Source organism: Thermosynechococcus sp. HY596 (assembly GCF_030518715.1).
In the GTDB taxonomy this organism is placed as follows: domain Bacteria; phylum Cyanobacteriota; class Cyanobacteriia; order Thermosynechococcales; family Thermosynechococcaceae; genus Thermosynechococcus.
Map to the genome: position 1 here is coordinate 1 of NZ_CP130346.1, position 56722 is coordinate 56722.

54 protein-coding genes and 1 pseudogene (1 of these 55 cut by a window edge) are annotated in these 56722 nt (G+C 51.8%); 29 read left to right on the forward strand and 26 right to left on the reverse strand.

The window, feature by feature from the left end; genetic code table 11:
• Both dnaA and ispD read left to right on the forward strand, forming a co-directional pair.
• Positions 1–1362: a chromosomal replication initiator protein DnaA gene (dnaA, locus tag QYC28_RS00005; protein WP_302679625.1), complete on the forward strand. Its 1362-nt coding sequence runs from the start codon at positions 1–3 to the stop codon at positions 1360–1362.
• A gap of 51 nt (positions 1363–1413) precedes the next feature.
• Positions 1414–2121 (forward strand): 2-C-methyl-D-erythritol 4-phosphate cytidylyltransferase, encoded by a 708-nt coding sequence (ispD, locus tag QYC28_RS00010; protein WP_149816993.1) that lies wholly within the window; start codon positions 1414–1416, stop codon positions 2119–2121.
• Here the strand turns inward: ispD and QYC28_RS00015 are convergent.
• Positions 2118–2507: a hypothetical protein gene (locus tag QYC28_RS00015; protein ID WP_149816995.1), complete on the reverse strand. Its 390-nt coding sequence runs from the start codon at positions 2505–2507 to the stop codon at positions 2118–2120. The genes ispD and QYC28_RS00015 overlap by 4 nt on opposite strands.
• A 100-nt stretch (positions 2508–2607) precedes the next feature.
• Positions 2608–3789 carry an aldo/keto reductase gene (locus QYC28_RS00020; protein ID WP_302680072.1) on the reverse strand — a complete coding sequence of 394 codons (1182 nt, stop codon included), beginning with the start codon at positions 3787–3789 and terminating at the stop codon, positions 2608–2610.
• A gap of 164 nt (positions 3790–3953) precedes the next feature.
• Here QYC28_RS00020 and QYC28_RS00025 point away from each other — a divergent pair, with 164 nt between their 5' ends.
• The 5 genes from QYC28_RS00025 to lipA all read left to right on the forward strand — a co-directional run bounded on the left by QYC28_RS00025 (position 3954) and on the right by lipA (position 8916).
• Complete coding sequence (locus QYC28_RS00025) at positions 3954–4979, forward strand: PstS family phosphate ABC transporter substrate-binding protein (protein WP_302679626.1); 1026 nt, start codon at positions 3954–3956, stop codon at positions 4977–4979.
• Positions 4980–5074: 95 nt separating this feature from the next.
• Entirely contained in the window at positions 5075–5779 is a 705-nt protein-coding gene (locus QYC28_RS00030; protein ID WP_302679627.1) for a helix-turn-helix domain-containing protein, read from the forward strand.
• 71 nt (positions 5780–5850) lie between these two features.
• Positions 5851–6996 carry an NDP-sugar synthase gene (locus tag QYC28_RS00035; protein WP_302679628.1) on the forward strand — a complete coding sequence of 382 codons (1146 nt, stop codon included), beginning with the start codon at positions 5851–5853 and terminating at the stop codon, positions 6994–6996.
• Between the two features lie 16 nt (positions 6997–7012).
• Entirely contained in the window at positions 7013–8017 is a 1005-nt protein-coding gene (locus QYC28_RS00040; protein ID WP_302679629.1) for a permease, read from the forward strand.
• Between the two features lie 2 nt (positions 8018–8019).
• Positions 8020–8916 carry a lipoyl synthase gene (gene lipA, locus QYC28_RS00045; RefSeq protein ID WP_190278120.1) on the forward strand — a complete coding sequence of 299 codons (897 nt, stop codon included), beginning with the start codon at positions 8020–8022 and terminating at the stop codon, positions 8914–8916.
• Between the two features lie 136 nt (positions 8917–9052).
• Here lipA and QYC28_RS00050 read toward each other — a convergent pair whose 3' ends face one another.
• Positions 9053–9583 carry a Dps family protein gene (locus tag QYC28_RS00050; protein ID WP_302679630.1) on the reverse strand — a complete coding sequence of 177 codons (531 nt, stop codon included), beginning with the start codon at positions 9581–9583 and terminating at the stop codon, positions 9053–9055.
• A 105-nt stretch (positions 9584–9688) separates the two neighbouring features.
• On the opposite strand from QYC28_RS00050, the gene QYC28_RS00055 reads away from it, so the two are divergent.
• On the forward strand, positions 9689–9955 hold the full coding sequence (locus QYC28_RS00055) for an Asr1405/Asl0597 family protein (protein WP_286668804.1): 267 nt from the start codon (positions 9689–9691) through the stop codon (positions 9953–9955).
• Here the strand turns inward: QYC28_RS00055 and QYC28_RS00060 are convergent.
• From QYC28_RS00060 to QYC28_RS00085, 6 genes are all read right to left on the reverse strand, one after another.
• The gene (locus tag QYC28_RS00060; RefSeq protein ID WP_302679631.1) at positions 9952–13647 is read right to left on the reverse strand and encodes a right-handed parallel beta-helix repeat-containing protein; all 3696 of its coding nucleotides are present in this window, start codon (positions 13645–13647) and stop codon (positions 9952–9954) included. The genes QYC28_RS00055 and QYC28_RS00060 overlap by 4 nt on opposite strands.
• 106 nt (positions 13648–13753) lie before the next feature.
• The gene (locus tag QYC28_RS00065) at positions 13754–14914 is read right to left on the reverse strand and encodes a PQQ-dependent sugar dehydrogenase (RefSeq protein ID WP_399375247.1); all 1161 of its coding nucleotides are present in this window, start codon (positions 14912–14914) and stop codon (positions 13754–13756) included.
• Between the two features lie 28 nt (positions 14915–14942).
• Positions 14943–15275, reverse strand: coding sequence for a hypothetical protein (locus QYC28_RS00070; RefSeq protein WP_286626042.1), 333 nt, complete (start codon positions 15273–15275; stop codon positions 14943–14945).
• Positions 15276–15285: 10 nt separating this feature from the next.
• Positions 15286–16461 carry an RNA polymerase sigma factor RpoD gene (rpoD, locus tag QYC28_RS00075; RefSeq protein ID WP_286626043.1) on the reverse strand — a complete coding sequence of 392 codons (1176 nt, stop codon included), beginning with the start codon at positions 16459–16461 and terminating at the stop codon, positions 15286–15288.
• 486 nt (positions 16462–16947) lie between these two features.
• Positions 16948–17721 carry a hypothetical protein gene (locus QYC28_RS00080; protein ID WP_302679633.1) on the reverse strand — a complete coding sequence of 258 codons (774 nt, stop codon included), beginning with the start codon at positions 17719–17721 and terminating at the stop codon, positions 16948–16950.
• A 9-nt stretch (positions 17722–17730) separates the two neighbouring features.
• Positions 17731–18780: a PstS family phosphate ABC transporter substrate-binding protein gene (locus QYC28_RS00085; RefSeq protein WP_302679634.1), complete on the reverse strand. Its 1050-nt coding sequence runs from the start codon at positions 18778–18780 to the stop codon at positions 17731–17733.
• 720 nt (positions 18781–19500) lie between these two features.
• Between QYC28_RS00085 and pstS the strand changes: the two genes are divergently transcribed.
• The 4 genes from pstS (at position 19501) to pstB (ending at position 23363) form a co-directional block, all read left to right on the forward strand.
• Entirely contained in the window at positions 19501–20580 is a 1080-nt protein-coding gene (gene pstS, locus QYC28_RS00090; protein WP_302679635.1) for a phosphate ABC transporter substrate-binding protein PstS, read from the forward strand.
• Between the two features lie 95 nt (positions 20581–20675).
• Entirely contained in the window at positions 20676–21644 is a 969-nt protein-coding gene (gene pstC / locus QYC28_RS00095) for a phosphate ABC transporter permease subunit PstC (protein WP_149817023.1), read from the forward strand.
• An 8-nt stretch (positions 21645–21652) separates the two neighbouring features.
• Positions 21653–22540, forward strand: coding sequence for a phosphate ABC transporter permease PstA (pstA, locus tag QYC28_RS00100; protein ID WP_149817025.1), 888 nt, complete (start codon positions 21653–21655; stop codon positions 22538–22540).
• Positions 22541–22562: 22 nt separating this feature from the next.
• On the forward strand, positions 22563–23363 hold the full coding sequence (pstB, locus tag QYC28_RS00105) for a phosphate ABC transporter ATP-binding protein PstB (protein ID WP_302679636.1): 801 nt from the start codon (positions 22563–22565) through the stop codon (positions 23361–23363).
• Between the two features lie 3 nt (positions 23364–23366).
• On the opposite strand, the gene gatA is transcribed toward pstB, so the two are convergent.
• The gene (gene gatA / locus QYC28_RS00110; RefSeq protein WP_302679637.1) at positions 23367–24815 is read right to left on the reverse strand and encodes an Asp-tRNA(Asn)/Glu-tRNA(Gln) amidotransferase subunit GatA; all 1449 of its coding nucleotides are present in this window, start codon (positions 24813–24815) and stop codon (positions 23367–23369) included.
• Between the two features lie 203 nt (positions 24816–25018).
• Here gatA and QYC28_RS00115 point away from each other — a divergent pair, with 203 nt between their 5' ends.
• The 4 genes from QYC28_RS00115 (at position 25019) to QYC28_RS00130 (ending at position 29301) form a co-directional block, all read left to right on the forward strand.
• A complete protein-coding gene (locus tag QYC28_RS00115) occupies positions 25019–25402 on the forward strand; it encodes a hypothetical protein (RefSeq protein WP_286626049.1) in 384 nt (127 codons plus the stop codon).
• The gene (locus tag QYC28_RS00120) at positions 25399–26955 is read left to right on the forward strand and encodes a DUF697 domain-containing protein (protein WP_302679638.1); all 1557 of its coding nucleotides are present in this window, start codon (positions 25399–25401) and stop codon (positions 26953–26955) included. The genes QYC28_RS00115 and QYC28_RS00120 overlap by 4 nt, the downstream gene beginning before the upstream one ends.
• Positions 26956–27040: 85 nt before the next feature.
• On the forward strand, positions 27041–28516 hold the full coding sequence (locus QYC28_RS00125; RefSeq protein ID WP_302679639.1) for a hypothetical protein: 1476 nt from the start codon (positions 27041–27043) through the stop codon (positions 28514–28516).
• Between the two features lie 41 nt (positions 28517–28557).
• A complete protein-coding gene (locus tag QYC28_RS00130; protein WP_286668812.1) occupies positions 28558–29301 on the forward strand; it encodes a hypothetical protein in 744 nt (247 codons plus the stop codon).
• Here the strand turns inward: QYC28_RS00130 and QYC28_RS00135 are convergent.
• The 4 genes from QYC28_RS00135 to QYC28_RS00150 form a co-directional block, all read right to left on the reverse strand.
• Positions 29298–30440 carry a GNAT family N-acetyltransferase gene (locus QYC28_RS00135; RefSeq protein WP_302679640.1) on the reverse strand — a complete coding sequence of 381 codons (1143 nt, stop codon included), beginning with the start codon at positions 30438–30440 and terminating at the stop codon, positions 29298–29300. The genes QYC28_RS00130 and QYC28_RS00135 overlap by 4 nt on opposite strands.
• 105 nt (positions 30441–30545) lie before the next feature.
• A complete protein-coding gene (petF1, locus tag QYC28_RS00140; RefSeq protein WP_011056851.1) occupies positions 30546–30842 on the reverse strand; it encodes a ferredoxin PetF1 in 297 nt (98 codons plus the stop codon).
• 198 nt (positions 30843–31040) lie between these two features.
• Complete coding sequence (locus tag QYC28_RS00145; RefSeq protein WP_302679642.1) at positions 31041–34394, reverse strand: glycosyltransferase; 3354 nt, start codon at positions 34392–34394, stop codon at positions 31041–31043.
• A 141-nt stretch (positions 34395–34535) separates the two neighbouring features.
• Entirely contained in the window at positions 34536–34988 is a 453-nt protein-coding gene (locus QYC28_RS00150; protein WP_302679643.1) for a type IV pilin protein, read from the reverse strand.
• A gap of 234 nt (positions 34989–35222) precedes the next feature.
• Here QYC28_RS00150 and QYC28_RS00155 point away from each other — a divergent pair, with 234 nt between their 5' ends.
• On the forward strand, positions 35223–35501 hold the full coding sequence (locus tag QYC28_RS00155) for a hypothetical protein (protein WP_302679644.1): 279 nt from the start codon (positions 35223–35225) through the stop codon (positions 35499–35501).
• Between the two features lie 106 nt (positions 35502–35607).
• Here the strand turns inward: QYC28_RS00155 and psaC are convergent, their stop codons facing one another.
• On the reverse strand, positions 35608–35853 hold the full coding sequence (gene psaC, locus QYC28_RS00160) for a photosystem I iron-sulfur center protein PsaC (protein ID WP_011056855.1): 246 nt from the start codon (positions 35851–35853) through the stop codon (positions 35608–35610).
• Positions 35854–36175: 322 nt separating this feature from the next.
• Here psaC and QYC28_RS00165 point away from each other — a divergent pair, with 322 nt between their 5' ends.
• From QYC28_RS00165 to QYC28_RS00175, 3 genes are read left to right on the forward strand one after another with little or no spacing between them, the layout of a single operon-like run.
• Entirely contained in the window at positions 36176–36595 is a 420-nt protein-coding gene (locus QYC28_RS00165) for a DUF4168 domain-containing protein (RefSeq protein WP_302679645.1), read from the forward strand.
• 4 nt (positions 36596–36599) lie between these two features.
• Positions 36600–37367, forward strand: coding sequence for a glycosyltransferase (locus tag QYC28_RS00170; protein ID WP_302679646.1), 768 nt, complete (start codon positions 36600–36602; stop codon positions 37365–37367).
• Positions 37322–38302, forward strand: a complete 981-nt coding sequence (locus QYC28_RS00175) for a glycosyltransferase family A protein (protein ID WP_302679647.1) — start codon at positions 37322–37324, stop codon at positions 38300–38302. The genes QYC28_RS00170 and QYC28_RS00175 overlap by 46 nt, the downstream gene beginning before the upstream one ends.
• Here the strand turns inward: QYC28_RS00175 and QYC28_RS00180 are convergent.
• From QYC28_RS00180 to QYC28_RS00190, 3 genes are all read right to left on the reverse strand, one after another.
• Complete coding sequence (locus QYC28_RS00180) at positions 38294–39295, reverse strand: permease (protein ID WP_302679648.1); 1002 nt, start codon at positions 39293–39295, stop codon at positions 38294–38296. The two genes, QYC28_RS00175 and QYC28_RS00180, sit on opposite strands and share 9 nt — an antisense overlap.
• 102 nt (positions 39296–39397) lie before the next feature.
• Positions 39398–39637, reverse strand: a complete 240-nt coding sequence (locus tag QYC28_RS00185; RefSeq protein ID WP_190278283.1) for a thioredoxin family protein — start codon at positions 39635–39637, stop codon at positions 39398–39400.
• A 174-nt stretch (positions 39638–39811) separates the two neighbouring features.
• Complete coding sequence (locus QYC28_RS00190) at positions 39812–39979, reverse strand: metallothionein (protein ID WP_149817054.1); 168 nt, start codon at positions 39977–39979, stop codon at positions 39812–39814.
• A 118-nt stretch (positions 39980–40097) separates the two neighbouring features.
• On the opposite strand from QYC28_RS00190, the gene QYC28_RS00195 reads away from it, so the two are divergent.
• Positions 40098–40490: a helix-turn-helix transcriptional regulator gene (locus tag QYC28_RS00195; RefSeq protein ID WP_286626074.1), complete on the forward strand. Its 393-nt coding sequence runs from the start codon at positions 40098–40100 to the stop codon at positions 40488–40490.
• Here the strand turns inward: QYC28_RS00195 and QYC28_RS00200 are convergent.
• Positions 40464–40937 carry a type IV pilin-like G/H family protein gene (locus QYC28_RS00200; protein WP_302678533.1) on the reverse strand — a complete coding sequence of 158 codons (474 nt, stop codon included), beginning with the start codon at positions 40935–40937 and terminating at the stop codon, positions 40464–40466. The genes QYC28_RS00195 and QYC28_RS00200 overlap by 27 nt on opposite strands.
• Positions 40938–41013: 76 nt before the next feature.
• The gene (locus QYC28_RS00205; RefSeq protein ID WP_302679649.1) at positions 41014–44343 is read right to left on the reverse strand and encodes a tubulin-like doman-containing protein; all 3330 of its coding nucleotides are present in this window, start codon (positions 44341–44343) and stop codon (positions 41014–41016) included.
• A gap of 274 nt (positions 44344–44617) precedes the next feature.
• Here QYC28_RS00205 and QYC28_RS00210 point away from each other — a divergent pair, with 274 nt between their 5' ends.
• Positions 44618–45955 (forward strand): MotA/TolQ/ExbB proton channel family protein, encoded by a 1338-nt coding sequence (locus QYC28_RS00210; protein WP_302679650.1) that lies wholly within the window; start codon positions 44618–44620, stop codon positions 45953–45955.
• 3 nt (positions 45956–45958) lie between these two features.
• On the opposite strand, the pseudogene QYC28_RS00215 reads toward QYC28_RS00210, so the two are convergent.
• The 4 genes and pseudogenes from QYC28_RS00215 to QYC28_RS00230 all read right to left on the reverse strand — a co-directional run.
• Positions 45959–46267: pseudogene (locus QYC28_RS00215) on the reverse strand (ATP-binding cassette domain-containing protein); the annotation flags it as partial.
• A 211-nt stretch (positions 46268–46478) separates the two neighbouring features.
• A complete protein-coding gene (locus tag QYC28_RS00220) occupies positions 46479–46823 on the reverse strand; it encodes a histidine triad nucleotide-binding protein (protein ID WP_149817064.1) in 345 nt (114 codons plus the stop codon).
• A gap of 29 nt (positions 46824–46852) precedes the next feature.
• The gene (gene ispG, locus QYC28_RS00225) at positions 46853–48061 is read right to left on the reverse strand and encodes a (E)-4-hydroxy-3-methylbut-2-enyl-diphosphate synthase (protein WP_149817066.1); all 1209 of its coding nucleotides are present in this window, start codon (positions 48059–48061) and stop codon (positions 46853–46855) included.
• A 121-nt stretch (positions 48062–48182) separates the two neighbouring features.
• On the reverse strand, positions 48183–48548 hold the full coding sequence (locus QYC28_RS00230) for a helix-turn-helix domain-containing protein (protein WP_190278126.1): 366 nt from the start codon (positions 48546–48548) through the stop codon (positions 48183–48185).
• 164 nt (positions 48549–48712) lie between these two features.
• Here QYC28_RS00230 and QYC28_RS00235 point away from each other — a divergent pair, with 164 nt between their 5' ends.
• The 5 genes from QYC28_RS00235 to QYC28_RS00255 all read left to right on the forward strand — a co-directional run bounded on the left by QYC28_RS00235 (position 48713) and on the right by QYC28_RS00255 (position 52561).
• Positions 48713–48928, forward strand: a complete 216-nt coding sequence (locus QYC28_RS00235) for a helix-turn-helix domain-containing protein (RefSeq protein ID WP_149817070.1) — start codon at positions 48713–48715, stop codon at positions 48926–48928.
• Positions 48929–49072: 144 nt separating this feature from the next.
• The gene (locus QYC28_RS00240) at positions 49073–50050 is read left to right on the forward strand and encodes a GGDEF domain-containing protein (protein WP_302679651.1); all 978 of its coding nucleotides are present in this window, start codon (positions 49073–49075) and stop codon (positions 50048–50050) included.
• Between the two features lie 91 nt (positions 50051–50141).
• Positions 50142–50339 (forward strand): hypothetical protein, encoded by a 198-nt coding sequence (locus QYC28_RS00245; RefSeq protein ID WP_225901602.1) that lies wholly within the window; start codon positions 50142–50144, stop codon positions 50337–50339.
• A 15-nt stretch (positions 50340–50354) separates the two neighbouring features.
• Positions 50355–51746 (forward strand): argininosuccinate lyase, encoded by a 1392-nt coding sequence (gene argH, locus QYC28_RS00250; protein ID WP_302679652.1) that lies wholly within the window; start codon positions 50355–50357, stop codon positions 51744–51746.
• A gap of 98 nt (positions 51747–51844) precedes the next feature.
• Positions 51845–52561, forward strand: coding sequence for a heme oxygenase (biliverdin-producing) (locus tag QYC28_RS00255; protein WP_302679653.1), 717 nt, complete (start codon positions 51845–51847; stop codon positions 52559–52561).
• A gap of 1 nt (position 52562) precedes the next feature.
• Here the strand turns inward: QYC28_RS00255 and QYC28_RS00260 are convergent, their stop codons facing one another.
• Positions 52563–53885 carry a TldD/PmbA family protein gene (locus tag QYC28_RS00260; RefSeq protein ID WP_399375249.1) on the reverse strand — a complete coding sequence of 441 codons (1323 nt, stop codon included), beginning with the start codon at positions 53883–53885 and terminating at the stop codon, positions 52563–52565.
• A gap of 138 nt (positions 53886–54023) precedes the next feature.
• Between QYC28_RS00260 and QYC28_RS00265 the strand changes: the two genes are divergently transcribed.
• Positions 54024–54896: an SDR family oxidoreductase gene (locus QYC28_RS00265; protein ID WP_302679655.1), complete on the forward strand. Its 873-nt coding sequence runs from the start codon at positions 54024–54026 to the stop codon at positions 54894–54896.
• Here QYC28_RS00265 and QYC28_RS00270 read toward each other — a convergent pair.
• On the reverse strand, positions 54893–55759 hold the full coding sequence (locus QYC28_RS00270) for a peptidoglycan recognition family protein (protein WP_302679656.1): 867 nt from the start codon (positions 55757–55759) through the stop codon (positions 54893–54895). The two genes, QYC28_RS00265 and QYC28_RS00270, sit on opposite strands and share 4 nt — an antisense overlap.
• A 69-nt stretch (positions 55760–55828) precedes the next feature.
• Here QYC28_RS00270 and aroF point away from each other — a divergent pair, with 69 nt between their 5' ends.
• On the forward strand, positions 55829–56722 hold the 5' portion of the coding sequence (aroF, locus tag QYC28_RS00275) for a 3-deoxy-7-phosphoheptulonate synthase (protein WP_286649754.1). The gene runs 138 nt beyond the window's last position; the window shows 894 of its 1032 coding nt (coding positions 1–894); it begins with the start codon at positions 55829–55831; the stop codon falls past the right edge of the window.

A 56722-nucleotide genomic window follows, 5' to 3' on the forward strand; every position in this document is an offset into this window, starting at 1 on the left:
GTGATTAGCTCTGCCGAAGATCTCTGGCACCAAATTTTGGAGCGGTTGCAACTGTTGCTCAGTCGCCCGACGTTTGAAACTTGGATTAAGACAGCAACGGTGCAGTCCTTTGATGGCCAGACCCTTACGATTTGCACCCCCAATCCCTTTGCCCGCAATTGGCTGCAAAAGTACTATTTGAAAACCATTGCCGATGTGGCACGGGAAATTGTCGGTGAGGCGGTGGAGATTGAGCTGGCGATCGCCCAAGGGGCAGAGCATGACACCAGCATTCGCCCCACCAGTCGTGCTGAAGTAGAGGCCACCACCCCGCCCGCTCGTCATCGCGGCAGTGAACTGAATCCCAAGTATGTCTTTTCCCGCTATGTCGTTGGCCCCAATAATCGCATGGCCCATGCGGCCTGCTTGGCAGTGGCAGAATCACCGGGGCGGGAGTTTAATCCCCTCTTTCTCTGTGGCGGCGTTGGCTTGGGCAAGACCCATCTGATGCAGGCGATCGGTCACTATCGCTTGGAAATTGACCCCAATGCCAAGATTTTCTATGTCTCGACCGAGCAGTTTACGAATGACTTGATTGCCGCCATCCGCAAAGACAGTATGCAGAGCTTTCGCGAGCACTATCGGGCGGTGGATGTCATGCTCGTGGATGATATTCAATTTATTGAGGGCAAGGAATACACCCAAGAGGAGTTTTTTCACACCTTCAATACACTGCACGAGGCCGGTAAGCAGGTGGTTTTGGCCAGCGATCGCCCCCCCAGTCAAATTCCCCGCCTGCAAGAGCGCCTCTGCTCCCGCTTTTCCATGGGCCTGATTGCCGATATTCAACCCCCGGACTTGGAAACCCGCATGGCCATTCTCCAGAAAAAAGCGGAGTACGAGAATATCCGTCTGCCGCGGGAGGTAATTGAGTACATTGCCGCCAGCTACACCTCCAACATCCGCGAACTGGAGGGGGCACTGATTCGAGCGGTGGCCTACATTTCTATTTCTGGGTTGCCGATGACGGTGGAAAATATTGCCCCCGTTCTGAGTCCAGCCATCCGCAAAATTGAGACCTCCCCAGAGGTGATCCTGAATGTGGTCTCTGAAGCCCTGAATGTGTCCATTAGTGATCTCAAGGGCAACTCCCGCCGTCGCGAAATTAGCATGGCGCGTCAAGTGGGTATGTATCTGATGCGCCAATACACGGGCTTGAGTCTGCCGAAAATTGGTGAAGAGTTTGGCGGCAAGGATCACACCACCGTCATGTATAGCTGTGACAAGGTGGCCGAACTGCAACGTACCGATCCAGAAATGGGCAGCCTGCTGCGACAACTCAGCGATCGCATTAACTTGGCCAGCCGTCCCACAGAGCCATAGTGCCCAGAGCCTTCCTATGCCAAGATAAAAACAGTCTTGAAAGGGGTATGAATGCACATCCTCATTCCCGCCGCCGGCATGGGTAAACGCATGGGGGCAGGCCACAATAAACTGCGCTTGCAACTCTTGGGTAAACCCCTTTTGGCATGGACATTGGCAGCGGTGGCTGCTGCAGAAGCGATTGAATGGATTGGCGTTATTGGCCAGCCAGAGGATTTTCCCACTTGGGAAGCACTCCTTGGGGACTTGAACCTACGGCAGCCCGTCCAGCTTATCCAAGGGGGTGAGACCCGTCAAGCCTCCGTTTTTAATGGGTTACAGGCACTTCCCGAAAGGGCTGAGCAGGTGCTGATCCACGATGGTGCCCGCTGCCTTGCCACCCCCGATCTGATCAACCGCTGTGCCCAAGCCCTAGAGACCTATGCCGGACTCATTGCCGCCGTGCCGGTCAAAGATACGATTAAAATCGTCAACCGTGAAGGGGTTGTCGTCCAAACCCCAGAGCGGGACTCCCTGTGGGCGGCTCAAACTCCCCAAGGCTTTCGCGTCGAACCCTTGCGTATTGCCCATGAAATGGCGGTGGCCAGAGGCTGGGAAGTCACAGACGATGCTGCCCTCTTTGAACGCCTAGGCTATGCCGTGCACATTGTTCTAGGCGAAGAAACCAATCTCAAGATAACCACTCCCAGCGATCTCCCCCTTGCAGAACGAATCTTGCAGCATCGCCAAGAGCAAGGCCAAAGGGACACGATGCCCTAGGCCAAGGTTTCGGGACAGTAGCCCAAGCCTTGAATGAACTGCTTGCGAAACGCTTCAATGTCGTCGTAGTTGGGGTAGCCATGGGAGACAATCGCCACTTGATAACGGCGCATCACATCCACCATTGACTGTCCGGTTTCCAGTGCCCACAGTGCCATTTTCAGCGAAATCCCCGGTGTGTAGGGGAATCCCAATTCGTTCAAGAAGGCGCGGAAATTCCCTGCTTGTTCGTCGGAGAGGGGCGAATGCATTTTAATGCGAATCACCCACCCATCCACTTGATGAATGACTGTAACAAACTGTATTGGTAGCTTGGCGTATTCATGCAAGAATTGCACAACCCGCAGGGTAAGGCTGGCATTGCTGAGGTGATAGATGAAATCCATGGTGTTGACCTCTTACCCTTGATACTTTTATTGTCGGTGGCACCTAGAGCGATCCCCTAGGGGAATTGTCCGCGATTTACTGGGGAAAACTCCCCTATCCTTAGGATTGAGATAAGCGCTGCTGCGGAGTGCCACTGAGCAGATCATGGGCTGCCTGCAAAATCCTTGGAATCTTCTGCCGATGGGGACTCTTTTGCAAACAGGGGTCTAAATCCAAGTGCTTGACCTGTGCTGCATTCGCCCCCGGAAACCAGTGGCCACCGTTGCCAAGCAAGTTATAGCGCATACGGGCGTACTCAAGCAAATCGTAGGCCTGCACCAGATTCCACAGCCAGAGAATGGTGGGGATATTCACCTCACCGGGGGTGTGGCGATAGTCTGGCAGTCCCTGATGCCAAGTGTGGTACCAGTCTTCCCCCAAACGCTCAATGGCGGCTTGCTCCAGCCGTACCAAGATCGGCGGCAAAATTTCATCGGCCCGATCCAACAGATCGAGCACCTTGAGATGCTCATCAAAATCACTGGGGCGAGCAGCACCGACACTCAGGGTATGCACTTGGGGATGGGAGAGGCAAAACAGATCGTTAAAGACTAGCGGGCTGAGGGGGGCACACAGTTCCACAAGGCGTTGGGGTGGTTTGTAGAGCATCCCCCCCTTATCCGCAGGGCTAATGATGAAGACGCCCATATCACGGGCTTGGGCATCGAGGATGGCGGGCCAATTCTGCTGATTGATGTAGTACCAATGTAGGTTGACATAGTCAAACACATCGCTGGCGATCGCCTGCCGAATCACCTCTAGGCTGCCGTGGGTAGAAAAGCCAATGAAGCGAATCTTTCCTGCCGCTTGCCAGTCCCGTGCCACCTCTAGGCAGCCCCCCGGTCGCAGCACCTGTTCCAGATGCTCTGGCAAATTAAGGCCATGAATCGCCAGCAAATCGATGTAGTCCAGCCGCAGATTGCGCAGCGAGGTTTCCAAGGTTGCCCGAAACTCCTTGGCGGTGGGTCGCGGCCCCACTTTGGTTTGCACAATTAGCTTTTCGCGAGGCAGCCGCGGCAGAATTTTGCCCAACTGCACTTCTGAGGTGCCATAGCCCCGGGCGGTTTCAATATGATTAATGCCTAGCTCCACGGCTCGGCAAATCGTCGCCTCTAAATTGCGTTGATTCTCTTCTGGAATCGTACTCGGGCTGACATCCTGCCATGAAAACTGATAGCGCATGCCGCCACAGGAAAAGACAGGCATCGGTAATTGGGTACGACCAAAGCGACGGTAGCGCATGTTGAACTCAATGAACGCTTCTTCATCATTGTCGCGGAATTCCCGATCCTTCGCTAACGGGGGCATGAGGGGCTGACGCGGTGGCACTACAGTAGAGTATCCACAATATCCCTTGGTTTGGGCTAGGCTAGAAAAAATGACAGCAATTATAGCAATTATTTTGTATGTCCCAAGGGAAAAGTCATTCTCTCCTGCCTCTACTCCTTTCCCTGCTGGCTACCCTCGGCTTTTTGGGCGTTGGTGCAGGGCTGGTGTTTCGCCTCGTCAATAACGGCGAAATCATTGGCAATGGCGGTCTCAATGTCGGAACCAAGGGTCGATCTACGTTTAGCCAAGTCAAGAATGTCCCCAGTGGCCTTTTTAATTATGGCGGTAGCACCACTTGGGCACCCATTCGCCGCGATGTGGATCCGCTGCTGCAAGCGGCTTGGCCCAATTTTCAACTGCGCTATGTGGATCCACCCACAGGAACGCCGGGGTCGGGCAGTGGGATCCGCATGTTATTGAATAATCAACTGTCTTTCTCCCAATCTTCCCGTCCCCTCAAAGACGAGGAGTTAGCCAAGGCGGCGGCTCAGGGTATTAAATTAACTGCCATTCCTGTTGCCATTGATGGGCTAGCGATCGCTGTCAATCCGAGGCTAGAGATTGCCGGCCTCACCGTGCAACAGGTGGTGGATATTTACACCGGCAAAGTGACCAATTGGCAGCAGGTGGGCGGCCCCAACCAAAAGATTACCCCCTTCTCTCGCCGCCCGGAAGATGGTGGTACCGTTGAATACTTTATTCAGGAAGTGCTAGGGAAGCAGCCTTTTGGTCGCAATGTGGTCATGGTTCGCGATACCACCGATGGCCTACGGCGCGTCGCCGCGACACTGGGGGGGATTTATTATGCCTCTGCGCCGGAGGTCGTGGGTCAGTGCAGCATCCACCCGCTTCCCCTCGGCCGCCAAGCCAATGAGTACGTGCCTCCCTATCAAGACCCCTATGTTCCCCCTGAGCAGTGTCGCAACCAACTGAATCAGCGTGCATTTCAAGAGGGGACGTATCCCATCACCCGCCGCCTATTTGTCATTACCAAGGAGGACAATAGCCTCGATGCCCAAGCAGGACGTGCCTACGCTGCACTCTTGCTCACGGATCAAGGGCAAGCCGCCATTGAAAAGGCAGGATTTGTGCGCCTGCGCTAGCGATCGCCCCTTGAACAGGGCTTTGGCCAAAATCAACATTCTGGCACCGTCACCCCAGATAATAGATCTGGCCACCTGCTTCTTAATCTGGATCCATGACCTACAAGCGACTCAGTGACAGCGAACGCCAGCGTGTCTTTCAACAGTACACTGCCGGACAAACCATCAAAGCTCTGGCTGCAGAATTTGGTGTGAGTGAAAACACCATTCGGCGTGTGATCAAACAAATGGAAGAAGAAGCGGCTGCCCCTGAAGCTCCCCTATTGGCCATGGCTACAACGGATGACATGCCAGAGGAAGAGGATCTAGAAGATGTAGAGACGGCAGAGGCCGTTGTCCTCGATGAGGATGACTACAGTGATGCAGAGGATGACGATCTCGAAGATGACGATGACGAGGAACTTGAGGGGGACATTCCCTTACCGGATCTCGCCGATGTAGAAGTGGTGCAGTCGGTGGAGGTCATTCCCCTTGCCGAAGCGATGCTGCCCCGTCCCTGTTATGTTGTGGTGGATCGGCGGGCGGAACTGCTCACCCGTCCCCTAGAAGCCTTTCGCGGTTTAGGTGCCCTTTCCAGTGAAGAAGCGCAACAAAGTACTCTACCGATTTTCGATAGCCGCCCCGTGGCTTTACGCTATTCCCAGCAAAATCAACGCCTCTATAAGGCCAGTGATGTCCAATGGCGCAAGACCGTTGTTAAGGTGCCTGACGGCGAAATGTTGCGGAAAGTGCGCAGCTATCTTCAGTCAAAAGGGATTACCCGCTTGCTTTACCATGGGCGGGTGTATGCCCTGGATTGAGGTAAGCTAGGGGGGATAATCATAAGCGGGGATGTCTCCCTTGCAGTGTTGGTAGATTGGGTAAAACCGATATGAAAGCAATGATCTTGGCGGCTGGAAAAGGCACGCGGGTACGCCCGATTACATACACCATTCCGAAGCCAATGATCCCAATTCTGCAAAAACCGGTGATGGAGTTTTTGGTGGAACTTTTGCGGCAGCATGGGTTTAACCAGATTATGGTGAATGTGAGCCACCTCGCCCATGAAATTGAAAGCTACTTTCAGGATGGGCAGCGGTTTGGGGTGGAGATTGCCTACTCCTTTGAGGGCTATATCAAGGATGGCGAACTCGTGGGCAAAGCCCTAGGCTCTGCGGGGGGGATCAAGCGGATTCAAGATTTTCACCCCTTTTTTGATGACACCTTTGTGGTGCTGTGTGGGGATGCCCTGATTGACTTGGATTTGACAGCAGCCGTGGCTTGGCACCGCCAAAAGGGGGCGATCGCTACCGTGATTATGAAAACAGTCCCCAAAGAGGATGTCTCGAGCTATGGCGTCGTCGTCACCGATAAGAGCGATCGCATTATCGCTTTTCAAGAAAAACCTAGCGTTGAAGAAGCTCTGAGCAACAATATCAACACGGGAATTTATATTTTTGAGCCAGAAATTCTCGACTATATTCCCTCCAATCAGGAATACGACATTGGCAGTCAGCTTTTCCCAAAACTGGTGGAAATGGGTGCCCCCTTCTATGGCCTAGCAATGGACTTTGAATGGATTGATATTGGTAAAGTCCCCGACTACTGGCAAGCGGTGCGTGGCGTTCTTGAGGGCACAATTAAAAATGTCTCGATTCCCGGCCATGAGCAGTCCCCCGGCATTTATACCGGGCTGAATGTGGCGGTCAACTGGAATAAAGTCACAATTCAAGGCCCCGTGTACATTGGCGGCATGACCAAGATTGAAGATGGGGCAACGATTATTGGGCCGACGATGATTGGCCCCAATTGCCACATTTGTAGCGGTGCGGTCGTCGATAACTGTGTGATTTTTGAGTATTCTCGCCTTGGCTCTGACGTTCGTCTTGTGGATAAGCTGGTCTTTGGCCGCTACTGTGTTGATAAAACAGGGACAACGATTGATCTGAAGGCCGCTGCCCTTGATTGGTTGATTACCGATTCACGGCAAACGGATATTCAGCCGAGTCCCCTCGAGTTGAAGGAGATTGTGTCCTAGACCCCGCTATACACCCATGGCATTTGCGAATCAGTTGCAAAGCGGTTTTACCCTTTTTCTGAGCCTACTGGTGGAGGCAGTGCCGTTTCTGCTGCTGGGCATTTTGCTCTCTAGCGCACTGCTGCTGTTTGTAGATGAGCAGGCACTGATTCGTCGCTTGCCGCGATCGCCCCTCTTGGGGGCCTTGGTGGGCAGTTGCATTGGTTTTCTTTTTCCCGTGTGCGAGTGTGGTAATGTGCCGGTGGCGCGGCGATTATTGGTGCAAGGACTGCCTACATCCGTGGCCATTGGTTTTTTGTTGGCGGCACCGACAATCAACCCGATTGTGATTTGGGCAACGTGGACGGCCTTTCGTGATCAACCGGAGATTGTCGTCTTTCGCGTCCTCTTCTCACTGGCGATCGCCACCCTTATTGGCTGGGTTTTTAGTTTCCAAAAGGATCTAACCCCCTTTTTGCAGCCCACCGTCACCAGTCTCATGCGTCGTCCCCAGCCTCAAGCAGCCACTATACCGGCCTTGCTCCAGTCAGGCACCTACCTGTTGGGAACTCCGGGCCAACCCCTAGCCATGGAAACTCTCACGCTTGCGCCACCTACTGCAACGATGCCTTGGCAGCAGCGTCTGCCCCAAGTCCTAGAGAATGTGGTGCAGGAATTTCGCGAATTGGGGGGAATTTTAGTCCTCGGTAGCCTAGTGGCGACTATTATTCAGGTGGCGGCTCCCCGCGAACTCATTCTCAGCCTTGGCCAAGGGCCGGTGATCTCGATTGTGGCAATGATGATCTTGGGCACAGTGATTTCCATTTGCTCGACGGTTGATGCCTTCTTTGCCCTTGCCTTTGCTGCCACGTTTACGCCGGGGTCAATTCTCGCTTTTCTTGTCCTTGGACCGATGGTGGATCTCAAGGGGCTGGGATTACTGCTGACGATTTTTCGCCCCCGTGCTCTCATTTACCTCTTTCTGTTGGTGGCACAATTGACGTTTTCCCTTTGTTTGTTTTTGAATTTGCAGTGGAGTTAGCCGTGGTTGTTAAGCCAGAGTGGTTACGGGTCAAAGCACCCCAGTGGCAACGGGTGGGTTCGGTCAAGGAACTGTTGCGGGACTTAAACCTCAATACGGTTTGTGAGGAGGCCTCTTGCCCCAATATTGGTGAATGTTTCCATGAGGGGACGGCGACATTTTTAATGATGGGGCCAGCTTGCACCCGCGCTTGCCCCTACTGCGATATTGATTTTGCGAAAAAGCCACTGCCCTTGGATGCCACTGAACCCCAGCGACTGGCGGAAGCGGTGGTGCGGCTGCGGCTCAATCATGTTGTCATTACCTCGGTAAATCGGGATGATTTAGCTGATGGTGGTGCCTCTCAGTTTGTGGCCACGATTCAGGCCGTGCGGGCGCGATCGCCCCAAACAACCATTGAAGTGCTCATTCCCGATCTCTGTGGCAATTGGCAGGCCTTAGATCAAATTCTCGCCGCCAGTCCCGAAGTGCTGAACCACAACACCGAAACCGTGCCCCGTCTCTATCGGCGGGTGCGTCCCCAAGGCAACTATCAGCGCAGTCTGGAACTGCTGCAACGGGTGCGCGATCGCGCCCCTTGGATCTACTCAAAGTCTGGCATCATGGTGGGCTTGGGAGAAACCCCTGAGGAAGTGGCAGCGGTGATGGCGGATCTGCGTCAAGTGGGCTGTGATATTCTCACGATTGGCCAGTATCTGCAACCGAGTCCGAAGCACTTACCCGTGCAGGCTTTTATTCCACCAGAGCAATTTGAAGCATGGCGGCAGCTTGGCGAATCCATGGGCTTTTTGCAGGTGGTCTCCTCTCCCCTCACCCGCAGTTCCTACCATGCCGAGCAGGTGCGTGCCCTGATGCAACAGTATCCCCGCCAGCGTCCTGCAACAAACCTCCTCGGATAAATTTATTGCAATTTAATCGCAACTAAGCTAGGCTAAGCAATAGGAAAAATCTGCATTAAAAAACCCCCTTGGGTGGGGGCGTTTTATGGACAACCGTAATCTTGCATTAAGGTTCGTTAACCTAAATTGCGAAAGACTACGCCTTCAGGCTGTCATTGGCCAAGAAATGACCAATGTGGTAGGCTCGCTCCTCCGTTTGCAGCAGGATTTGGTCATAGAGGTAGGCAGTGGCGCGATCGCCCAAACTCTCTGCTTGGGTAGCCTGTTGCCGCAGAACACTAATGATTGCCTGTTCGGCCTGCAAATCATTAGTGAGCATTTGGCGGCAGTTAAAAGCCCCCTCCGGTTCAGGGGTAAAGCAGCAGAGCGTGGCCAACTGTTGAAAACCGGCGGCGGGAACACCCCCCAGCCCATTCAGACGCTCACCCAAGTCATGGACGTGACCTTGCACCTGTTCGTAGCAATTTTGGAAAAACTGATGCAGTGGATAAAATTCTGCCCCCTCAACAACAAAATGATGCTTTTGGTACTGCAAATACAGGGCTTGAAAACTGGCCAAGAGGCGATTCATCCCCTCACAGATGGGCGTGGTGGTGGCCTTCTCCAGCAACACAACCGTGTCACCCATCTCGCCAAACGCTTGGCGTGGCAATGCACTGGTCGTCATAGCACGATGCTCCTTTGCGGACACTAGTGAGCTAACTAACTTAGCTCTGACAGCCCGATCCTAAACTACCTTTCTGTACATTTTCAATAATGGAGTGCTTCTTGAATGTCTATAAATCCCCACCTTATTGCAGTTCAGTGGCAATTACGCTGGCCGATCTACCAACGGTTGATTGATCTAGAGGTGCCCTGTAACTATGCTCCCTATCAACCCCTGAGGGTCGAGGTCAACTCCCCCCTAGCTGCCTTACAGGTGTGGTCAGTGGTACGCCAAGTCTCTGCCCCTCGCGAGACCTTGATCAATTGGCTCGAACACTGTTGGCAGTGCTCTTTGACCACCTTGAGTGAGTATCACAATCCTGCTGAGTCCTAGGGGAACGTACAACCCGCAGGTGGTGCAGCACTGAATGTGGCAGGCGTGATATTGGTAACTGTTCCTGCTCCAGTTGTGTTGATGGCCACACCACCATTGTTCGGGCTGAGACTAAGAGCATTAACAACACGGAAGATGACAGGAGCATTCTGGGGTCGTAAGCGGAAACCTGCACCACTTGTTTCGACGTTACTAAATACGTTTGCACACAGTGTTGCATTATGATCAGCCCGCAGCTCTAAACTTCGCGTGGCAGGATTCCCTTGAGTGAGGGTGTTATTGTTGACTGTGGCATTGAGGCGAGAAGTATTCTGAGCACGCAGTCGCACTGCTTCACCACCAGCTGTTGCTTGGATACTGTTATTGCTAACCTCAAGTTGCAAGCTAGCATTGCCAGTGGTATCGATTTCAATCCCGCGATCGCTGACACCAGAAAGCTGATTGCCAACAATTCTGACCCGTGCCGGTGTTGGACTTGCAGCCGTTGTTGTGAACTCGATGTCAATGCCATCATTATTATTGCCAATATTTTGGATCACATTATTTTCAATGTTTAGTACCACTTGTCCCGCACTATTCGACTCTAGGGTGATGGCATCATCATTCAGGATGTTGCGTATCTCATTGTTGCGAATTGTAATGTTTGCGCTGGGAGGTGCAATTGGAGCCGCACTGCTGACAATATCAAACGTCATCCCTGCATCAGAAATATTGTTAACCACGTTATTTTCTAGAACGGCTGTGAGGTTGGCGCCATCGCCAATATTGAAGTCAATGCCATCACTGCCATCAGTCCCTGTACCAATGTTGCGAATCTGATTGTTCCGAACAGTCACCGTTGCACTCGCAGGGGCAGCACAATTGGCAAACTGATTGTCACTGAAACGGTCAGCCACAGCAAAGCTATCGCCACGGCAGAGGTTGAATTCAATTCCATCCACACGATTACCTGCCGTCAAGTTGTTTTCAGTCACGTTATCTTCGATGGTGATGTTGGCGTTGCCACGATTGTTGCGAATGAAGATGCTAGCTTCGAGGTTAGTATCTGTTGCTGTTTGGCCAACATTACGGACAGTGTTGCCGCGAATAGTTACATTTCCAAGGGCATTATCTAGGCCAATTCCCTCACCAATCCCCCCATCAACAGTGTTATTTTCAATCGTTGCGTTGGTGCTTTCAGTAATGCTGATGCCACGGCGGTTAAAGGCAGGGGCAGTTGTGCTCGTAATTGTAACATTATTATTGCGAACCACAGGGGATTGTACATTTTGCAAGATAATACCTGCGGCATTTGTAACCGTGATGGTATTGTTGTTAACCGTAGGCGTCAATACAGAGTTATTTTGACCACGTAAGCGAATTGCTTCGCCTGTATTGGTTAAGGTGTTGTTGCTGATTTCAATTGCTAAGCGAGCATTATTAGTGGTGTCCACTTCAATCCCGCGATCGCTAATGTTATTCAGTTGATTCCCCACAATTCTGACTTGTGCAGGGGTTGGACTTGCAGCCGTTGTTGTGAACTCGATGTCAATGCCGTCATTATTATTGCCAATATTTTGGATCACATTATTTTCAATGTTTAGTACCACTTGTCCCGCACTATTCGACTCTAGGGTGATGGCATCATCATTCAGGATATTGCGTATCTCATTGTTGCGAATTGTAATGTTTGCGCTGGGAGGTGCAATTGGAGCCGCACTGCTGACAACATCAAACGTCATCCCTGCATCAGAAATATTGTTAACCACGTTATTTTCTAGAACGGCTGTGAGGTTGGCACCATCGCCAATATTGAAGTCAATGCCATCACTGCCATCAGTCCCTGTACCAATGTTGCGAATCTGATTGTTCCGAACAGTCACCGTTGCACTCGCAGGGGCAGCACAATTGGCAAACTGATTGTCACTGAAACGGTCAGCCACAGCAAAGCTATCGCCACGGCAGAGGTTGAATTCAATTCCATCCACACGATTACCTGCCGTCAAGTTGTTTTCAGTCACGTTATCTTCGATGGTGATGTTGGCGTTGCCACGATTGTTGCGAATGAAGATGCTAGCTTCGAGGTTAGTATCTGTTGCTGTTTGGCCAACATTACGGACAGTGTTGCCGCGAATAGTTACATTTCCAAGGGCATTATCTAGGCCAATTCCCTCACCAATCCCCCCATCAACAGTGTTATTTTCAATCGTTGCGTTGGTGCTTTCAGTAATGCTGATGCCACGGCGGTTAAAGGCAGGGGCAGTTGTGCTCGTAATTGTAACATTATTATTGCGAACCACAGGGGATTCAGCATTGACTAAAATGATGCCACTGCCATTGGTACTCGTAATTTGGTTATTGGTAATTTGTACACCAGTACTATTCGTTATACTGATGCCGTTGGCATTGATGGTTGTAATTTGATTGTTGAGAATCCGCGGTGGATTGACGTTATTACCAATAATCGCAGGTTGGCCGGCAGGCGGTGTAATATTGAAGCCATCAATTGTATTATTCCTAGCTAAAACAATAGTGGCAGCTATAATAGGCTGTTGGTTACTCGGTGTGAGCGCAGGAATCGTAATGGTTCCTACTGTACTTGGTAGTTGCCGATTGACAGTTGTCGAGAGGAGTTGGACGCCATCTCGGAGATTAATTGTGCCCTGACCTGCGGTATTGCCATCGGTGTCAGCAACGCCAACTAAGACAATATCGTTTTGAGTGAGGGGTAAATCATTAATACGAGCCGCGCTGCCAGCGCCGGTATCAACTGTGAAAACGCGATAGGGTTGACCTGTGGCAGGATTAATTGCTGCAATTTGATCCTGAACCAGTTCGTTATCAACGGTAATAAAGCTAAGGCGCTCGGGGGATTCGCCTAGACGGGCTGCTACATTTTGACCCTGTTCTGGAGTACGGCGGCGACTACCTGCGACACCGGGAAAAGAAACCCCAATTCCAAACCAAGCTTTCGTGCCAAAGCGATCATCATTTTGCACTGTTGCACTGAGGCTGAGGTACTCAATAGGGCGGGTAGCTAAACGGGCACGGACGCCCACAAAATCAGCAATACTCTCACCGCTGTAGTAGTATAAACCTGCGTAACCCCGCAGATAGTCTTTACCTAATGGAACCAATCGGGTTCCTACTTCAAAGTCAAAACCCGTCAGCGCTTCTTGGAAAAGGCGATCGCGATCAAGAAGAATCTGGTTGTTTTGAATGGTGCCGATTGAACCCACTGCTTGATTGAGAAGGACTTGTCGAGTCCCTAGGGGGATATAGCCGTTTATACGGACATCAACATCTCCCAAGAGTTCCAGACCAAGCCCAAGCTGGTTAAAACCTGCATCTCCCGTGTTGCGAAAATCGTAGGATAGGTAGCCACCAAGGGCAAATTTTTGATTGCCTGTCAGGGCACGGTAGCCAAGGGTCAAATTGTACCCCAAGGCTGTATTGGGCGTGGCCATGAGGAGTTTGCCTTCAAAGAAGCCGACGCTAGCACCCTGCTGTTGAAAGAACGGAATAAATGTTTCTGCACTGAGGTAGTTATCAAAACCAGCGCCTTCACTATTGAAGCGAATCGTTCCACGGGGCTGGATTCGAGGCCCTAACATTTCCTCTGCTGATGACTGGCCGACGGCTGCATTGTTCAATCCCAAAATGACGCCCAAGCCAACTAGGCAGCTTCCTAGAAGCTTCCCCCAAGAACGCATATACACTCCTCAACACCTAAACTGGCGGTAGCCGATGATGTGCGACCGCCTTGATAAAGATATTGGTTTGCATTTAAGGAGCGATAAAGAACTGCTTAGCTCAACATTAAGGAATCAGCCGCAACAGTCGGCCATTTTGGGGGTCATCCGTGAGAACATATAGGTAGCCATCAGGGCCTTGGCGCACATCCCGTACCCGCTGACCGATGGGGATGCGTCCTTGGCTTTCAACAGCAGTATTGGTATTCACTCGAATTTTGCGCACATCTTGGGAAACTAGGCCACCAGCGAAGAGGGCACCTTGCCACTGGGGAGCGCGATCGCCCCGATAAACTGCTAGCCCCGAAGGCGCAATGGCCGGTGTCCACACCACCAAAGGATCCACCATCCCCGGCCGGCGCCGCTCTGGGGTAATTTCTGCGCCCCAATACTCACGGCTATAGGTGACCACTGGCCAACCGTAGTTGGCACCGCGCTGAATGCGATTGAGTTCATCGCCACCGAGGGAGCCGTGCTCCGTTGACCACACCGCTTCTGTGACTGGATCAACCACCAATCCTTGAATATTGCGGTGGCCGTAGCTCCAGAGTTCGGGGGTGGCTGTGGCGTCGCCGACAAAGGGATTGTCCTTTGGCACAGTGCCATCGTCCCGCAGGCGAATAATTTTGCCCAAATGACTGCGGCGGTTTTGGGCTTGCTCGCGAATTAATTTGCCCTCCAGTTCAATTGGGGGATTGCCGCCATCGCCAATGGCCATGAGCAATGTGCCGTCGGGGAGCCAAGCCAAGCGGGAGCCAAAATGCTGTCCCCCAGTTTTCGCTTGCGAGACTTCAAAGAGAACTGTCACCTCTTCAAGGCGATCGCCCACCAGACGCCCCCGTGCTAGACGAGTACGATTCGCGGATGCTGTGCCATGGGCATAGGTAAGATAAACCCAATTGTTTTCAGCAAAGCGGGGGTGAAGGGCGACATCCAATAAGCCCCCTTGGCCTTGGGCAAAGACCGGCGGCACGCCACGAATAGGTGAACCCAAACGCCCTTGGTGAAATCGCCGCAATCGTCCGGGACGCTCAGTAATCAACGCACTGCCATCCGGCAGCCAAGTTACTGCCCAAGGATGCTCTAACCCTTCAACAACGGTTTCAATGCGTACCGCCAGTGTTGGTGGTGGCTGCGATTCTAACAGGGGTTCAGCGGTTGATAAAGGTAACGGGGTATCCGACTGCGCAATGGGACTACAGCCTAGGAATACCCCGATCGCCCCCATGAGGGGGAGTAATTTGACAAATCGATAACTAGGCAATGGGTGTCACATCTTCAGAACGCTCTGCACCTTCAGACTCCGGCAAGACCACCGGCAGTTCCAAAGAGGTAGCATCAGAAGCAGGGGTCGGGGCATCCGTTTGCTGCTGCCGTTGCCAGAGGGTCACCCCCACTGCCGCTGCTGTAATTGCACCTGCACCCAGTCCAAGGGCGATCGGCAGCTTGCTGCTATCGAAAAATGAGGAATTACTCAGACTTTGACTTAACCCTTTGGCATAGGCACAGGCTTGGGCAGAACTGGGTTGCGGCATTGCCACCAGAGTGGCAGACAAACCAACAGTCAGGGCAATGAGGGGACGCAACATAAACGACTCCTTAACGAATGTATTCTTTGAGGACACTGTTGCGGTTGGGATGGCGCAGTTTCCGCAGGGCCTTGGCCTCAATTTGGCGAATGCGCTCACGGGTGACATTAAAGAGTTGACCAATTTCCTCCAACGTTTTCATGCGACCATCGTCCAAGCCATACCGCAGTTTTAACACATCTCGCTCGCGGGGGCTAAGGGTACACAATACCGTTTCTAAATCTTCGCGCAGCAGGTGCTTGGACACTTGATCTTCAGGGGTTTCACCGTCGGACTCGATGAAGTCCCCCAGACGGGAATCCTCTTCTTTACCGATGGGGGTTTCTAGGGAAATGGGAAGTTGAGCCGATTTGGCAATGAAGCGCAGCTTTTCAATGGTCATTTCCATGCGATCGGCAATTTCTTCCTCAGTGGGTTTGCGCCCCATTTCCTGTGAGAGGAGCTTGGTGGTTTTCTTGATCCGCGAAATGGTTTCGTACAGGTGCACAGGCAGACGAATGGTGCGGGATTGATCGGCAATGGCGCGGGTAATCGCTTGGCGAATCCACCAGGTGGCGTAGGTGGAAAATTTATAGCCCTTTTCGTGATCAAATTTCTCGGCAGCACGGATGAGTCCTAGGCTGCCCTCTTGAATCAAGTCCTGAAAGGATAGCCCCCGGTTCATGTATTTTTTGGCGATCGACACCACCAGTCGCAGGTTTGACTGCACCATTTTTTCCTTGGCTTTGCGACCGACAAAGAGACGATGCCGAAATGCCTGCACCGTCATCCCTAGTTCTGTGGCCCAAGGTTCGGGATTGCGCTCTAGTTCTTCAGGGGTACAGCCCAGTTGTTCGCACAGGCGATCGCGCACTCGCTCCATTTCTAGGAGATCAGCAATTTTGCGCGCCAGTTCAATTTCCTCATCAGCACGCAACAGACGAATGCGGCCAATTTCTTGCAAATAGAGGCGAATCGAGTCCTCAGTGTAATGTTTCTTCTTGACTTGTGTCCGTCGTCGGCTGGCACGACCTTTTGTGGGCTTGCCGTCAAGATCATCGCTGACCTCCTCAAAGTCTTCGCTCTCCTCTTCCTCGATCTCTACAGCCTCTACACCATCAAGGCCATAATCACTGAGCAGAGCCACCTCGTCTTCAAGGGGGGCTGTTGCGGGGTCGTAAACGTCAAGTACATTCACTTGGGTCATGCCGTTGTCCTCGTAAAATCTCCCTAAATGTGTATTGTCAGTGTGTTGTCGACAACCGTTGCCTTTGGTGACGCTAGAATCGTCAGCCACATTTCAATCATGGAATGTAGCCAAGGAAAGCGGTTGGACGGGGGCATAGGCTCTAGATTCCACATCCTCAGGATCTCTGCCGCTGGATCATCTTGAAAAATTTCCTGTGTGACCCACGGGGTCAGGGAGCAGGCAGTAGCGAGCGGTTGAGACTGTGCAGGAATCTTTTGACTAATTTTAACTAAAACCTCATTGATTGTAGCCTTTCTAACAGAAATCGCCCACAGCAGAGGGATAAATTTTTCGGGAATTCAGGGCTAGCGATCGCTCGCGTCAACAACCGCTAACAAATTCTAATTTGCTGTTCTCAGATAAAATTTCTATCCCTGCTGAGGGAAATTTCTTGCTTCTAGCCTAGCTAATTTATCGCCGTTCCGCCGTACCCGTTACGTTTGATCACGAACGATCACGAAACGCCCGAATCGTGGCTTGCAGTGCCTGAGTGCCCCTGACATCCCTGCTGTAATAAAACCGCAGGGGAATTACCTGCCCATTCTGCAACTCCAAGGCCAAACGAGCTGATAGTCTACCCTTCTGACCACGGGAGAGCTGTACGACGACATCCTTGAGGTCATGCCAAGGGAAGGTTTTCTTTTCTGTCCTGAGAAGACTGCTATATTGCAGCGATACCACCCCTGCACTTTTATCAAAAACCAGCACCAGCACCTTGGCTCCGATAAAGATTAGGGGTAAGCCTAGGCCCCAGCCAACAGCTAAGATCAAAAATCCCCACCAGTGGTTGTCTTCCACTAATGTCAAAGGGGGATGTTGCGGCTGCTGCAAAAAGCGACGGATGCGTTCGGCAACGGCTTCCCGATTCTGGCGATCGCGGGTAAATTCACCAAAGGCAATAGAACCCGCGGTGGTTTGTAGGTGCACCTGATAGACACGGTAGCGTTGTCCGCGACTAGAGCGCCACTGCTCGATAATGCCCACCCCTTGGAGCCGATTCAGGGGAATTTGGGTGATCTGTACCCCCGTTGCCCCAGAGCGCACCCAGCGACAGCGACTATCAATAACGCGAACCTCATGGCGGCACACCAGCTCATAGCGGGCTGCAAACCAAATCGGTACAGCAGCACCAACACAGAATATCAGACCTGCCAGCCACACCCCCCAAGGGCGACTGCGCAAAATCAGCCGCTGCTGAGACTTCTCGATAATTTCCATGCCCCTATTCTAGGGGGTCGGATTATTGGCATGGGCCTCTTGGAAGATCACCTGACGCCGCAGCACCTCTTCAATTGTTACATCAGGTTCAGGCACCCCCTTGAAGGCAGTCCCCACCTCTAGGCGAATAAACTGAATGCCTGCCAAGCGATAGCCTTCGGGCGTAAGGGGGACATACCCAACCTTGGGAACGACCGTCGGTGCCTGCTGGATGTAATACTCGACAAACTGTCGCAGCAGGGGCTTGTCTTGGGCATATTTGGCATTGACATAGAGGAAGAGGGGGCGCGAGAGGGGCTGATAGGTACTGTTTTGCACCGTTTCCACTGAAGGCGGAATTGCCCCTCGGCCATCATTGACGGGCACAGCTCGTAGCCGATTCTGGTTGGCCATGTAGTAAGCATAGGGAAGGTAACCAAGGGCATTCACATCCCCGGCAATACCCGCTACGATTTCGTTATCGTCTTCGCTGGCTTTGTAGTCGGTGCGAGAGCCGCGCTCATTGCCAAGAATCGCCTCGTTGAAATAATCAAAGGTGCCTGAATCTTGACCCGGTCCCCAGAGCACAATGGGTGCATTGGGAAAGTCGGGACGTAATTGGTTCCAGCGAGTGAGCTTTTTCTCCGCCGCTTTTTCCCAGAGTTTTTTCAGCTCAGCCACAGAAATTTCCTTGAGCCAAGTATTTTGGGGATGGACGGCGATCGTCAGCGCGTCAAAGGCAATGGGCAATTCAATAAAGGGGACACCATTGGCAATGCACTCATTCATTTCGGTAATGAGGATCGGGCGAGAGGCGTCACTAATATCCGTTTTGCCGCTACAAAAGGCGCGAAAGCCAGCAGATGTCCCTGAAAAAGCAACAGCAATATCGGCCTCTTGACCATTGGGCGTGGTCTTAAACTCTTCGGCGATCGCCTTGGAAATCGGATAAACCGTACTCGAGCCATCCACCCGAATCACCTTCAGCATCGGATCATTAGATGCCGCCTCCATGGTGCAACCCACAAGGATGATGGCCAAAAGGGGTAAGACGCCACGTCTCAATTGCTGAAACTTCATAACTCAAGCCTCACTCTAAAAATGACGGATATTGCATCAATTAGAAAATTGGTGAATTCAACTATTTCCCCACTAAAACAAAATCACTAAAAACGATGAATAACTTGCCAAAACTATTTATAAATAAAACTTCAAAGATGAGTTATTAATATAAATCCTTCTAAAGTTAGTAACTTGAATTCAAAGAATTGAGACTTAAAAAGTCTTATCTTAAGGCATTTCGTTAGCCCTTCTCCCTAGAGAAAGTATTGTTGAGAACACCCTAGCGATAATCTTAGGCTGCCTTTGGTCTCAGGAACCTAGAGATTAAGAAAATTTTTATAAATTGCTTCCTTGAAAGTATTCCTCACTACACTTGGCAATAAATCAAACTTAGACTATCCTACCCAAGCTTTGGTTCGGAGCGACAGGCGCTGCAAAATAATAAAAAAACTTAATTAACAGATGGAGTCGTTCTTAACCTAACCTTTACATCGTTCCAGTATTATCGCCCTAGCTTGTTTTTGAGTTGCGATAGATTTGTCGTTGCTATCGAGCAAGCTGTCATGCAGCCCTTGTTCTGAAAACTTATGGAGTACATGAACGGGGATGAGATCCTCGTGCCTGCTGTCAGTGCACAGTAGTTCTAACTACTTTGAGCAGTCTCAATCCTCACGAGAGGGGCTGTAAACACTGATGCATCAATGCATTTGTTCATTGTTCTTACTTGCGATCGCGCTTATGATCTTCAAACTCAGAAAATCTCGAATTCTCATTGCTGTTTGCGCCATCCTCACCGCTGGCATTGTTGTTGCCTGTGGCCCTCAGGGAGGGGGTGGCCCAAATCAAGCGGGCGAGCCGATAAACATTAATGGTGCCGGCGCCACTTTTCCAGCCCCCCTTTACCAAAACTGGTTCAAAACCTACGCCCAGCAGGTTGATCCCAACGTCCAAGTCAGTTATCAATCCGTTGGCAGTGGAGCAGGCCTCGAGCAATACATTAACGGTACAGTGGATTTTGCTGGTTCCGATGCCCCAATAGCCGGCGATCGCCTGAAGTCCTTTCAGGAAAGATACAAGGCTGACCCTATCCAAGTTCCCATGGTCGGCGGCGCCGTTGTCTTTGCCTATAACCTGCCCGGTGTGGATGAGCTGAAATTACCGCGGGCGGTCTATTGCGACATCGTCATGGGCAAAATTACCCGCTGGAATGATCCCAAGCTGGTTGCTGCAAATGAGGGTAAAACGCTTCCCGATAAACCAATTACCTTTGCCCACCGCTCTGACGGCAGTGGCACCACATTTATTTTCACAAACCACATCAACACCGTGTGTCCCGGCTGGCCGGCAGGGGTTGGCACCTCCGTCAATTGGCCTGTGGGTGTTGGTGGCCAAGGCAATGAAGGCGTGGCTGCCCAAATTCAGCAAAACGAAGGCACCATTGGCTACGTCGAGTATGCCTATGCCAAACTCAACAACTTGCCCCGCGCCCTACTGGAAAACAAGGCAGGTAACTTCGTCTATCCTTCCCCGGAAGCTGCCTCCAAAGCCTTTGAGGGCGCTGACGTTCCCGAAGATTTTGCATTGTTAGTGCCGGATCCCGAAAATCCCGAAGCCTTTCCCATCGCTGGCTTGACATGGATCTTGGTGTATCCTGAGTACCAAGATGGCAGAAAATGGCAAGCCCTTAAAAATGTGCTGCTTTGGGCACTGGGCAATGAGGGCAAAAGCATTGCCGAACAACTGGACTATGTTCCCATGCCTGACGACATCGTCGAGCGAGTCAAGGCAACCCTCGATAAGGTGAAAGTTAAAGGCTAAATCATTTAACTGCAGGGGGAGTGTTTCCCCCTCGCAATCCCCTAGGATGAAAAAGAGTCAGTTATGGCAATTGATCAATATTACCCGTGAAACCTATGGCTGTTACCAGCACCCCCCCTGAATTACCGGATTTGGCTGCGATTGAGGCACGGAAAAACCTACGCTACTACCTCGATCAATCCTTCTACTATCTGACAATGGTCTTTGCCCTAGCGGTGGCTGTTGCCCTGCTCTGGATTGTGATTCAAATTGGCCTTGCGGCTATACCTGCAATTACACGATTTGGCCTGCGCTTTCTGGCTAGCACCACATGGGACCCGGTGCAAAATATCTACGGCATCCTACCCCAAATCTACGGTACCCTTGTGAGTGCCCTCATTGCCCTACTGGTGGCAGTTCCCCTAGGAATCGGTATTGCAGTCTTTTTAAGTGAGGACTTTCTACCGACATACCTAAGTACCCCCATCGCCTTTTCTATTGAGTTATTGGCAGCGATTCCCAGTGTGGTGATTGGTCTGTGGGGGATTTTTGTTCTCATTCCCTTTTTGCAACCCGTTTACAGTTTTTTGCATCAGCACTTTGGCTGGATTCCCTTTTTTGGTACCAGTCCCCGTGGTAACAACCTCCTCACCCTAGGTTTAGTGCTGGCCTTCATGATTTTGCCCTTGATTAGCTCCATTTCACGGCAAACGCTGGTTTCTTTGCCCCCTTACTTACGCCAAGGAGCAATGGCTCTGGGAGCCACCCGTTGGGAAACCATTTTGCGGGTTCTCATTCCGGCTGGCTTTTCTGGGATTGTCGGTTCAGTGATGTTGGCTTTGGGGCGAGCCATGGGCGAAACAATGGCCGCAGCGATGCTAGTGGGAAATGCCAACCGCATTAGCCTCTCAATCCTTGAGCCGGGTTCGACGATAGCGTCATTGATTGCCTCCCAGTTTGGTGAAGCAGGGCGAGAGCAAGTGGCTGCACTGCTGTATGCTGGTTTGGTGCTCATGATCCTGACGCTGCTGGTCAATATCTTGGCGGAAATCATTATTAAGAAGTTTCAAAACGTTGAGCGATAGGTTGCACCATGACAGAGATCAGTAACCGCCCTTCTGCCGCAGAGATTCAACTAGGCAAGGTCTGGACTTCGGCACGAAACCTCTTTGGTCTGTTGATGACAGGTGTGACGGGACTGTTTGCTGTCATTGCGGTGATTCCCTTGGCAGCCATTGTCATCAATGTGGCGTCCCAAGGACTGCTTCGGATCAACTTAGATCTGTTTACAAAACTCCCACCGCCGCCGGGTCTGGGTGGGGGGGGCTTAGGTAATGCCATCGTTGGTACGTTAATTGTGCTTGCTGTTGCCATGGCGATTAGTGTTCCCATTGGGGTTTTGGGAGCCGTCTGGCTGTCGGAATTTGGGCGCGGCAGCAAAATTGCCTATTGGGTGCGGTTTTCGGCGAACGTTCTCAGCGGGGTGCCCGCTATTATCGCGGGTTTATTTTCCTACACGATTGTGGTCATGACCATGGGCACCTTTAGTGCTTTTGCCGGTGGGGTTGCCCTTGCAGTGGTCATGCTGCCCATTGTGATGCGAACCACAGAGGAGGGGTTAGTCCTCGTTCCTGAAGAGGTTCGTCTGGCGGCATTGGGGTTGGGGGCGACTCGTTTTGAAACCGTCAGTCGAGTGGTGCTTCCTGCGGCGCTACCCTCTATTGCTACTGCGGTGACTCTAGCGGTGGCACGGGCAGGGGGTGAGGCGGCTCCTCTCCTCTTTACAGCACTGAATAATAACTTCTGGTCAACGGATCTGTTTCGCCCCATTTCCACGCTTTCGGTACAGGTTTATTTCTTTGCCATCATTCCCTACAAACCCCAGCAGGAACTGGCATGGGCAGGCGCGTTGGTGTTGCTGAGCATCATCTTGCTCGTCAGTATTGTCTCGCGTCTGCTTACCCGTAAGAAACGCTACTAAGGACTTAAAAGGTAACTGTTCTATGACGACTCATCCTAAACCCACTCCCAAAGTCGTTCTCCAAGTCCAAAATGCCTCGATTTTTTATGGCTCATTTCGGGCAGTGCGGGATGTAACGATGGACATCTATGCCAATGAAGTGACGGCTCTCATTGGCCCATCGGGTTGTGGTAAAAGCACACTACTGCGCTGTTTTAACCGCATGAATGACCTAGTGCCAGGTGCTCGGGTAGAGGGCAAGATTACCTACCACGGCAAGGATCTCTACGCCAAGGAGGTGGATCCAGTAGAAGTGCGGCGGCGTATTGGCATGGTGTTCCAAAAGCCCAATCCCTTTCCGAAATCAATTTATGACAATGTGGCCTTTGGAGCGCGGGTCAATAAGTATAAGGGGGATTTGGGTGAGCTAGTGGAAACGGCGCTACGGCAGGCGGCTCTTTGGGATGAGGTGAAGGACAAGCTCAAAGAAAGTGGTCTATCGCTCTCTGGCGGACAACAGCAACGGCTATGTATTGCGCGGGCGATCGCCACCAAGCCTGAGGTCATCCTCATGGATGAGCCCTGTTCTGCCCTTGACCCCATTTCTACCCTCAAGGTGGAAGAACTAATCCATGAATTGAAGCAGAACTACACAATTGTCATCGTGACCCACAATATGCAGCAGGCAACTCGAGTCAGCGATCGCACCGCCTTCTTTAATGCCGAAGCCACTGAACGGGGCAACCGGGTGGGCTACCTTGTTGAGTATGATTACACTAGCGTCGTCTTCAATAACCCCAAAGAGCAAGCCACGATGGATTATGTCAGTGGCCGCTTTGGTTAAAGCCTAAAGCTGCGGCTGCTGCTGGTGCCAAGGGGTCGCCTGTTCATAGGCATAGGCCACGTGAAAGAGGGTCTCTTCCCCTAGGACGTTGCCAATCAATTGCAGACCAATGGGCAGCCCTTCCTGATCAAAGCCACAGGGGAGGCTCAAGCTTGGTAGCCCGGCAAGGTTGACGGGAATGGTCATCAGATCTGACAGGTACATACTCAGGGGGTCGGCGGTTTTTTCCCCAACTTTGAAGGCAGTGGTGGGGGTGGTGGGGCAAACCAAGACATCCACCTGTGCAAAGGCTTGGGCAAAGTCTTCTTTGATCAGGGTGCGTACCTTTTGTGCCCGTAGGTAGTAGGCATCATAGTAGCCAGCGGAAAGGGCGTAGGTGCCAATCATGATCCGCCGCTTCACCTCAGCCCCAAAGCCTTGGGCGCGGGTTTTCATGTACATTTCAAGGAGATCGCTGGCTCCTTCAGCGCGAAAACCAAAGTTCACGCCATCATAGCGGGCTAGGTTTGCCGAGGCTTCCGAGGGGGCAATGATATAGTAGGTGGGCAGGCCGTAGGCAAAGCGGGGACAGGAGAGTTCAACAATCGTGGCCCCCAATTCCTGAAGGGTTTTTAGGGCGGCTTCAAGGGCGGATTTCACCTCTGGTTGCACGCCTTCTGCTAGAGTTTCTTGAATGACGCCAAGGCGTATGCCTTTGAGATCGGGTTTGAGGGCTTGGGTGTAGTCGGGAATCGACACGCTGAGACTGGTGGCATCCTTGGGATCATGCCCCGCGATCGCTCCCAAAAGAATCGCAGCATCGGTAACCGTCGGTGCCAAAGGCCCAATTTGATCCAATGACGACGCATAGGCAACAAGGCCATAGCGCGACACTAAACCATAGGTAGGTTTGAGGCCGACCACCCCACAAAAGGCGGCGGGTTGACGAATGGAACCACCCGTATCGGAACCAAGGGCAGCAGCACATTCTCCGGCAGCCACGGCGGCAGCAGACCCCCCAGAAGACCCCCCAGAGACCCGCTCTGGATGCCAAGGATTGGCGGTGAAACCAAAGGCAGAATTTTCAGTAGAGCTGCCCATGGCAAATTCATCGAGATTGGTTTTGCCCACCATAATCGCGCCAGCGGCCTGCAATTTTTGGGTCACGGTGGATTCGTAGGGGGGGACAAAGTGCTCCAGCATCTTAGAAGCACAGGTGGTGCGCACACCGTAGGTGCAAAGGTTATCCTTGATGGCCAAGGGAATCCCTGTGAGTAAACCAATCTCTTCACCGGCAGCAATGCGCTCATCCACGGCGGCCGCTTGGGCAAGGGCGCGATCGCCCGTCACCGTTAAGAAGCTATGGAGCATTGGCTCCACTTCGGCAATGCGGTCTAAGTAGGCTTGGGTAATTTCAGTGGCGGAGCGTTCTTTGCGAACGAGTTGACGGTGTAGCTCCTGAATCACTGACATAAATGCAGATTCCCTAGTGACAATGCAACACTGGCGATCGCGGGCATGGCCGCAAACAGGCCAATCTTCAGTTTAGCAATGTGGCTGATCATTTATCGCCCCAGATGCAGCGCTTTGGCACGGCGCTGTCTCCTAATCAATCAGCGATATATTAGGAATCAAGAAGCCGTGACGACGGTGCCCATGCCCTTGGGGAGTATTCGATGGAACCGCTCGACCCCGTGGATCGGGAAGCCTTTAGCAATCCCACGTTGCAGCGATTGTGGTTCTTTGTCTATTTGCTGCCCATTTTTGGCATGATTCCAGCACTGTGGCAGTTGAGTCGCCGGGGGAGCGATCGCCAGACCCGTCAAGTCAGTCGTCTTGCTCTTCTCATTGGTCTCATTTGGCTGTTGGGCTATGGCCTGCTGAATGGGGCGGTCAGCGTGAGTGAAGCCCAGTCTCTGCATCATGGCCTATTACTCTTTCTCAATAGTCTCTGGGGATCCGCCTACTTTTTGGTGAACTTGGGGCTAATGGTGCGCCTATGGCGGGGGCGATCGCTGAAATTGCCCGTCTTGCAGCGTCTGATGAAATACCTGCCATGACCCCCAGGCGTTGGTTTTGGCCCCTGTTAGGATTCAGCGCCATTCTGGTGCTCATCCTCTGGTTGATATCGGCACTCACGTGGCTCTATGTGCAGGTGGCCTTTACTGCCCCCTTTTTGGCCAATCTCTTGGTGCTGATTTTCATTGGTCTATTGGGGGGGCTGCTCTATACCTTCTTTCGTTACCTGTACTTACTTGAGCGCAAGGGCAAGCCCAAGCCCGCTACCGCTACGCCCCAAGCCCCCCTTGATAAAACGGAAGCCGCCGCCGAAAACCTCAAAGCCCTACGGCAGCAACTGAGTCAAATTGAAGATGAGGTGGCACGGCAAGCACTGTTGGCACGGGCACGGGAGCTGGAGGAGGATTTTTACCGCCAAGAATTGCGCATTGTGGTCTTTGGCACCGGTTCAGCGGGTAAAACCTCTCTCGTCAATGCCCTCCTTGGTGAAATGGTGGGGGAAGTGGCACCAACAATGGGCACCACCGCAGTGGGGCAAACCTATCGTTTTTGGCTACCTAATACAGAGCGGGAAATTCTGATTACCGATACCCCCGGCATTTTGGAGGCGGGTGTGGCTGGAACCTACCGGGAACAATTAGCGCGACAACTGGCCGCAGAAGCAGATCTGCTGCTTTTTGTGCTCGATGATGACCTGCGCCAGTCGGAATATCTGCCCTTGGTCAACTTGGTGGAAATGGGCAAGCGATCGCTCTTGGTCCTCAATAAAATTGACTTGCGCTCCGAGGCCGATCAACTGGCTCTTTTGCGCCATCTACGGCAGCGAGTTAAGGGGTTGATTCCGCCCCAAGATGTCGTGGGTATTGCCGCCCGTCCCCAACCGATTCACCTCGACACAGGAGAGTGGTTAGAACCCGAACCCCATATTTGGCCATTGATTCGGCGGCTGAGTGCCATTCTCCGCGAGGAAGGGGATGACCTCGTGGCAGATAATATCCTCTTGCAGTCTCAACGCCTAGGGGAGCAGGCTCGCAAAATCATTGATCAGCAACGGCGCCGCCAAGCCGATAAGGTGGTGGAGCGCTACCAGTGGATCAGTGCGGGTGTGGTCTGTGTCACGCCGATTCCCGGCGTAGATCTACTGGCTGCCGCCGCCGTGAATGCGCAAATGGTGATGGAAATTGGCAAGGTCTATGGCTGTGACCTGAATCGCGATCGCGCCCGCGAATTAGCCCTTTCCTTGGGCAAAACCCTGGTCAGCTTGGGCATTGTTAAGGGAGCCATGAATCTCGTCGGTACGGCCTTGCAATTGAGCATGGGGGGGCTGGTGGTGGGCAAAGCCGTCCAAGGGATTACAGCTGCCTACCTCACTCGCATTGCTGGTAAAAGTTTTATTGAGTATTTTCGCCACAACCAAGACTGGGGCGATGGTGGCATCAGCGAAGTAGTTCAACAGCAATTTGAACTCAATCGCCGCGATGAATTTATTCGCTCCTTTGTGCAGCAGGCGATCGCTCGCTTGCCATCGCAACTTGGAACCGTGATTCCTGAGGCGATGAAAACCCCTTTATCCCATGAGGAAGAGCTATCTTAAGCGATCCTAACAATTGCCCCAAGGACATCGGCAAAAACCGCTACTATGTTGAGTAATTAAATTATTTTCACGTTGCCGATTTCGGATGAGTCTCTCGACCCGCAGTCCTGATCTTGAGGTGGAACAACTGCCGCAGTTATTGCAGGCAGCTCGGTCTCGTTATTTAGCCGGGGAGCGATCGCCCGCTGTGACGAAGCCCCTCTCTCAAGCCCTGCGAGCCATCCTCGAGCGCAACATTGATACCCATCTGAGTCAACGCGGCGGCTATCTCCAACGCCTAGTGGAAGCCTATTTTCGCCTCTTTCCTCGCTGCCTAGAAAACCTGAGCCGCGATCAACTTCAACAGCAGGCGGTGCAAAAAACGGTGCAGCGATTACTGCAAATTCCCGCCACCGTCATTCAAGATGAGTACGATCGCCTCAATCGTGGCCAGTACAATCAACCCCTGAAGCAACTGGTGCTTGCCTTTAGTCGCCCAGTCCTAGCCAACCGCAATCCCTCCCCCGAACTGACAGAGGCCGAGTGTTTCCTCGCCTTCTTTATCCAGTGCCTACGCCAAGAACTCGGCGCAACAGTCCTCCTATCCCCCCAGTTTCGCCACGAGTACCGCGATCTCCTGCGTACCGTATGTCTGGGGAGTTCTGATCCCGAGCAATGCCAAAGTAACCTCACGGGCTGGCTCTGGGAAGCAATGAAGTCCTTTGACCCCCTCAAGCCCTTTGGTGCCACTGGTCATGGTCGTCCCACCTTTGAAGCATGGGTGCGCACGGTCATCAGCAATAAACTGGCGGATGAAAAACGCAAACTCCTCAAGCGCGAGGCTGATGAACTGCTCTTCTATGACAACCGCGCCCTGCAAGTCTTTCAAGATCGTTATCAAGCAGCACCCCCTGAGGTAAAACGGGAGATTGATCCCAAAGCCTGCGCTCAGTTGATTACGATTGTCCAAACGGAAATTACCGATCCCCGTATCCGTGCTTCGACGGCTCGCTTGCGCCAGCACATTGCCCAACTCTTGGGCTGGACGATCGAGTACACCCGCGACATTCATCAACAGGTACGGCGTATTCTTGGACGTTATGTGCAGTCCACTCGCTCTCTGAACATTTGCTCCACCGACAGCAACCAAGAATGGATTGACAACTATCCCGATACCCGCACCCTACCCACCAGCAATGGCCAAGGGGTGGAGTCCATGGTGGAGTTTCTCAATGATCCGCAGACGCCGACATGGGTCAGGGATTGGTGTGAGCGTCGCCGTACCCAAGCGGAAATTGCCCGTGAACTCTTTGTCAGCCAGCCCACGATTTCTCGCTGCCTCGGTCGTGAATATCGCCTGTGGCTCTACCGTAAATTCTTTCAAGATCCCCAGATTCCGCAATGGATGAGGCGATGGTATGAAACCCAATCAATCCCCAGCCCCCATCAACGACGGCAAACCCGCCGTGAAATTCACCCTGACTATGCCCGTGGCCTCTGCACCGCAAAACAAATTGATGAGCAAATAGAGGCCAAACTTGCGCAGTGGTGTGAGCATAACGATATTTACTACCTTCCCTAGGCAGCCTCGCTTTTTCGTACTTGGTTTGGATGACGACGGCTATGACTTCCTTTTTGGCACCGACTGTTCCCATTCGTTCCCTGATATTGGATGCCGCCCATGGGGTGCTTCAGGGATGTCGTCCCAGTCGGCAACGGCAGGTTCTGCCCTATTTGGTTGCCCTCTACTCGTTCATAGACTGGTGGGAAAATGAGGGTGTTCCCAGTAAGCAGGATGATCTGGACGATCTGCCCGATGATCTGACCTTGAGTACCACTTGGTGTGAGCGGCCAGAGGTTCTTGACCTTGTGGACATTGCGGATCTCAACTTGGAAGGGGTGCAGTTATCTATCTATCCTGTCGAGGCGGGAGAGTCTGTGCGGATTCATTGCCCGACATTTTTGGGGGTGATCAACGCCGATTTGGCGGTTGCTGTTGGTCTGGATCGCGATCGCCGTCAGGCACAGATGCTGGGTTTTTGCGATCGCCAGACCCTTCTTGACTACTGGCAACACCATCCAGCGGATGCCCAAGGCTATGGCACCTTTCCCCTAGAGCACCTGCAACCCATCTTCTACTTGCCTGAGCAAATTAGCTTCCTCAACCCGCTGCCCCGAAGCACACCGCTGGCCACCAAGGGCAATACCTACGGTCAACCCCTCGAAACTCTACCGCAGCTCACCCAGCACACGGCTGTTGCTGAACCTGAACGGTTACCCCTCGACAATGAAACCGCAATCCAACGCCTTTTACAAGCTCTCCAAGGCTACACTGAAACCTCAGAAATTTCCCTCTCCCAAGATTAGGATTGGGCTTCTGGGGGCGATGTGTTTTCGGATGGGTGCTCGCGGTAGTAGGCCTGTGCTCCCTCTTTGGTATGAATCTGACCGGGTTGAGGGCGGCGATGGGTTTGCAGGCCTTGCAGCACTTCTGATAAGGTCAGGCCTTCCGGCAGGGGCGATCGCACTTCCCGCACCTTGTGCCACACCGAGCGCGACATCATTAAACTGCGGCGGATAGGTTCAGCCCAGCTTTCAAGGTAGGCTTCTCGCTCCCCTTGGTAATCCGTCGAAGACAGCAGTAGAGGTACGGGCGGATAGGCCTGCACCAAGCGAGCAATGTGGGTCAGTACCCCTGGATACAGATTTGTATAGGCAGGATGTACTGTTAAGTCTAGCCAGTGGGGCGTGTGTCCATCTTGGCTGGTATGGAGTGTATAGGAGGCGATCGCCACCTTCCGCTGTGGTTCAAACACATAAGCACGATGCACTTGTACCTGTTGCGACCAACTGGCCAAACCGTGGTGTAGCCAATCCAAAAGACTCGTTTGAAAGTCCCGATAGTGGCGATTAAAGACTTGGCGCACCAGTGCCGGCATCGACATCGTATCCAACTCATGCAGCAACCGTGCATCAGCATTCGTGACCTTCAGCAAATTAGGCAAGCAAGGCGTGCCCTGTGCCAGTTCTGCCAACTGATCCGCTGAAATTTGCCAGTAGGTGAGATGCGCCAAGGGTTGAAAGCCATTTTGGCGGTAGAGGTCTAGTGCTTCACGGTGGTCAATATTGATTTCAACCATCCAAGTACGGGCTTCCACAAGGGTACTAAAACAGTGGCGCAGGAGTTGTGTCCCCACCTCCGTAAACTCTTGGGCGGCCAATTGCTGCACCTGCCATGTGGTGCGACTTTCATTAAAGGGAGCCACTTGCACAACGCCTAACACTTGGTTGTCCCGCTCCGCGACATAAATCCGCAGCTTGCTCATCCCCGTTAGCCACTGCAATAGATGCAGCGGTGAGGTCATCAGGCCACCCGCCAAGGACGGCAGACCAAAGGGTTGATCATGTACCCCTTCATGGCACAGCCGCTGTTCCACCACCTCCACATCCCGATAGGCCAAGGGACGGATAATCAAATCACCAGTGGAGGGCAACTCGGAAACCATCAGCGGGCACCAATCACTACTTCCATCTTAAGGACTCCGTCACCAAAATAAAGGGGCGCTGCCCCACGACAACCGCCCCAGCAAGATAAATTGTGCAAAATCGCCTTAGTAAAGTTCTTCCTCTTGGTTGGTGAGGATTTTGCAGTCAGAACGGGGATAGGCGACACAGGTGAGCACAAAGCCCTTCTCGATTTGGTCATCATCCAAGAAGGATTGATCCGACTGATCCACTTCCCCTTCCAGCAGCTTGCCGGCACAGGTCGAGCAAGCACCAGCACGGCAGGAGAAGGGCAGGTCTAAGCCTTGCTCTTCAGCCACATCCAGAATGTACTCATCTTCAGGCACGTCAATTGTTGTTTCGCTTCCATCAGGACGCACAAGCGTTACTTTGTAGGTTGCCATGAATCTTGTCCTCTCTTATATGGAAAAGGCAGGGAGCCATCACGCTCCAATTTAGATACTAGGGGAAAACCTCAGCCTTGATTGGCAACTGCAAACCCCTCCTTGTATCGTTTTCGTAATCTAAGGCTTCCAAGGTATCTGAAATACTTATAGACATTGAACTCTATGGAGAAAATTAAGCAAACTCGATGACTGGCTCTATTCTCCGACTCGATGGCGCGGGGGCACAACCAACTCCCCTGTCCGATACCGATTCACCATGGCCGTTAGGGCTTGCTCCATCTCACGGCTAAAGCGTTGGGGATTCCACAGGGGGGCATAGCGTTTAGCTTGCCGCAGTTTCCAGCTGACCTGCTGCCGCAGGTCTGGCTCCGTCCCAAAACGAATTCCCCAATTCACATACTCCTCATCATTGAAGGCAATCCCCTCCTCAACGCCAACATTTTTGAGGAAAGTGTAGGTGTGCCGTGCCACAAACTGCTGACCCACCTTCGTCACAATTGGCACCTCCATCCATAACGCCTCTAGGCTCATTGCCCCCCCCACATAGGGATAGGTATCCAGCACCACATCCACATCATAGAGATTGGCACGGTGGATCTCTGGCGGATTTGATGTCAAGAAATAGAGTTTGCTTAAATCAAATCCGGCAGCTTCAGCAACACTACGGCACCACTCCTCAAAGATGGGACTGCTACTGTGATATTTCACAATGAGTACAGCATTTGGCACCGCTTCAACAATGGCAAATTGCAGCTTGAGCATTTCCGGTTGAATTTTACTGGCACGCTGGGCACAGAGAAAGATTACCGTATCGGCACTCAGCCCCAATTGATCGCGAATTCCTGTTCTGTTGGCCACCTCATAGCCATCAAGGGAGAGATAACAATCCGGCAGCCGCCACAGGGTTTCTGTGTACCATGCCTGCGCTCCCTCAGGCAGAATGTAAGGGTCAACAATAAAGTAATCTACTGTTGGCAAGCCAATGGCATCAAAGCCCACCCATGTCGCTTGTATAGGCGCTGGCTTGAGGGTGAGAACTTGATAGGTAAGGTCACTGGTACAGCTATCTAAGTCAATGAGAAGATCAATCTGATCATCATAAATCTGCTGAGCAATTTCAGTAGCACTTTTGCCCCCTTGACGAACATGGCTCAAGTGAGATTGAAACCAACGCGCAATGTTGTCTTGCTTGATTGACTCTGACCATGGACTATAGCCAAAGACCTCAAATTCTTCACGATTAAAGCAGTGAATGAAGCCACGGATTTGGTGAGCAACGGGATGCTCCTGAAAGCACATTCCGATCAAGCCAACCCGAATTTTTTCAGACTCTCTTTTCAAGATGTGACAGTATTTCCCTATGTTTTTCAAGTAATTATGGGAATGATTATAAAAAAGCTGATTGCGCTGGTTGTAGATTGGCTTTAATAACTTTGGCTCATCAATGTAGTGACACCAGTGAAAGTAAGAAGAACTGGCGTAGAAAAAAGCGCCAAAACCTACCGCTGCACCATCTAAATGCTCTTGAAGATAGGTATGGCAACTGGAAAGCTGCTCCTGCCATTGTTGAAATAGCCTAGCTAATGTTTGGTCGTAGCGCAGATCATACTTAAAGGTTTGATATACATGGAGCTGAGTGGTCAGAGTCAAATCTCCACCAAGGGGTGTCAACGAATCCTCGGCTAGTCGTTGAGCACAGGCTAGTGCTAACTCAGGTAGCCCGCCCAAGCAAGCCATGCGTGCCAAAAACTCGTAGAGACCCCATTGCTCGTTAGCTAGCTCTAGATATAAGGGAGCGAGAACTTTTGCCCGCTGTGCTGGAGCATTACTGAGTTCATTAAAAATTAAATCCTGAAGCGAATTACTGAGAGTAGAACACTGGCTCAGAGCTTTTAGAAAATTGGGGAGCGAGGGTAGGTCTAGGTAATAGGTAATTAAGTAGCGAGCGATTTTTAGAGCATCGTCAGCCTGATTGCTATCTTCAAAACCCTCCTCCTGTAGCGAGGAAGACAACTGCTCCAGTAGAGAATCAACCTCGCTTGGTTCCACCCGCAGTTCTAGTAACAGTGCTAACAACTGGAATCCCCAAGAAACTTTAGCCTCAAATTCATAGGCATAGGTCAGCAGAATAAAGCGATGAGTCAAATCTACATCGGAAAAAGAGGCAGTTTCAGCTAGAATCTTTGCCCATGTGTGGGTTGCAGTAGTATCTTCAGGAAACTCACTCAGATAGACAGACCACAACAGTTGAGCAGCGGATTCTTCCCCCTGAAGTAGATAGGTTCCTCCTTGGTAGCCTATCCATTGGGCGCTGGGGTGAGTTTGGCTGAGCCTCTCACAGGTGCTGAGGACTTTTTCATAGCGCTGGTGTTTCAGGTTATGACGTAAATGGGATGTCCAAGCAATTACATTGGGAACAACAGCCACCTGTATCAAAACTTGTTCTAGGAATGCTTCCCATTCGCGGGCACGAACTGACCATGTGCAGTGGCGATTGATGTAGTCCACTTGAGCACGGAGATGGGCATCGAGGGCGGCATGGGCTTGAGGGTCTTTAAACCGTTGAATCACCCGATCAAGCACGCGGCCATAGGCAGCCAGATAGTCCTCGTGGGGAAGAGGGATGAGGTCAGCAAAGCCCGCTGTTGTTTCAGGGAGGGCACCCAGTTCACTAGTAATGACGTAGCAACCGCTGGCCATAGCCTCCATTGCGGCAATGCAGGAGGTTTCAGCAAAGGTATTCGTATAGGCCCAAATGGCAGTGGATTTGAGGGCTTGAGCTAGTTCTGGTTGGGGGAGTGACCCAATATAATTGACATTGGCCAAGTCATGGCAGCGTTGGTAGAGGTTTCCATACCGCTGTTGATCCTCAGCCTCGCTGGCTTGATAGACCTTCATGCTGGAATAAACATTGAGACGTACTGAGGGATGGCTCGCCTGCAGCGAAGGCATGAGATCAAGAAGTAGATTCAAACCGCGAAAGGGGGTACTCGTATAGGCCAGTGTCAAAGGTTGCGCCTTTGCCTTAAGGATAGATTCTGTAGGATCAAAAAGGTTTTCAAAACAAGGGGCAATGGCATTACGCAGGACAGCGGTTTTCTCAACAGGAATTTTGAATACTTCAATATATTGCTCTTGCTGCCATTGACTAATTAAGATAATCCGTTGATAGACCTGTTGATGTTCAGGGGATTGCAAAGATTCAACGGCAGGTTGATTGGCAGCGTGTTGTGTCCATAGTAGTAGAGGAGTCTGGGGTGGCAGGACAGAGCGCAGCGGATCCATCGGTAGGGCACGGTTGAGCAGAACAGCAACATCGGGACGCAGTTGTTCAAGGAATTCTACTCTTAGCCAAGACAAGGGTAGGTGGGGAACATGGCGAATAGATTCAATGTGCTGTGTACTGTTGAAAAACCAAACTTCATGCCCCCGCCGCTGCAACTGCTCCGCTAGATAACAGAGTGCTGATTGTGATCCCCCTAAGGGAGCTTCATAGGGTGTGTTGAGTGTGTACTGCCAACGAATCCGATCAACAAAAAGAATCCGCATCGCAAGAGGACTACCAATTAATATAATTTTCTCTTAGTACGATATTTTTTGATTAAAAAAAGCCAAGAATTGTTCCTTGGCTTTAAGCTTATGTACATTTGAGACCACTTAAGTCTCTTGGCTACTTGAATTTAGCTGCACTTAGCAGTTATCTGGAGCATTTTGGTCACTTCCTTCCTTAACACTAGCAGTCGTTACACCATTAACAACTGTGACACAGCCACGCACACCTGTACCTGCGGTGTCATTAGACTTTGTAGTCACATCAGCAGTATTCACACCAATGTTGGCCAGTGTCAGCGCACTGTAACCATCAGGCTGGCTGACACCAATTTTGAGCGTAGCAAGGTCGTCGGCAAATGAAGTGGCTTCCAAGCGGTAGGCTTGCTGAGCACGGTTGACCGCACCCACAGCGTTTTTAGCACTGGCGAGACGAGCTTTAGCGGCCTGGTTGAGCATGGAGGGCAGGGCAATGGCGGCCAAGATACCGATGATGATCACCACCACCAGCAGCTCAATGAGGGTGAAGCCTTCGTTGGCTTTTTTCTTGGCCAGCAGGTGTTGCAGGAATTTCGCTTTCAGTTCGGTTTTCATATTTTTGAGACTCCTTAAGTCAAGACATATTCGCCTCTAGGCATAACATACCCACCCCCTGCGGCAAAATTAACACCCCTTCCAAAAAGTTTCCGATTTTTTCCTGCTACTACTGGAGTGCCCTCGGTAGGCGTCATTCCCAATCTGCTAAATTTGCGGTAGCTTGCTCCTGTGGTATCTTCGCATGGTGTGCAGTAGGCTAGTCTATAGTTATCAAGCCTGATCAGTCTCTTTATGAATAACCGTGGCAATGGCTTTGGCTGGGGATTTCTAGCAGGTGCCCTCTTTGGTGGCATTGCGGGTTCCCTTGTCACGCTTTTAGTTAAGGATCGATTGAGCGAAGCAATCACCAGTGACTCTGGGCGGCTGAAGGGGGATAAAACTGCTCCCCTCAATGGCAGTGATGACAACTTAATGGAGTCTATGCGCCTAGAGCTAGAGGCCAAAATTGCCCAAATCAATGAAGCGGTGGATGACCTGCAAAACCGCCTCAGCAACGAGGATCAGCCTTGAGCGGTAGGTAGAGTACGGCCGCTAAAACAAATAAAAGACTTGAGACGTAGGTATATTGCCTCAAGCCCAATCAAGGATTTACCGAAGGTTTCACGAAAATAGGGAACTAGTAGGCTAGACCCATGCTGCGGGTGGTTTCGGCACCCAGATAGACGCGAATACTCAAAAAGTCCGTCGGACAGGCCGTTTCACAGCGTTTGCAGCCAACGCAATCTTCCGTGCGGGGGGAGGAGGCAATTTGACCCGCTTTGCAACCATCCCAAGGCACCATTTCCAGCACATCGGTGGGGCAGGCCCGCACACACTGGGTGCAGCCAATGCAGGTATCGTAGATTTTGACAGTGTGAGCCATGGAATAACCGCTCCTAAAACGATCAGGATGACAGGTGGATGCCCTGCCGCCAACTCAGGAAGCCCCTAAGCTACGACAATAAGGGCAGTCTGGAGATAAATACCGAGATTTAGGATACCGCAGTGGTTGGTTGCGCGGCGGAGTGGATGGGCAAACTTCAAAGAATGTAACTTTTTTGTAAAGTCTGGTAAATTTACCTATTGTGGGATCAATCTTAGCCAAAACAGTTTTTACTCTGCGGTGCTTGCCTGCGTTGCGGAACTTGAAGGGGTTCTAGGGATTCCAAGTACAGTGTAGTCGGATGCGTTGTGTGTGGTGGTCAATGTCTTGGAAGTGGTTGCCCCTTGCTGTGTGTAGTGCAGGCCTACTGCTGGTGCTTGTGCCTTCACCTCATTCCTTGGCTCAAACTTCCCCGCGCACAGATGCGATCGCTCCGTGGGAGATCATGAACTATGCCCGCGTGGTTCTGGAAATTGAACCCATTCGTCAAAAATACTACCGTCAAGCTCAGGTGGCTTTCCAAGGTCAAGTGCCCCGCAATTCTTGCTTTGGCATGAATCCCCAAAATATCCCCAGTGGCTTGGAGACCATCTGTGCTAACTATGTGCGTGAGGCAATGCAGGTGCTGAGGAAATATAATATGTCTTTAGAGCAATTCAATACGATTACACTGCGAGCACAGCAGGACAGCGCCTTGAGTCAGCGTATTCAGGCCGAGATGGTGCGATTGCAGCGACCTTGAACCCATGAAACCCACTCAACCAACTCTAAGTATTATTACTGCGACCTATAATGCTGAGGGACACCTGCCACGGTTGATTGCATCGTTGATTGCTCAAACCGATCAAGACTTTGAGTGGGTCGTTGCCGATGGCAGCTCTACGGATCGCACTTTAGAGCTAATAGAAGCAGCAACAGCTGAACTCAAGGCAGTCGTTGTCGACTCGCGACCCGACTTTGGGATCTATGATGCCCTCAACCGTGCTATTCGCCTAGCCTCAGGAGACTATTATCTGGTGATGGGTGCAGATGACGAGCTTTTTCCTGAGGCAGTTGCCCAATACAAGATCGCTTGCGAGGAAACAGGGGCGGATTTTGTTACTGCTAACTATTACATAGGAGAGCGTGACATAGCGTCTGTTTGGCAGCCAACATGGGAATGGTTGAAGGGCATGCAGGCTCACGTAACTGGTCATGCTGTTGGCTTGGCAATTCGACGCACATTACATCAAAGGGTTGGTCAATACTCTCGCCATTTTCCTATCGTAGCGGATCAGCTTTTTGTTATGCAAGCAATCCGTGCGGGTGCAAGGGTTGCTAGGAGAGATTTTATTGCTGGGCGTTTCCATCCCCATGGAACCAGTGGTAGCGATCTTTTGGGATTGATTGTTGAGCTGTATCGGGTTCAAGTTCGTTTAGGACACTCCCTCCTTGTCCAAACCTTGCTACTCTTTTATCGGATTATCAGATGTTGGCCCCGCATTCAACAACAGAGATCAAAATTTCTGTGGTAATTCCTTTGTATAACAAAGCTAGGCATATTGCTCATACGCTGAGGAGTGTTTTGCAGCAAACCAGCCCAGCAGCTGAGATTCTTGTGGTTGATGATGGGTCAACTGATGCTAGCGCTGAAATTGTTCGCGGCTTTTTGGATCAGGGTGTGCGTTTGATTCAACAGCCAAACCAAGGGGTCAGCGCCGCCCGTAATCGCGGATTACAGGAAGCCAGTTATCCCTACGTCGCATTTTTGGATGCTGATGATGAGTGGCTGCCCGAGCACTTGAGTACTCTTCAAGCATTAATCACGGCGTTTCCGCAAGCCGCTTTGTGGAGTACATTTTGTCTAATTCGGCAACGTGGGGACTACTATTTGCCGCCAAGCGGGTTGCCATACGGCTGGCGAGGCATGGTGGAGCGGTTCTTTGAAACCCATGCCCAAGGACTGAGTATGGTTAATTCCTCAACTGCCTGTGTTTGCAAGGAGGCGCTACTTTCTGTTGGGGGCTTCCCCGTGGGTGTCAAACTAAATGAGGACTACATCGCTTGGTGGCACTTGGGGTACCAATACCCTGTAGCTCATGCAGCAATAGTTACTGTTATCTATAACCAAGATGCAGAGAATCGCTGCAGTAAACTCCCTCAAGCTGCCCTCCCTGCTTCATTACCCTTCTTAGTAGAGTTGTTACACTCTCAGCAAACTCCTTACCACCACCGCCGAGGGATTAAGGCCTGTTTTCGCCGAATTGCCATAGCCACATTGATAAACACCAAAATTAATGCAGAGATATTGGATACGAAAACTCTTCTTCGCCTCACATGGCGCAGTGGGTGCTATGAGTTGCTCCTGATCCTTGTTGTCCTTTATTTGTGTCCCAGAAGTTTTCTTGGGTTCCTTAAGCATAGACGCCATCGGCAACAGCGACAGCAGGCTAAGGATCTGTTAGGCTGAGATAGCATTAAATAAATAACCAACCCCCACAATTCCTAAGGTAGTTAAACCAATAAAAATACCTAATAATTTTGGTTTTAAAACCTTTCGCAAAATGATCATTTCTGGTAAAGAAAGAGCAGTCACTGCCATGGTAAAAGATAAGACTGTACCGATAGGCATTCCCTTGGAAAATAGAGCTGAGGCAATGGGTAAAACCCCTGCAATATTAGTGTAAAGGGGTACTCCAATTAAAACAGCAACTAAGACAGCAAAGGGGTTATCTTTTCCTATCCATTCGCTAATAAGTTGAGCGGGCATATAACCGTGGATTCCAGCACCAATACCAATCCCAATTATCACATAAATCCAAACTGATTTAAGAATTTCACTTGATTGAAACCAACCAACTTTGAATCTATCTTCCCAGCTCATCTGAGAGAATCTTATTAGTTCAATATCCTCATCTTGAGATTGTTTATACTGTTTATTTTTTAATTCCCAAATAAAAGGTTCTACCCATTTTTCTAGCTTCAACAAGCCAATAACATAACCGGTAATAACAGCTAATGTAATCCCAAAAAAGATATAAAATAAAGTTATTTTTAGACCAAATAAAGCGAATAATAAAAATACAGCAACTGCATCCACCATCGGAGCGGAAATAAGGTAGGAGAAGGTAATACCTAAAGGTATGCCAGCTTTAACAAAACCGATGAATAAAGGCACGGCAGAACAAGAACAAAATGGTGTTACTGCCCCTAAACTTGCTGCTAAAATATGCCCGCTTAATTTGCGTTTTCCCTCTAAATAAACTCTAACTTTTTCAGGTTCTAAGAAAGTTTGCAGTGTTCCAACTACAAAGCTAATTACAGCTAATAAGGTTAATATTTTTGGCACATCGTAAAAGAAGAAGTGCAAACTTTTGCCTAGGTGTGAGTCTAGGGATAAGCCAAATAATTTCGTAACTATTTGAGCAGATAACCAATCAAAGGGGTAAAACAAATCCAGCATGTCTTTTTCCAGTTAAGTTTGTAGCAAACACTTGGGCTTTTTTTCAAATTGAGAAAACCTCAAGCAATTGAAACGCTACCAATAGCAATACTCTACGGAATGTTATTTTAAGAAGGATGCAATTTCTTCAGGCGTTAAGACTTTTCCTTTGCTGACCACCTTGCCATTAATGGCCAAAGCAGGTGTTGACATTACTCCTCGGTTGGCTATTTCTAGGCTATCGGTTACGTGAGTAATTTCGGCCGCCAAGTTGAGATTTTTAACAGCAGTTTGAGTATTCACTTCTAGTTGTTGACATTTTTTGCAATTTGTGCCTAAAATTTCTATTTTTAATGTCATAATCTTTCCCTCTACTTTTAGGCGACATGCGCCTAGGTCTAAGCGCTTTTCGTGTTTTATCCTGAGGCGATGCTTAACTCCGCTTACACAAGTGTAGCACCCCTTCAGCTTTCCTGCTAAGGCTTGCTAGTGGTAAAGGGCGGAGTTCCCCGCCCATTCAGCTAAAAATTGCGAACCTTAGCTACAGCCACAGCCAGCGTGGCCACAACCACCGCTTTCTTTGCAGGTGCCGTTGGCACAGGCTTCGGAGCAGTAGGGTTTGCCCTCAACCATGATGGCCTCGCTGAGGGAGACAATGCAGAGGCAGTGGGGGCAGGCACATTTCATTTGGGTAACGGTTGTCATGGCTGTTCTCTCCAAATAAGTGACACAAGGGAGGTATGCTTCACCTCTCCTTTAATATATCTGAACAGTTGTTCAAACGTCAATTAGTTAGCACCTGATCAACGCCTATGATGGAAGTATGAATACTAAAATTTTTGCTCCTTCTCATCCTCATCATCCAGAGGCTTTGGCACGAGCCAGCGATCGCCTGCTCTCTACGGAGAAAGCCCAACGGATGGCGCAATTTTTTGGCCTCTTGGCGGATGCCAACCGACTGCGGATTGTCGCCTTGCTCGCCCAAGGGGAGTTTTGTGTTGGCGATATTGCCGTGGCACTGGAAATGAGCGAATCTGCCGTCTCCCACCAATTGCGGATGCTTAAGGCCATGCGACTGGTCAAGTTTCGTCGCCAAGGGCGGCATATCTTTTATCAATTGCTAGATCACCATGTCCTCGCTCTTTATGAGGCGGTCGCAGAACACTTAGATGAAGACGCATCAGACACTTCAGGGAGTGGGAACGGGGCAAGATGAGGGTGAGGCAATTCCTGAACCAGCGGGGGCAGCTTCTAAAATTTGGGTTGTGGTTAGTGTTGTAAACGTAGCATAGGTGCAGCCCGTAAACGCTTTCAATTCTGAACGCTCAGGGGTGGCTTGGAATTCAGCATAGTTACTATTCGCAGCAGTGATCGCGTAATCATAGTCGGGCGTATCACTAAAGCCGATTTGTAAACTTGCGATGTCAGTGGTGAATGTGGGATTGGCCAAACGGTAGGCCTGTTGTGCACGGTTGACCGCGCCAACATTTGTTTTGGCTTGGGATTCGCGGGCTTTGGTGGCTTGATTTAACATGGAGGGGAGGGCGATCGCCGCCAAAATCGCGATAATAATGACAACGACGAGCAGTTCAATGAGGGTAAAGCCTTTCGAGAGGATGAGCGATCGGTAGAACCAAGGCAAATTAAGACGGTAAGGAGACATAGGGCGGCTCTCAGGTTAGACTCGTCTTCACTCTCAAGTGTTCCCACAGATCTCTGTAAAATTACAGGGAGCTCCTCTATAGCCCCAGTAGTTTTTTCTTGGCCGCTTGGAACTCCGCTTCTGAGAGTAGTCCCTGCTGATACATGGTCATCAGTTGTTGCAGTTGCTCTAAGCCAGAGGAACTCGCCGAAGCACTGGTTTCAGGTGTTGGTTCGGGTTGGGATGGAGGTGGTTCAGGAGCAGGGAACGTTGGTGTGGGGCTAGGGGCTGGTGTGCCTTGAGCCAATTGATAGGTTTGGATCACCTCTTGGAGAATGGCGGCTTCTCGCTTATATTCAAGGCTGTCGCGTCCCCCAGCTTTGTGGAGTTCTTCCTCGCGTCGCTTCAAGTAGTTCAGTAGATGCTCATAGAGGGCTTGCTTTTGTTCTGGGGTTTCGGCTGCTTTGAGAATAACGGTCACTTGGCGCTGAATTTCCTCTAAGTCGGGACGGCAGGCCAACACCTCTAGGACTTGGGTCACCTCCTCCCAGTTGGCGGCAATGTCCACATCTTCAAGACCAACGGCGGTATGGCGGGTGTAGCGGATGGTGGCTTCGCGGGTGGCGCGGTTTTCTGCTTGTTTGAGGACATCAAGGGCGCGAGCAATCACCACCAGTTTTAGAATTTGGGGGTTTTCTGGAAAGACATCCCAGAAGGGGGGATCCTTTTGCAGATGTACGGGGATGGGCAAATCGCGGTTTTCTCCCCGCAGGCGGGCGCGTTTGGCGGTAATCATTTGGCCTCGCCAATCTTGGTAGGACTGGCGCAGTTCGGGCATGCCCTCAATACAGCGTAGGGAAAAGCCCCCCATCTCTTGGACAAAGACAATGCGGTGGCGTTCGCGATCGCCCAAGGGCTTAATGTCATCACTGGTAATGCTCTGGCCATTCGGTTTGACGAGGTTCTTGAGCAGGGGAATCAGTTTTTTGGCAGCCAAATCAGCCGTATTTTCACCGCCAACAATGGCGATATTGGTATTCACTGAAGGAGTAAAGCCAGCATCACGACCACTCATGACCGCTTGGGAGAGCAATAGCAGTGGCTTTGATTTTTGGTAAGCCATGCGCAGGGCATTGAGGATCTCCGCTTCATCATTGCGATAGAACTGCAACAGGCGATCGCAGGCGGTGAGATCCCGCACAAGGCGGCTCTCTTCTGGGGCATTTTGCACGGTGCGCCGTACGGTTTCTTGGATAATCTCCCGCAGGTCACTTTCTTGGACATCCGCTAGTTGTGCCAAATCCAAGAGACGCATCACCTCATTGGCGGCGCGGGTTTCCTTCCAGAGGGGACTCGCCTCCTGCAACACCGTTGCTGCCGTTGTGGTACAGAGTTGGTTTAGACCAATGGCAAATGTGGACTGCACCCCGGTATTGGCACCCGCATAGCGTTCCACCAAGTCTTGATAGAGGCCATTGAGTTCTTGGCGATCGTAGAGCTTCACCCCATTGATTCGCAGGGCATCGGCACTATCCGCTTGACTATCGGCCATCGCCTTGAAACCATCCCGTAAATTGAGGAGCCGCTGGTTGAGCTTGGCAAGACGTGCCTCCATCCCCTGCAGCCATTCCTCTAGTTTGTCCATCACCTCCTTGGCCAGAAAGCGGGCTTTAGCTTGAATGATGGCATTGAAACTGCCCTCAATGCCTTCTAGAGCCTGCTGGCAGAATTCCTCCATTTTCGCTTGCTTGGAGATGCCAAAGAGAGTGCTAAAGTGCTGGATATCCTGCAGGGCATTTTCGTATTGCCGCTGACGATTGGTGATATTGGGTTGCCAAGTGTGCTGAATTTCGCGGTCATATTTTTCCTTCTGACTGACAAAAATTTGGCGAATTTGCAGCAGAAAGGCATTGGCAAACTTGGGTCCGCGATTGCGATCTTCAACAATGCGGTAGAACTCCTCCTCAAGACTTTGGCGAGCCTGCTGGATAATTTGATTGCGGTTGTCGTACATGCGCTGCAAAAAGTCACCGTGGAGACGCTCATCGGGGCTAAGTTCGCGCAAGTGGGCAGCACGGTAATTGTCCACCTGTTCACTCAGCCAAGGCACAAATTGCAAAATTTTGCCTCTTTCGGCACCAATCATGCCCCCTACCCCCTGTTGGGTACATTCAAGGCGGTTTTCACGGCTAATTTGATTGCGTAGATCATTCACCCAGCGGGAAATTTCCTGCATGTAGGGGCGATCGCCCGCTGCTGCTAAGGCCAGTACCAAATCCATATCCAGCAAGTTCATGGGTTTCAGGAGACTCTGGGTCACCTCTAAAAGCTGGGGTGGCAATTGCACCGATTCGTTCAGCCACCAGTGAATAAAGTCTTGGCAAAGGCGATAGGTCAAGGAGGCGCGAATTTGGGCAATGGGAATTTCGACACTGGAGAGGCCAAAGGCCATAAAGCTCTTGGGATAGCCCCGCCCCCCGGCATCCTGAGAGGCCCAAGCCGCCTTAATGTTGTCGCGAATCGAGCGTTTGTGGGGCGCAAAGTCAGAAGTGAGATCCAAAAAGATATTTTGGGCAATCATCTCACGGATCTCATCGAGCTTGAATTCATTCTCGCCATTTTTAGTGCCCACGAGGTAGGTAAAGTCAAAGGGAGGACAGTTGTAGCGCACTTCGTCGCTGAGGCTGCTACTAAATTGCGCCACGTACTCGGTGCGGTAGTCGGCAAAGTAACTGAGTTCCATGAGGGCGGCATAGCCATTGGCCAGCACGCGATCGCCGACACTAATGGCTGCAAAGGCATTGGGCATGGGCACAATTGCCGTGACGAGGGGACTCGACTGCCCCTTGAGCCAATGGCGCACACAATAGCCGAGGTCAATGAGCATACCGCTACCCGTGCCCCCAGAGAGGGAACCTGTAATAAAGACATTGAGGCTACTATTGTTGACCTTGAGGCCATAGCGGCTTTGCATATAACTTTCGTGGCCTTTAACGCGATCGCTGGCCGCTTGGAACTTTTGTTGAATCGCATGGTAGTTGCAAAAGAAGGCAAACCGACCACAGGCACGGATTTGACCCGCCCCAGCCTCTAGGGCGGTAATGTTGCGCTCCAGTTCCTTGGGAAACCAAGAGGCAATCCACGGGTAGTTGTCGAGGTTTTGAATGATTTGCTGCACGTTTTTGCCACTGACACTGGCCCAGTGCTTTTCGTTGTCCTTGAGGGGAGAGCCAGCGGCGAGGGGGTTACTCACTTTGTAGTCGCGATCGGTGTCAATGGCGAGGAAGCTAATCACGGGAAACTGCTTCAGGCTGCCGTAGGTTTCCTCCACCAGTCGCCGCACCCGCGATAGCACCTCAATGCCTGTACCTCCCACGCCAACAATTACTGTCGGAACAATCGACTTTTCCTCCACCTGTGCAGGCATGATTCCCGTCTCCGTGACCAGTCATCCCCATCCTAGCAAGGATGTCCGCCAAGTCTGGAGTGGCCTGTCCATGAATACCATCCCTCAGGAGAGCAGAGGACCGTGGTAGTAGGAGACTCATTGACTGGGAACTGGTGCGAATCCTCTCACGGCAGTACCCTGTGGATTTCGGGGCTGGTTCATTCCCCGATAGGCAGCAGGGAGCAGCAGCAGTTGCCAAAATTTGAGGCGCCTTCACGATAGATTGAAAAATGTTTGCGCCCTGAGTATTGTCATGACAGCTTCTTCTTCCGTTTCGACAACAACTGCCCCTTCCCTAACACCGGTGGCGGTACCCCGCCGGGATCTCACTGTGCCGCTGTGGTTAGCGCTGGCGATCGCTGCCGTTGCTACGGTGATCCTTTACATTTTCTTTTTGCCCCTTCAGGGCACCTACCTTGGCCAACTGCTCCTCAATCGTGGCTGGACGCAACCCGTGGCTGTCTTTTTTGCGTGGACAGTTTTGGTGTTTACGATTTTGAAGGCGATCGCCCTCTTTCAACAAGCACCCAGCCTGCGGCAAATCTGGATTCCCGCCAACTACCCCTTCACCTCGATGCGGGATATTTTGCAACTGCAGCAAACCCTTGCCCAACGGCGGACGCTGCTGCCCAATCGCTGTGCCCGTGTTTTAGGCGCCTTTCTCAGCAGTGGCCAGCGAGAGATTGCCGTTGAAGCCGCCGCAGAAGAGAGTGGCAGTGCCGCAGCCGCCACTGATGCCTCCTATACGATTCCCCGTGTTCTCGTCTGGGCGATTCCCCTGCTGGGCTTTATTGGCACCGTGGTTGGGATTAGCCAAGCGGTCAGTGGCTTTTCCAGCTTTTTGGAGACGGCTCAGGACGTGAACCAAATCAAGGAGGGGATTGGCGGTGTGACGACGGGGCTAGCAGTGGCCTTTGATACGACCCTCGTGGCCTTAGTGCTGAGTGTGCTGGTGATGATTCCGATGGTGATCGTTGAACGCTGGGAGAATAAGCTGCTGCTGCAAATTGACACCTACATTAACGATCAACTGCTGCCTCGCCTCCCCGTTACGCATACGTCCGCAGGGGTGGATCGCGACACTCTCCAAGAAGTGATTCAGGAAACGATTCGCACGGAGCTGCCCACGCAGGAACGGCTGCAACAACTCTTGGACAACTTAAATCAACTGGCCCGTGCCGTGGTCAGGGATCGGCAGCAATTTGTGGCCACACTGGAGGAGCGCCAGCAACAGGCCATTGAGCAGTTTGAGCGCCTCGTGACCCAGATTCAGCACAGCCAAGGGGAACTACTGGCGCACGTCAATCGGGAACAGACCGCCATTGCCCAAGAACTGCGGCAACAGAGTCAGTACATTGCTCAACTCTTGGCCGAGAGCGATCGCACTCTGCAACAGCGGTTACAACTGTTAGAAACCCTCAACCAAGCCCTGCAAGCCCTCGCCGATACGGGTAATCTGCAACTGCTCCTCGATAGCCTCAACCACACGCTGGGGAATCTGCAACCGGTGCTACGGCAACTGGCACAACCTCGACGGGTAACGCTAGTGGAGCAGCCGAGTTCCTTGGATGGGGGCGATCGCCCAATTTAGAGGTTAGACCGCGAGGAACCGCTGAATCACCTCTTGACTGAGATCACGGGTGGGGTCAGAGGCAACAATGCCCCCCTTTTGCATGGCATAGTACCAGTCTGCCTCACGGACAAAGTGGAGGTGCTGCTCCACTAGGAGGACAGAAATGCCTCGGACGGCAATAATGCGACGAACTGCCGCCTCAATCTCAAGGATAATCGAGGGTTGAATTCCCTCGGTGGGTTCATCCAATAGGAGAAGCTTGGGTTCGCCGATTAGGGCGCGGGCGATCGCCAACTGTTGCTGCTGCCCGCCGCTGAGATCTCCGCCCATGGGGTGGAACCTGAGCCATACACCAAAAATTTCCGTCGTCCGAGTCCAAATTGTTGAGCCATGGGGTTTTGCTGTCTCGTATAAGCAATAATCCCCCATAGGCTAAGGGGACGTTATTGGCGCAAACTGTATCCTAGGCTACAAGGTTTCAGCGATCGCTCCCCACGGCTAATTACCTTTTGTAAAAAAGTGTATTGACTGCTACGCAACTTCAACCCGGTGGCCACTGCATGGCTCGCCCGCCCAACAGGTGCAGGTGCAGATGATAGACGGTTTGACCGCCATCGGGGCCATTGTTAATGACAATCCGATAGCCATTGGTTAAACCCTCTGCCTCAGCAATGCGTTTCGCCGTCAGCAGCAGGTGCCCCAGCACACGGTGATCTTCCGGTTCTGCCAAGCTGAGTTGGGGAATCGGCTTTTTGGGGATGACCAGAATATGCACGGGGGCTTGGGGGTTGATGTCACGAAAGGCCAGACACAGCTCATCCTCGTGAACAATATCCGCTGGAATCTCGCGGCGAATGATGCGGCTAAAAATGGTTTCCGTGGTCATGGTTTCACTCCTCACACATGTCTAATGGTTTAGGGATCCACCCAGCGGCCATCGGCTTTGATTAATTCCACAAGGGCAGCCACCCCTTCAGATTCCGGCACCTTTTTCACTTCCTCACGACCGCGATAGAGCGAGATATAGCCGGGTTGTTTGCCCACATAGCCATAGTCGGCGTCGGCCATTTCTCCCGGTCCATTGACAATGCAGCCCATAACGGCAATGTTGAGACCCGTCAAGTGTTTGGTGGCTTCGCGGACTTTGTGCAGCACTTCCTCAAGGTTAAAGAGCGTGCGCCCACAGGAGGGACAGGCCACATACTCCACCATGGTTCGCCGCAGACCCAAGGCTTGTAAAATGCCGTAGCAGACAGGAATTTCTTTTTCGGGGGCTTCGGTGAGGGAGACACGAATCGTATCGCCAATACCTTCGGCAAGGAGGGTGGCAATGCCAGCAGTGGATTTGATGCGGCCATACTCGCCATCGCCGGCTTCAGTGACTCCCAAGTGGAGGGGGTAGTCCATGCCCAGTTCGTCCATGCGCTTGACCATAAGGCGGTTGGCGGCAATCATCACGGGTACCCGTGAGGCCTTGAGGGAAATTTCAAGATTGTAGAAATTCAAAGACTCGCAGATGCGGATAAATTCTAGAGCCGATTCCACCATGCCTTCTGGGGTGTCCCCATACGTAAAGAGCATCCGCTCAGCAAGAGAACCGTGATTGACGCCAATGCGCATGGATTTGCCCTGATCCCGCAGCGAGATCACCAGTGGCTCAAGGGTTTCGCGAATTTTGGCACCAATTTCCTCAAACTCGGCTTGGGTGTATTCAGTGCGATCGGGCTTGGGTTTCTCAAAGACGTATAGCCCCGGATTGATGCGTACATTGTCCACATACTTGGCGACTTCGAGGGCAATTTTCATGCCGTTGTGGTGGACATCGGCAACCAAGGGCACAGGTTTGTAGGTTTTGTAGAGGCGATCGCGAATCTCTTCCATGGCTTTAGCATGGGCAAGGCTAGGCACTGTCACCCGCACAATTTCACAGCCAATTTCATGGAGACGACGAATGGCGGCTACTGAGCCTTCAATATCTAGCGTGTCTTCATTGATCATCGATTGCACCGCCACAGGATGACCGCCCCCAATGATGACAGAGCCAACGGGCACAGGACGGGTTTTGCGACGGACAATGGCGGTTTCTGTCGGAGTAGCTTGAACAGGACTCGGCAGCGTTTGCATAGGATGTAAGTGGCCAAATTGCGCAACTTCTCCCTTTCAGGATGCCATAGAAGCGGCAAGCTGCGGCAGGCGATCGCCCCCCAAGAGATTTGCTATAATTCTTTTGGAACCTAAAAAATACTCAAATGTCCCCTTCATTGTTAGCGGCAGCCTTTAACAACCCTAGCGCTGTTTCTAGCACCCGAACTGCTGTCGCCGGAGGCAAGTGACGCAATTTGGCAAGAATCTCAGTCACCAGTTGTTCTTCTTCGCGGTTGGTGACATCCGTTTGGTTGAGGTAGGCGATAAAACTTTCTAAATCCTCAAAGCCAAAAACACGACACAACTTTAATAGATTTTCAGTATTTGGAAATGAGGCCATATTTTCCCATTTTTGCAAGCAGGTATAGGAGATTCCCAGCTCGGCGGCAAAGGCACGTTGACTGCGTATCCCCCGTTTTTGGCGTAGCAGCCTAGAGAGTTGTTTTCGAGAGAGTGGACTAACCATGCGGAACCTAAATAGACCCTTGGAAAGGGCACTGCGTCTTTCAATAACTTTACATGTCAACCTCATCAATGAATACCCCCACTACCTTGTCAAAAGTTGTCGCTTGACAACCTTATTGCCCGCAATTAACATTGAATTGTTGGGCACAGATTGATAACAGCACTATGCATCCTGAGGACATTAAGGCAGAATTGCGAAAACGGGGCTGGAATGGCGCCAAAATTGGCCAAAAGCTAGGGGTTTCCCGTCACTGTGTATCGGCAGTGATTCGTGGCCGCTCCCGCTCGGCAATGATTGAGAAGGAAATAGCAACGATTCTTGAAAAGCCTCTTTACGTTGTTTTCCCCGACTACTACAGTTGTCAATCCCCCTCGGATTAATTTTTCTCTCTAATTATCTATCTTTTAGTATAGCCTAACAATTAGAAAAATTTTACTTTGACAACTAACTTTTAATTTTTCGGTGTATTCCTGAAATATTTCTTATTAGTGCAACCATTCCTTTGATAGGCTCAAACGAAACAAATGAGGGGGACACTTGCTGAATATATTTGCCTTTTCCCTGAGCCGATCGCGATCGTGAATAGTAGCGGTGAAATTCTAGCAATCAACGATGGTGCCTCGCTCTTTTGGCAACAGGATGCAGAAGCCTTAATTGGTAAATCCCTCGCAGCGCTGCTGCAACAATCGCCGGAGCAGGTAGAGGCATGGTTAAAGCTCTGTCAAAGCAATGCCCAGATGTTGGCTGCCCATTTTCCAATTCCCAACCCTGAAGCGGATCAGTGGGTTATTGAAGGCATTGGCGTCAATCTGGATGATGAACCTGCGATTTTGACGCGGATTGTTCCTAGCTTTTGCCACAATCAGCAGTTACTCGCTGCCCAGTTGCAACAACTACAGGCCGAACTGGCTCGGCAAATTGCCCTTGTGAGGGAATTGCAACAATGCCAACAAGCCCTAGAGCAGGAAAAACAGCACCTCCAGATCCTTGCGGAACAGGATCCCTTAACGGGGTTAGGCAATCGTCGCTTTTTTGACATAGCATTGAATCAGCTCTGGCAGCAGGCTCAAGACCAAGGCCATGCCTTGACACTAGCGTTAATTGATGTTGATGATTTCAAGGCCTATAACGATCGTTGGGGTCACTTGGCGGGCGATCGCGTGCTGCAACAGGTGGCTCAAACCCTTAAAGCCCATCTGCGCTCCAACGATATCATTGCTCGCTACGGCGGTGAGGAGTTTGCCCTTGTGCTCTCCCATGTTTCTGCTGATACGGCTCTACACATTGTTGAACGAATACTCCATCATGTTCGAGAGATGAAAATCCCCCAAGGGGAGAGGGCGCACCATCCCTACATAACCGTCAGTGCTGGGTTATGCTTTGTTCCTGCCAAGGCAAGTGAGGGCACCTTAACGGAGATTTTTGCCATTGCTGATGCCGCCCTTTATCAGGCCAAGCAACAGGGGCGCGATCGCTGTATTCTGCTTGAGTGGTCACAATAATGGGTCTTCTAATCCTCAGTGCTGCGATACTGGTTGGCGATCGCCCCCGCCTCCGCTAGGATAAACTTGAGTTGCGTTTCCGCCAATGGCTATGAATACTGCACCGAACTACTTTATTGCCAGCCAAATGACGATTGAGCCGCAGATTATTGTGGCGCAGAAATTCAAAGATACCTTGGGGGAAGACGTTTCTAAGGCGTGGGCAAACTTTGTCGATTCTGGCCAACTGTGGGCACTGATTATTGGTCTGGCCATTGGCTGGATTTTTGGCAAGCTCCTGAATTTTTAGCCCTGAGAACTGCCTGTGACCGCCCAACCCCAGCCTTGGAGCCAGCGCTTTGAACAAGCCCTCCATCCGGCGATCGCCCGCTTTAATGCCAGTATTGGCTTTGATATTCGCCTCATTGAATACGACCTCACCGGCTCCCAAGCCCATGCCCGCATGCTGGCAAAAACGGGGATTATTTCCCCTGAGGAAGCCGAAACGCTGATTCAAGGCCTAGAGCAAATTCGCCAAGAATACCGCGCGGGTCAGTTTACTCCCGGTATTGAAGCGGAGGATGTGCACTTTGCCGTCGAACGCCGCCTCACAGAACTGGTGGGGGAGGTGGGTAAGAAACTGCATACGGCGCGATCGCGCAACGATCAGGTGGCCACCGATATTCGCCTTTACCTGCGCTCAGAAATTGACCATATTCTTCGACAACTGCGACAGTGGCAGCGCACTCTTTTGGACTTAGCAGAATCCCATGTGGAAACGCTCATCCCCGGTTACACCCACTTGCAACGGGCACAACCCCTGAGCTTGGCTCACCATCTGCTGGCCTATGTGGAAATGGCCGAGCGGGACAGCGAGCGACTGCGGCAAATTCGTGAGCGGGTGAATGTCTCTCCCTTAGGAGCTGGGGCACTGGCGGGCACAACGTTTCCCATCGATCGCCACTACACAGCAGCATTGTTGGGTTTTCGCGAACCCTATCGCAATAGCCTCGATGCCGTCAGCGATCGCGATTTTGCCATTGAATTTCTCTGTGCTGCTAGCTTGATCATGGTGCATCTATCGCGGCTCTCGGAGGAGATTATTCTGTGGGCCTCTGAGGAATTTGCCTTTGTCAAGCTCACCGACACCTGTGCCACGGGTTCTAGCATCATGCCCCAAAAGAAAAATCCCGATGTGCCGGAGTTGGTGCGGGGCAAAACAGGACGGGTGTTTGGCCATTTGCAAGCCCTCTTGGTGATCATGAAGGGGCTACCCTTGGCCTACAACAAGGATCTCCAAGAAGATAAAGAAGCCCTGTTCGATGCTGTTGATACTGTGCGTGCCTGTCTAGAGGCGATGACGATCCTGATGGCGGAGGGGGTGGTGTTTCAACCGCAACGCTTGGCGGCGGCGGTGGAGAGTGATTTTGCCAATGCCACGGATGTCGCCGATTACTTGGCCAGTAAGGGGGTGCCCTTCCGTGAGGCTTATAACTTGGTGGGGCAGGTGGTGAAAACCTGTCTTGCTCAAGGGAAATTCCTCAAAGACCTCAGCCTTGAAGAATGGCAAGCCCTGCACCCCGCCTTTGCAGCGGATATTTACGAACGCATTGCACCGCGACAGGTGGTGGCTGCCCGCGATAGCTACGGGGGCACAGGGTTTGATCAGGTGCGCCAAGCCCTTGCAGCGGCTCGCGATCGCCTTAATGATTTTTAATGAAAAATGGTGTCATTTGCCCTTAGCCTGAGAAATAGACTGTACTTACGGTCGCTTTTAGAAACAAAACGTTGCAAATTTTTAAGAAGGATCTCGTGATGACGACGTCTCTAGCGACGAAATTGCGCGAAGGCACCAAAAAAGCCCACACCATGGCCGAGAACGTTGGCTTTGTGCGTTGCTTCCTCAAAGGCACCGTGGAAAAAAGCTCCTACCGCAAACTCGTTGCCAGCCTCTATCACGTTTACAGTGCTATGGAACAGGAGATGGAACGGCTCAAAGACCATCCCATTGTGGGCAAGATTTACTTTCCGGAGCTGAACCGCAAAAACAGCCTTGAGCGAGATCTCACCTACTACTTTGGTTCCAATTGGCGGGAAGAAATTACCCCCTCGCCCGCGACTCAAGCCTATGTTGCCCGCATCCACGAAGTGGCGAACACCGCCCCCGAACTGTTGGTGGCGCACTCCTACACCCGTTACCTTGGCGATCTTTCCGGCGGCCAAATCCTCAAGGGGATTGCTGAGCGTGCCATGAATCTCCAAGATGGCGAGGGTACGGCGTTTTATCGCTTTGAATCCATTAGTGACGAAAAGGCCTTTAAGCAACTCTATCGCCAACGCTTGGATGAGCTGGCCGTAGATGAAGCAACGGCGCAGCAGATTGTGGATGAGGCCAATGCCGCCTTTGGGATGAATATGAAGATCTTCCAAGAACTGGAGGGCAACCTCATCAGAGCCATTGGCCAGTTGCTCTTTAATACCCTCACCCGTCGCAAACAGCGCGGCAGCACCGAGTTGGCCACTGCCGAGTAGCCTAGAGGGTAAAGTTAAAGGCCTTGACCAGCATCCCCGGCACAGTCATACCCCCAAGGGAACGACGTTCATAGGTGTCGGTGTTGGCAACCCAAACGGGGGTGTCCGTCAGGGCTTCGAGGTTGTCTCCCCAAAACTCATAGAGACTGTCATCAAAGCGCAGGTCTGTAATGGGTGCAACAATTTTGCCCTGCTCTACCCAAAAGCAGGCATAGCGGGTCATGCCGGTCATGCGGCCATTGGGGCGATCGCTCCAGTTGAGGTAGTGTAAATTGCCCACATAGAGACCCGTATCGAGGGCAGCCAGCACCTCCTGCTCTGGTAGCGTGCCCGGCAAGAGGAGGGGCGATCGCAGGGTTTCCTGGCGGTTGGCACCATTGGCCACGAGGTTGTATTCTTGAGCGGTGCGCCGACTAATGAGTAACGTTTGCAATTTCCCGCGATCAATCAAAGACAAGCAAGGGGGCGCAATATCGCCATCGGCATTAAAGCGGGGCACCGTTCCTGTGGTAAAGTCCTCCTGCAAACTAAAGAGGGGAGAGAGGGTTGCCCCTTCCCGTAATTTGGCGAGGGCACTGCCGCCTTGGCGATAGGCCGCTTCACTCACGGCTCCCCAAGAGAGCATGCCCACCAGTTCAGCTACCGCTGCCGGGGCAAAGTAGGTGCGATAGCGTCCCGCTGCTAACTGACGGGGAGGCTGTTCCAATTGTGCTAACTGCTGGCGATCGCCCTCAATTTGAGCTTGATAGATGGCAGTGTCCCAATGGGTACTGGCATAGCTATTTTTCACCGCCTTGCCCGCCGCTGTAAAGAGAGAATAATCCAAGCAAAACGTTTCCGTAGCAAACCAGTGCTCCTGCCCAGCGGAGTTAAAGCTCCCACGAGCGATCGTGCCGCCACTGTAAATGCCGACAAAATCAAGGCCCTGGACAGGTGTCAGAATCGTTTCTACGACGGCCTCAGGATCAGGTAAGCGACCAAGGTAGGTATCCTGAATGGAACCGGTATCCGTTGGTGGCACGAGGTAAGGATCCACAGGGAGTTGCACCGTTTCTGAACGCAATGCGGCCAAGTGATCTAGGGCAGCCGCTAGATCTGCCGTTCCCGTATAGGGAAACGAGGTGCTAGCCGTCCGTTGCTGCGATTGCAACCGCAGGGTCACCACCGTATCTTCTACGGTGCCAATTTGCCGCACCCGCGCCCGATTGAAGCGGATAAACTGGCTGGATTCACTGGCAATTTCAACGAAAAGCGCCTCTGTCGGTTTCAGGGCAGCAAACAGCTCATGGCTCAGGTGCTGAGCAGCAGAAAAGTCAAGGGTCATGCGGTGCAGAGTTGTTGTGAAGATTCTCAAGGGTATTCCTTAGGTTAGCGCATTCCCCCCTGCATATCCTTCAAGCGTCTTGCATTGTAGCTCTCCCTAGGGCACGCTGAGACAAGAATCCCTTAATAGTTCCGCTTCATGTATCTGGTCACGGGTGCCACAGGACAATTGGGTTTGCGGGTGGTGCGCCGCTGTATCACGTTGGGGCTACCCGTACGAGCCTTTGTGCGCCTAACGAGCCAATACGATCTCCTCAAGGAATGGGGTGCCGAGATTTTCATTGGCGATCTGCAACAGCCCCGCGATATTCAGGCTGCCATGGCGGGCGTGGAGGCGGTGATTTGCTGCCATGGTAGTCAGTTACTCAGCCGTGCCATTCAGGCCATTGATTACCGTGCCACGTTGGATGTGATTCAGGCGGCTCAGGAACAGGGGGTACGCCATATAACCTTGATTTCTCCTTTGGTGGTGACGGGCGATCGCCAGCAGTCCCCCTTTCTCAAGGCCAAGTACGAAGTCGAGCAGGTGCTCATCAGCAGTGGCCTCAACTACACCATTTTTCGCTGCCCCACCCTTATGTCTAGTTTGCTGCCCCTTGCGGAGCGCTTTCAGCAGACGGGGGTTTACATTGTCCTTGGAGATCCCCAGCACCGCCTGCAACTGCTCAGTCCCGAGGATTTAGCCCGCTGTATTCTCATGGCTAGTCAAGCCAGCCAACCGGCCATTTTTAGCTTGGCACATCCAGAGGTCTTAACCCGCCAAGAGATTGCCGATCGCCTTGGTCGCTTTTTCAATAAACGCCCCTTTGTCATGACGGTTCCCCTAGGCGTGATTGACGGCGCTCGTCAGTTTTTGGGAGTGATGAATCGGGATCTTGAGGCCAGCCTAGGAACGCTGCGAACCCTATTGGCCTATGAAAGTCTCTGCCCTGCCAGTGAAATTGAACGTGCCCAAACCTATTTTCAACTCTCCTTTGAGTCTTTAGAGACCTTCTTGGATCGCTACTTCTAGCTGGAGATATCCCCACAGGGGCGATCGCGATAGGCCTGCCAATAGCGATTAAACGTGGCCCAGTCAAAACTACGCGGATCCATGCGCTCCCCAGAGCGATCCACCGCCGCATGGGTGGTTACCCGTTGGAGATCAATGCCGGTTTGGGACACTAGCCAAGCCAAGGCGCGGTATTGGGCATCGGTATAGCCTGCGTGCTGGGGACGATCGTGGCGACCTTGGGGCGGTGTTTCCAAGGAAAAGTGGAGGGCAAAATTGTTCACCGAAGGGGCAAGGCGAGGATTGGTCTGCACCGTTTCCCTGCCAAAGACAGAGTTGCCCGCACCATAAGCACGCTTTGACCAAGGCACTAAGTGCAGCAGCCACCCCTGCAGGGTGATCAATTCATGATAGCTGGCTTGATCTTCATCGCGGGGATGCGGCGTTTGGAAAAAGTTGAGGGTGGCTTGGGCGGAGGCCACGGTTTCATGGAGAACAATCAGGGGCGGGTAGGTCACCACTTGACCCCGAATATCGGTACGGTAGCGATCGCCAAAATTGGTGCGGTCGATGGGGACACTGTACCAAGGGGGCGTAAATAAACACTGTTGATGAACTTGGCGGACTTGAGCAAAAAGGCGTTCATAGGCGGCGCCATCACTGCGTTGTAGAGGCAGCAGGGTATTCTCTGGCAGCGGGGGTGAGGGCGATGAGTCCGTTGGCGGATCAAATTGGGGATCATCAATGGAGACCGCTTGACTCAAATCAAGGGGGCGATCGCCACTGGGGATAGAGCCAATCATCACACTCCACAGGGACAGCACAACCACAGTAGCGATCGCCAGCGAAATCATCCACCGCAGGCCTCGGAAACGATGCAGCATAGGCAGAACGGAACCAATTTGGCACAATACAATCAAACCCTAAGCCGAAAATTTGGGATCAGCAAGCGGATGATTATCGTTCTAAAAAGTGGCACCCCCGGTGAAGAGATTGAGCGGGTCAGCGCTGAGATGCGCACTTGGGGACTCACCCCCGAAAAAATTGTGGGCAAGCACAAGGTAGTTATCGGCCTTGTCGGCGAAACTGCGGAACTCGATCCCCTGCGGATTCAGGAAATTAGCCCTTGGATTGAGCATGTGCTGCGGGTTGAGCAGCCCTTCAAGCGAGCCAGTCGCGAGTATCGCCACGGTGAACCCAGTGAAGTGGTGGTGCCAACGCCCAACGGCGAAGTTATTTTCGGCGAAGGTCATGATGTGGTGGTGGTGGCAGGGCCTTGCTCCGTTGAAAATGAAGCGATGATCCTTGAAACAGCGCAGCGGGTGAAAGCGGCGGGTGCCAAGTTTCTCCGCGGTGGCGCCTATAAACCCCGTACCTCCCCCTATGCCTTCCAAGGCCATGGTGAAAGTGCCCTTGATCTGTTGGCAGCAGCAAAAGAAAAAACGGGCTTGGGCATCATTACCGAAGTCATGGACGCAGCGGATCTAGACAAAATTGCCGAAGTAGCCGATGTGCTGCAAATTGGTGCCCGTAATATGCAAAACTTTTCGCTTCTCAAGCGGGTGGGTGCCCAGCCCAAACCTGTGCTCCTGAAACGGGGGATGTCTGCCACCATCGAGGAATGGCTGATGGCGGCGGAGTACATTTTGGCGGCAGGGAACCCCAATGTGATTCTCTGTGAACGGGGCATTCGCACCTTTGACCGTGAATATACCCGCAATACCTTGGATTTAGCAGCGATTCCGGTGCTGCGCAAGCTCACCCATCTGCCGATTATGATTGACCCCAGTCATGGCACCGGCTGGGCAGAATTTGTTCCGCCGATGGCCAAAGCCGCCGTGGCCGCG

Excerpts from the sequence above, each read along its gene's own strand:
- QYC28_RS00120 (WP_302679638.1), top strand. The coding sequence starts at position 25,399 with ATGACCCCCAGGCGTTGGTTTTGGCCCCTGTTAGGATTCAGCGCCATT.
- QYC28_RS00055 (WP_286668804.1), top strand. The coding sequence starts at position 9,689 with ATGTCTATAAATCCCCACCTTATTGCAGTTCAGTGGCAATTACGCTGG.
- QYC28_RS00050 (WP_302679630.1), bottom strand. The coding sequence starts at position 9,583 with ATGACGACCAGTGCATTGCCACGCCAAGCGTTTGGCGAGATGGGTGAC.
- QYC28_RS00175 (WP_302679647.1), top strand. The coding sequence starts at position 37,322 with ATGTTGGCCCCGCATTCAACAACAGAGATCAAAATTTCTGTGGTAATT.
- gatA (WP_302679637.1), bottom strand. The coding sequence starts at position 24,815 with ATGTCAGTGATTCAGGAGCTACACCGTCAACTCGTTCGCAAAGAACGC.
- QYC28_RS00235 (WP_149817070.1), top strand. The coding sequence starts at position 48,713 with ATGCATCCTGAGGACATTAAGGCAGAATTGCGAAAACGGGGCTGGAAT.
- QYC28_RS00190 (WP_149817054.1), bottom strand. The coding sequence starts at position 39,979 with ATGACAACCGTTACCCAAATGAAATGTGCCTGCCCCCACTGCCTCTGC.
- QYC28_RS00260 (WP_399375249.1), bottom strand. The coding sequence starts at position 53,885 with ATGACCCTTGACTTTTCTGCTGCTCAGCACCTGAGCCATGAGCTGTTT.
- QYC28_RS00015 (WP_149816995.1), bottom strand. The coding sequence starts at position 2,507 with ATGGATTTCATCTATCACCTCAGCAATGCCAGCCTTACCCTGCGGGTT.
- QYC28_RS00065 (WP_399375247.1), bottom strand. The coding sequence starts at position 14,914 with ATGGGGGCGATCGGGGTATTCCTAGGCTGTAGTCCCATTGCGCAGTCG.
- pstS (WP_302679635.1), top strand. The coding sequence starts at position 19,501 with ATGATCTTCAAACTCAGAAAATCTCGAATTCTCATTGCTGTTTGCGCC.
- QYC28_RS00165 (WP_302679645.1), top strand. The coding sequence starts at position 36,176 with ATGTCTTGGAAGTGGTTGCCCCTTGCTGTGTGTAGTGCAGGCCTACTG.
- QYC28_RS00265 (WP_302679655.1), top strand. The coding sequence starts at position 54,024 with ATGTATCTGGTCACGGGTGCCACAGGACAATTGGGTTTGCGGGTGGTG.
- QYC28_RS00255 (WP_302679653.1), top strand. The coding sequence starts at position 51,845 with ATGACGACGTCTCTAGCGACGAAATTGCGCGAAGGCACCAAAAAAGCC.
- QYC28_RS00025 (WP_302679626.1), top strand. The coding sequence starts at position 3,954 with ATGTCCCAAGGGAAAAGTCATTCTCTCCTGCCTCTACTCCTTTCCCTG.
- QYC28_RS00205 (WP_302679649.1), bottom strand. The coding sequence starts at position 44,343 with ATGCCTGCACAGGTGGAGGAAAAGTCGATTGTTCCGACAGTAATTGTT.
- QYC28_RS00135 (WP_302679640.1), bottom strand. The coding sequence starts at position 30,440 with ATGGTTTCCGAGTTGCCCTCCACTGGTGATTTGATTATCCGTCCCTTG.
- QYC28_RS00245 (WP_225901602.1), top strand. The coding sequence starts at position 50,142 with ATGAATACTGCACCGAACTACTTTATTGCCAGCCAAATGACGATTGAG.
- psaC (WP_011056855.1), bottom strand. The coding sequence starts at position 35,853 with ATGGCTCACACTGTCAAAATCTACGATACCTGCATTGGCTGCACCCAG.
- QYC28_RS00070 (WP_286626042.1), bottom strand. The coding sequence starts at position 15,275 with ATGTTGCGTCCCCTCATTGCCCTGACTGTTGGTTTGTCTGCCACTCTG.
- QYC28_RS00230 (WP_190278126.1), bottom strand. The coding sequence starts at position 48,548 with ATGGTTAGTCCACTCTCTCGAAAACAACTCTCTAGGCTGCTACGCCAA.
- QYC28_RS00170 (WP_302679646.1), top strand. The coding sequence starts at position 36,600 with ATGAAACCCACTCAACCAACTCTAAGTATTATTACTGCGACCTATAAT.
- QYC28_RS00125 (WP_302679639.1), top strand. The coding sequence starts at position 27,041 with ATGAGTCTCTCGACCCGCAGTCCTGATCTTGAGGTGGAACAACTGCCG.
- ispD (WP_149816993.1), top strand. The coding sequence starts at position 1,414 with ATGCACATCCTCATTCCCGCCGCCGGCATGGGTAAACGCATGGGGGCA.
- QYC28_RS00150 (WP_302679643.1), bottom strand. The coding sequence starts at position 34,988 with ATGAAAACCGAACTGAAAGCGAAATTCCTGCAACACCTGCTGGCCAAG.
- QYC28_RS00080 (WP_302679633.1), bottom strand. The coding sequence starts at position 17,721 with ATGGAAATTATCGAGAAGTCTCAGCAGCGGCTGATTTTGCGCAGTCGC.
- QYC28_RS00195 (WP_286626074.1), top strand. The coding sequence starts at position 40,098 with ATGAATACTAAAATTTTTGCTCCTTCTCATCCTCATCATCCAGAGGCT.
- petF1 (WP_011056851.1), bottom strand. The coding sequence starts at position 30,842 with ATGGCAACCTACAAAGTAACGCTTGTGCGTCCTGATGGAAGCGAAACA.
- QYC28_RS00060 (WP_302679631.1), bottom strand. The coding sequence starts at position 13,647 with ATGCGTTCTTGGGGGAAGCTTCTAGGAAGCTGCCTAGTTGGCTTGGGC.
- pstC (WP_149817023.1), top strand. The coding sequence starts at position 20,676 with ATGGCTGTTACCAGCACCCCCCCTGAATTACCGGATTTGGCTGCGATT.
- QYC28_RS00155 (WP_302679644.1), top strand. The coding sequence starts at position 35,223 with ATGAATAACCGTGGCAATGGCTTTGGCTGGGGATTTCTAGCAGGTGCC.
- QYC28_RS00115 (WP_286626049.1), top strand. The coding sequence starts at position 25,019 with ATGGAACCGCTCGACCCCGTGGATCGGGAAGCCTTTAGCAATCCCACG.
- QYC28_RS00020 (WP_302680072.1), bottom strand. The coding sequence starts at position 3,789 with ATGCGCTACCGTCGCTTTGGTCGTACCCAATTACCGATGCCTGTCTTT.
- QYC28_RS00130 (WP_286668812.1), top strand. The coding sequence starts at position 28,558 with ATGACTTCCTTTTTGGCACCGACTGTTCCCATTCGTTCCCTGATATTG.
- QYC28_RS00040 (WP_302679629.1), top strand. The coding sequence starts at position 7,013 with ATGGCATTTGCGAATCAGTTGCAAAGCGGTTTTACCCTTTTTCTGAGC.
- QYC28_RS00220 (WP_149817064.1), bottom strand. The coding sequence starts at position 46,823 with ATGACCACGGAAACCATTTTTAGCCGCATCATTCGCCGCGAGATTCCA.
- pstB (WP_302679636.1), top strand. The coding sequence starts at position 22,563 with ATGACGACTCATCCTAAACCCACTCCCAAAGTCGTTCTCCAAGTCCAA.
- QYC28_RS00035 (WP_302679628.1), top strand. The coding sequence starts at position 5,851 with ATGAAAGCAATGATCTTGGCGGCTGGAAAAGGCACGCGGGTACGCCCG.
- ispG (WP_149817066.1), bottom strand. The coding sequence starts at position 48,061 with ATGCAAACGCTGCCGAGTCCTGTTCAAGCTACTCCGACAGAAACCGCC.
- QYC28_RS00210 (WP_302679650.1), top strand. The coding sequence starts at position 44,618 with ATGACAGCTTCTTCTTCCGTTTCGACAACAACTGCCCCTTCCCTAACA.
- pstA (WP_149817025.1), top strand. The coding sequence starts at position 21,653 with ATGACAGAGATCAGTAACCGCCCTTCTGCCGCAGAGATTCAACTAGGC.
- QYC28_RS00200 (WP_302678533.1), bottom strand. The coding sequence starts at position 40,937 with ATGTCTCCTTACCGTCTTAATTTGCCTTGGTTCTACCGATCGCTCATC.
- QYC28_RS00085 (WP_302679634.1), bottom strand. The coding sequence starts at position 18,780 with ATGAAGTTTCAGCAATTGAGACGTGGCGTCTTACCCCTTTTGGCCATC.
- QYC28_RS00240 (WP_302679651.1), top strand. The coding sequence starts at position 49,073 with ATGAGGGGGACACTTGCTGAATATATTTGCCTTTTCCCTGAGCCGATC.
- QYC28_RS00030 (WP_302679627.1), top strand. The coding sequence starts at position 5,075 with ATGACCTACAAGCGACTCAGTGACAGCGAACGCCAGCGTGTCTTTCAA.
- rpoD (WP_286626043.1), bottom strand. The coding sequence starts at position 16,461 with ATGACCCAAGTGAATGTACTTGACGTTTACGACCCCGCAACAGCCCCC.
- QYC28_RS00145 (WP_302679642.1), bottom strand. The coding sequence starts at position 34,394 with ATGCGGATTCTTTTTGTTGATCGGATTCGTTGGCAGTACACACTCAAC.
- QYC28_RS00180 (WP_302679648.1), bottom strand. The coding sequence starts at position 39,295 with ATGCTGGATTTGTTTTACCCCTTTGATTGGTTATCTGCTCAAATAGTT.
- QYC28_RS00270 (WP_302679656.1), bottom strand. The coding sequence starts at position 55,759 with ATGCTGCATCGTTTCCGAGGCCTGCGGTGGATGATTTCGCTGGCGATC.